Raw genomic sequence first — 57671 nt, 5'->3', positions numbered from 1 at the left:
GCGGCGGGGGCGTCCGGCCACGGCGGCGCCTGCTGGGGCTCGGGGCGCGTCCAGTGCCGCAGGGCGCCCGTCTCGATGTCGATCTGCGCGCCGAGCGCGTCCAGGTCGTCCTCGGCGAAACGGTGGGCCCGGTCGCGGGCCGCCCAGCGGAGCGAGTCCGCGGCGCGGGTGATCCGCTCCGTGCGACGGCGCAGCTCGGGAAGGTGCGCGGCGAGCGTCGTCCGGTCCGGCTCGGACTCCAGGCGCTTGAGGTCGGCGTCCAGCTCCTGCCCGTGCGCGCTGAGCCGCTGGAAGAGACCGAGGGACTCCCGGAGCGACTCGTCCTCGGCCACGCCCGCGTGCAGCGCGTCCTGAGTGGCTCGCATCGAGCTGCGCAGCGCGAGCCGCAGCTGGGCGATCTCACCGGCCGGGCCGACCTGGGCGATGGATTTGGCGCGCAGGGTGTGGTCCTCGACCGTGCGGCGGGCCTGCGCGATCGTGCGGTCCACACCGCGCTTGGCGGCGCCGACCGCCTTGACCGTCACGTACGCGCCGAGGCCGATGAAGACCAGGAACAGCAGCGCGAACACGGTGATCACTGTTTCCATGCCGCTCCTCCTCAGCCCGGTGCGGCGTTCGCCGCTGTGCTCTCCACGGTAAACGCAGCGGGCAGGCCCGGGGTTCCGGATAAACCCCGAACCTGCCCGTAGGGGACTACCCCGAGGCGTCCGACACCCCGGCCCCCGCCGCATTCACGCGGCTCCGCGGTCACGCCGGAACGATGTTCACCAGCTTCGGCGCCCGCACGATCACCTTGCGGATGGCCGCGCCGTCCAGCGCGGCGACGACCTTCTCGTCCGCCAGCGCCGCCTTCTCCAGCTCCTCGTCGGAGATGGCGGGCGACACCTCCAGACGGGCCTTCACCTTGCCCTTGACCTGCACGACACAGGTGACGCTCTCGTCCACCACGTACCGCGGGTCGGCGACCGGGAAGTCCCGGTGGACGACCGAGTCGGTGTGGCCCAGCTTGCGCCACAGCTCCTCGGCGACGTGCGGGGCCAGCGGGGCGACCAGCAGCACCAGCGGCTCGGCGACCGAGCGGGACACCTCGCCACCGACCTTGGTCAGGTGGTTGTTCAGCTCCGTCACCTTGGCGATGGCGGTGTTGAAGCGCAGGCCCTCCAGGTCCTGGCGCACACCGTCGATCGCCTTGTGCAGGGCGCGCAGCGTCTCCTCGCCGGGCTCGGCGTCGGTGACGGTGACCTCGCCGGTGTTCTCGTCGACGATGTTGCGCCACAGCCGCTGCAGCAGCCGGAACTGACCGACCACCGCGCGCGTGTCCCACGGCCGCGACACGTCCAGCGGGCCCATCGCCATCTCGTACAGGCGCAGCGTGTCGGCGCCGTACTCGGCGGCGATCTCGTCCGGAGTCACCGCGTTCTTCAGGGACTTGCCCATCTTGCCCAGCAGGCGGGTGACCTTCTCGCCCTGGTAGTAGTACGCGCCGTCCCGCTCCTCGACCTCGGCGGCCGGGACCGCGATGCCGCGGCTGTCGCGGTAGACGTAGGCCTGGATCATGCCCTGGTTGAACAGCTTGTGGAACGGCTCCGCGGAGGAGACGTGCCCCAGGTCGAACAGGACCTTGGACCAGAAGCGCGCGTACAGCAGGTGCAGCACGGCGTGCTCGGCGCCGCCGACGTACAGGTCGACACCGCCGTGCGGCAGGCCCTCGCGCGGGCCCATCCAGTACCGCTCGATCTCCGGGTCGACCAGCTGCCGGTCGTTGTGCGGGTCCAGATAGCGGAACTCGTACCAGCAGGAACCGGCCCAGTTGGGCATGGTGTTGGTCTCGCGGCGGTACTTCTTCGGCCCGTCGCCCAGGTCCAGGGTGACGTTGACCCACTCCTCGTTGCGCGACAGCGGGGTCTCGGGCTGGGTGTCGGCGTCGTCCGGGTCGAAAGTGCGCGGGCTGTAGTCCTCGACCTCGGGCAGCTCCAGCGGCAGCATCGACTCGGGCAGCGCGTGGGCGACGCCGTCCTCGTCGTAGACGATCGGGAAGGGCTCGCCCCAGTAGCGCTGGCGGCTGAACAGCCAGTCGCGCAGGCGGAAGTTGACGGTGCCCTCGCCGATGCCCCGGCGCTCCAGCCACTCGGTGATGCGGGCCTTGGCCTCGGTGACGCCCAGGCCGTCCAGGGAGACCTCGTCGTTGGCGGAGGCGATGATCTTCGCGTCGTGCGATCCGAAGGCGTCCTCCCAGGTGGAGGTGTCCGTGCCGCGGCCGTCGGTCGGCTCGACGACGCAGTGGATCGGCAGCTCGAAAGCGCGCGCGAACTCGAAGTCGCGCTGGTCGCCCGCCGGGACGGCCATGATCGCGCCGGTGCCGTAGCCCATCAGGACGTAGTCGGCGATGAAGACGGGGACCTGTTCGCCGTTGACCGGGTTGGTGGCGTACGCGCCGATGAAGACGCCGGTCTTGTCCTTGGCCTCGGCCTGCCGCTCGACCTCCGACTTGGAGGCGGCCTGCGCGCGGTAGGCGGCGACGGCCTCGGCGGGCGTGGCGTGGCCGCCGGTCCACACCTGGTGCGTGCCCTCGGGCCAGGCCTGCGGGGTGAACTTCTCGACCAGCGGGTGCTCGGGGGCCAGCACCATGTAGGTCGCGCCGAACAGGGTGTCGGGGCGGGTGGTGAAGACCGTGATGCGCTCGCCGTCGATCGGGAAGTCGACGCGGGCGCCCTCGGAGCGGCCGATCCAGTTGCGCTGCTGCAGCTTGATGGCCTCGGGCCAGTCCAGCGCCTCCAGATCGTCCAGCAGCCGGTCGGCGTAGGCGGTGATGCGCATGTTCCACTGGCGCAGCTTTGCCTTGAAGACCGGGTAGTTGCCGCGCTCGGAGCGGCCGTCGGCGGTGACCTCCTCGTTGGCCAGCACGGTGCCCAGGCCGGGGCACCAGTTGACCGGCGCGTCGGAGGCGTAGGCCAGGCGGTACTCGCCCAGGACCTCGGCGCGCTCGACGGCGCTCAGCTCATGCCAGGGGCGCCCACCGGGCACCGCGCGCTCACCGGACTCGAACCGGGCGACCAGCTCGGAGATCGGGCGCGCCGCCCCGGCCTCGTCGTCGTACCAGGAGTTGAAGATCTGCAGGAAGATCCACTGGGTCCACTTGTAGTACTCCGGGTCGATCGTGGCGAACGACCGGCGCCTGTCGTGGCCCAGGCCCAGCCGGCGCAGCTGGGCCTTCATGTTCTCGATGTTCGCCTCGGTGGACACGCGCGGGTGCGTGCCGGTCTGCACGGCGTACTGCTCGGCGGGCAGGCCGAAGGCGTCGAAGCCCAGGGTGTGCAGGACGTTGTGGCCGGTCATCCGCTGGAACCGGGCGTAGACGTCGGTGGCGATGTAGCCCAGAGGGTGACCCACGTGCAGGCCCGCACCCGAGGGGTACGGGAACATGTCCATGATGAACTTCTTGGGCTTGGCGGCCAGCTCGGGGTCACCGGCCAGGTCGCCCTTGGGGTTCGGCGCCGCGTAGGTGCCGTCGACGTCCCAGAAGTCCTGCCAGCGTGCCTCGATCTCGGCTGCCATGGCGGCCGTGTAGCGGTGCGGCGCGGCCACCTCGGCGGCGGCAGCGGGGTTCGTCTCGCTCATGATCCTCAAAGCTCCATCGATCGTCTCTGCCTGCGGCTGCCTGCGGCTGTGACACTCAAGAAACGAAAAATCCCCTCGCACAGGAGGGGACGCCGCGCCGATGCCGACCACACGGTTCGACCGGTGGGTCGGTACTGATCAGCGCGGCCCGCTAAGCAGAAGGCGTACGGCACGCATGGCGCTAGGGTACCGCAGCCCTTGAGCAAGCCGCGACGCGCTTCCGTATGCCTGGTGGACATGACACACAGCCCCGCCACGACTGAACCAAGGTCAGAGATTACTCCGCGTAACAGCCACTAAGGGACACCGTCCCCGACACATTGTCCTTTGATAACAACGCAATAACTCAAAGCTCCTACTGATCGGTATGGCGCCACTTAGAGTTCGGCAGCGGGACCGCTTTCCCGAAACTGCTCGGAGTTGCCCCCATGAACCCTCGTCGTAGTAACAGCTCGCTCCCCAAACCCGGCCGGTCGGCCTATGGGGTGGCATCCGCCGTCGTTCTGCTGCTCATACCCGTGGTCGTGCTGGTCGGAGGCAGCCAGTTCCAGGAGTTCCTGAACTTCGGAGCGGGCGTGCTGTCCCTGGTCTCGCTGAGCTGTTCGGTGATCTGGGGGCTGTTCGCCCAGGACCGGATCTTCCTGAACACGCGCCAGCGGATCGTCGGCCAGGCGGTGCACCGGACGACCGCGGTCGCCTCCATCGCGTTCCTGCTGCTGCACATCACCACCAAGATCGCGCTGGACCACACCAAGCTGATCGCCGCGATCATCCCGTTCTCGCTCGGCGTCACCGGAAGCGGCGGCCTGATCGGCCTGGGCTCGCTGGCGGGTCTGCTGATGATCTTCGTGGGCGTGACCGGCGCCCTGCGCAGCAACTTCGCCACGCCGGCCCCGGTCGCCGCCCGCTGGCGTGCGATGCACATGCTGGCCTATCCGGCCTGGTGCGCGGCGCTGGTGCACGGGCTCTACGCGGGTCGCCAGGCCAAGCCGGTCTTCGTGATCCTCTACAGCCTGTCCCTGCTCGGCGTGATGGGCGCGCTGGCGCTCCGCTCGGCCCCGCGCCCCTTCAAGCGCAAGGTCGCCGACCGGCTCGTGGCCGTCCTGGGCAGCTCGGAGCGGCGGGGGTTCGACGAGCTGGACGCGAGCCGGTCGCGGGTCACCGAGTCCGCGCTGCCGGGCTTCGAGTCCCGGCGCGAGCCGAGGCCGTCGCCCGCCGGCACGCCTGCCGGTCCCGCGTCCGCGCCGCTGTACCAGACCCCCGCCGCCCCGGCCGCCGAGCCCGCGTCCGGTTTCGCGGCCGCCTATCGCGCGGTGTCCACCCCGGGTCGTCCCCAGCAGCCGTTCACGGCCGACCGCACCGCGCGCATGGATCTGCCGCTGGACCTGCAGGCCACGGAGGCGATGCCGCGCGTGGACGGCCCGTCGAGCACTTCGGGCAGCTGGCCGATCCCGTCCCCGCCGCCGGTCGGCGAGGCCCCGCCGTCGGCGTACGACCCGCTCCAGGACACCGGATACAACATCCCGGCCTATGGCAATCCGGGCACCGGCGGATACGGCGGACGTGACGTGTACGACACCGGTGAGACGAACGCCTCCTACGGGACGTACAACTCGGGTGACACGTTCAACGGCGGTCCCGCCACCGAAACAACCCCCGGCGCGTACGACCCGCCGGGTTCGGGCGAACCTTGGAACACGCCTTCCGGAGGCTATAGGTGAACGAGGCCCTGCCCGACGTCCCGGAAGTCCGCGTGGTCGGCCTTCCCCAGCTGACCTCGGGCTTCGACCTTGTGGAGCGGCTCGACCTGCCCATGCACCTGAAGGTGCACGGGCCGCTCGACCCGCTGGGCGGCGAACAGCTCGCCCAGCTCGCCGAGCGCATCGGCCTCAAGGGCCGCGGCGGCGCGGGCTTCCCCTTCCACAAGAAGCTGCGCTCGGTCGCCGAGTCGGCGATCAAGCGCGGGGTGCGGCCGGTCGTCGTCGTCAACGGCAGTGAGGACGAACCGGCCTGCCGCAAGGACACGGTGCTCATCAACCGTGCCCCGCACCTCATCCTGGACGGCGCCCTGCTGTGCGCCGAGGCGCTCGGTGCCCGCACGCTCGTGATCGGGGTCACCCGGGAGTCCACCCAGCGCTCCATGGAGGCCGCGCTGGCCGAACGCGGCCTGAGCAACAGCCGCAGGTCGGCACTGCGCGCTTGGGTGCAGCGCAACCCGGTCCGGATGGTCACCGGCGCCGCCGCGTCGCTGATCCGTTCGGTCGACGGCGGCCCGGCGATCCCGCCCGGCCGCAAGATCAGCGCCTCGCAGAGCGGCGTCGGCGGGGCGCCCACGCTGCTGTCGAACGCGGAGACGTTCGCGCAGCTCGCCATCGCCGCCCGCATCGGGCCCGAGCGCTACGGCAACACCGGCCTGTACGACGAGCCGGGCACCGTCATGCTCACCGTCTCCGGAGCCGTCGCCCGGCCGATGGTGCTCGAGGTTCCCACCGGCGTGCCGCTGCGCTACGTCCTGCAGCTGGCCGGCGCCCCGCCGGTGCCGCAGGGCGTGCTGACCGGCGGCTACCACGGCAAGTGGATCGACGCCGCGACCGTCAACGAGGCGATCGTCTCCCGCAACTCGCTGGACGCGGTGGGCGGTTCGCTGGGCGCGGGCGCGATCCTGCCGATCAGCCAGGAGACCTGCCCGCTGGGCGAGTCGCTGCGAGTGGCCCAGTGGCTGGCCGAGGAGAGCGCCGGCCAGTGCGGCCCCTGCTACCTGGGACTGCCCGCCGCCGCGCGCGGCCTGGAGGACATCCTGAACGGCGGCGGACCGGCCGCCCTTGAGGCGCTGAAGCAGGTCGCGAAGAACGTGAAGCGGCGCGGGGCGTGTTCGCACCCCGACGGCTCCGCGATGTTCCTGGAGTCGACCATCAAGGCGTTCACCGACGACCTGGCCGCGCACGTCCTCGGCAACGGCTGCGGACGGCCCGTGGAGGGCGTGCTGCCGCTCTTCGAGGGGGGCAGGGCCCCGGCGGGCATCCAGGGCGGCGCTGAGCCCGAGGAGACCGGCGGCAGCCGCCAGAAGATCTACGTCGACTGGACGCTGTGCCGGGGCCACGGTCTCTGCGCCGACATCCTCCCCGAGGTCTTCGAACTCGGCGCGGACGGCTTCCCGACGGTGGCGCAGGCTCAGGTGCCGCGCTACGCCGAGGCGAAGGCGCTGCGCGCGGTGCGCCGCTGCCCCGCCCTGGCGCTGCGCATCGAGGAGGAGACCCGCGGCCAGGCGCCGTCACGCAACCTGCCCGTCCTCTCCCAGGGCCGTGGCCGGCGGGCCCTCGGCCGCTGACGACACGACCGCGCGCGACGGGGGTCGTCCGAGCCGGGTGGCCCCCGTCGCGCGTCTGTCGGAACACACGCGCGCGTACGAGCCGTAGAGGATGGCGAACACGTCCGTGACGGGGAACGTGACGGGTAACACGACGAAGGCGGATCATCCGTTCGGATGATCCGCCTTCGATTTCTGTGGAGCTAAGGAGAATTGAACTCCTGACCTCCTGCATGCCATGCAGGCGCTCTACCAACTGAGCTATAGCCCCTCGCTTTGTTCCGCCCGGTCTCCCCGGCGGCGACGCCAACATTACACGGTCCCCGGGGGGCAGTACCAAATCGGTTTCCGTTTGACTCTCATACGGGGGCTAATGTCTGCTTTCGTGACCCTGGCAGCGTTCCCCGGAGCCCGGCGCCGCGTGCCGGTGGCGGCGGGCGCGTGCCTGGTGTCGTTCACGGCGTTCTGGCTGGCCCAGCGGGCCGCGCACGTGTCGATGATCGACCTGATGGTGTACCGGGCCGAGGGCGCCACCGTCCGCGCGGGCGGTGATCTGTACGCGCTGCGGGCGACCGCCGCGCACCTGCCCACCACCTACCCCCCGTTCGCGGCCCTGCTGTTCACGGCGTTGACGCTGCCGGGCACCGTGGTCCTGCGCACGCTGGCCACGGCCGGGAACCTGGTCCTGCTGCTGGTGTTCGTGCGGCTGTCCCTGAGACTCACCGGCCACACACGCGTGGAGACCGTCTGGTGGGTCGCGGCGGTGGCCGTCTGGTGCGAGCCGGTGTGGACGACCCTGCGCTACGGCCAGGTCAACCTGCTGCTGGCCACGGTGGTGCTGTGGGACCTGACCCGCCGCCCCGTCGACGGCCACGGCCGCTGGGCCGGTGCGGGACTCGGGCTCGCCGCCGCGGTGAAGCTGACGCCGGCGCTGTTCGCGGTGTTCCTGCTCACCACGGGGATCGTGGCCCGGCTGCGGGGCGGCGACGGGGAGCCATGGCTGCGTCACGCGCGCGGGGCGGCCGTCGCGTTCGCCGGTGCCACGCTGCTCGCGGCGGCCGCCCTGCCGTACGACTCGTGGCGGTTCTGGACGGACACGGTGTTCCGGTCGGACCGGGTCGGGCACGCGGAGGACACCGCCAACCAGGCCCTGCGCGGCGTTCTGGCGCGCATGCTGCACACTCCCGACCCGGGAGCCGTCTGGACGGCCGGCGTGGCCGTGATGGCCGCCGTGGGGCTCGCGGTGGCGGTGACGGCGGAGCTGCGTGGGATGCGGGCCTGGGCGGTGTGCTGCTGCGCGGTCACCGCGCTGCTGGTCAGCCCGGTGTCGTGGACGCACCACTGGGTGTGGTGCGTGCCCCTGGTGCTGCTGCTGTGGACGCGCGGACACCGGGCGGCGGCCCTGGGCACGGCCCTGGTGTTCTGCTCGTACGCCCCCTGGTGGGTGCCGCACGGCCCGGCGCGGCCCGAACTGCACCAGAGCGGCGCCCAGATGACGCTCTCGGCCCTCTACCCGGCCGCGGCCGCGCTGTTCCTGGCGCTGGCCCGGACCTCGACATCGTTGCCGGAAAGACGGCAGGAGCCGGGGATACGTCAAGCGGTGACGAAGGAGTAGAACCTCTTGAGCGTGCAGTGCTCCTCGAGCAGGCGGCCGTAGATCGGCTCGCCCTCCAGCTCGCGGTAGGTCTCGATCGGGTCGCCTTTTATGATCAGCGCCCGCGCGCATTCCTCGCACCAGTACTGGTAGTCGGGATTGATCGGCTCCATGTCACGGACGATCGGCGTACCACTGCCGCACCAGTCGCACTTTCGCCTGTGTGCACCCATCGATCAGCTCCAGCTGTGGCCGCAGGCCGTGCACACGTAGGAGATTCCGCCATTGTCGCCGAGAACTTGCGCCACATGTCCGGAACCGCAGGAAGGGCAGCTGAGCCGGGTGGTCGTGTCCCGTATCAACGCAGCACCGAGGAGGTGGCCGACCTCCCCAAGGATGCTCGCAGGCATCGCTACTCCTCCCGTCGGGCCGCGCCCCCTTCCGGCCGTTTGATTCTGCCACGGCCGGGCCAATACGGTCAGCGACGCCTCGGTACCGGTCCGGACACGGCGCCCGTCGCGGCTGGGCCGGCCCCTGTCCGCGCGCCCACCGGGAACGCCTCCGTGGAGGTATACGCCCTCGGGACCCCATGTGACTCAAGCCGGTACGGGACCAGTCTGCCCAACACCGCCCCGCCGGGTCAGCCGGACGAGCCGGGAACACGAGGAAAGATCCTCCGGAACAGTCGCCGGAACACAGAGGATCCCGCCCCCCTGAGGGGACGGGATCCTCATCACCGATCTCTGACAACTCGACAGAGTGTCGATCCGTGGAGCTAAGGAGAATTGAACTCCTGACCTCCTGCATGCCATGCAGGCGCTCTACCAACTGAGCTATAGCCCCTTGTCCCACGCGGCGGGCCGCATGGTGTTTCGCCCCGCTCGGCGGGGCGAACAAGAAGAACTTTAGCCTGTGACCTGCCGGAAAGTGAAATCCGGGTCCCCGGGTGGGGAACAGCGGGCCCGGGGGCCGCTCAGTCGTCGTCGCCGAGGACGGGCTCCGGGAGGGTGCCCGCGTTGTGCTCCAGCAGGCGCCAGCCGCGGGCGCCCTCACCGAGCACGGACCAGCAGCAGTTGGACAGGCCGCCGAGGCTCTCCCAGTGCGAGGCCTCGAGGCCGAGGAGCCGGCCGATGGTGGTGCGGATGGTGCCACCGTGGCTGACCACCACGAGGGTGCCGTCCTCGGGCAGCTTCTCGGCGTGCCGCAGCACGACGGGGGCGGCGCGGTCGGCGACCTCGGTCTCCAGCTCGCCGCCGCCGCGGCGGACCGCCTCGCCGCGCTTCCAGGCGGCGTACTCCTCGCCGTGGCGGGTGATGATCTCCTCGTGCGTCAGCCCCTGCCAGACGCCCGCGTAGGTCTCGCGCAGGCCCTCGTCGGGGGTGACGTCGAGCCCGGTGAGGGCGGCCAGCTCGGAGGCCGTGTTCGCGGCCCGTCGCAGGTCGGAGGAGACGATCGCGTCGGGCCCCAGGGAGGCGAGCAGCCGGGCGGCGCGGCGGGCCTGGCCGATGCCGGTCTCGGTCAGTTCGACGTCCGTACTGCCCTGGAAGCGGCGTTCGACGTTCCACGAGGTCTGGCCGTGCCGCCACAGGATGATGCGGCGGCCCCGGCCCCTGCGGTCGGTCACTTCGCCGGTGGCACTCATCGCCAGTCCCCGTCGGGCTCCTCGGCGGCCTCGGCTGCCTGCAGCTTGGCGTGCTCCTGGGCCTTGCCGCGGGTGGCCTTGGCGTCGGCGGGCAGCTCGAGCTCGGGGCAGTCCTTCCACAGCCGCTCCAGGGCGTAGAAGACCCGCTCCTCGCTGTGCTGGACGTGGATGACGATGTCGATGTAGTCGAGCAGGATCCAGCGGGACTCGCGGTCGCCTTCGCGGCGTACGGGCTTGGCGCCGAGTTCCTTCTGCAGGCGCTCCTCGATCTCGTCGACGATCGCCCGGACCTGGCGGTCGTTCGGCGCGGAGGCCAGCAGGAATGCGTCCGTGATCGACAGCACGTCGCTGACGTCGTAGGCGATGACGTCGTGGGCGAGCTTGTCGGCCGCCGCCTGGGCGGCGGTGTTGATGAGATCGAGGGAACGGTCGGTGGCGGTCACTACGCGGCTTTCGGTCGGCGGTCTGTTGACCTCAAGGGTCTCACGGACCGACTGGCGCACCCCACGCGATCACGGCATCGCGTGGGGTGCCCCGGCCGCGGTCAGGAGGAGGCGGGCCGGTAGTCGCCGCCGAGGACGACCGAGACGTCGGCGCCGGAGGACACGGTGCCCTTGGCCACGGAGCCGGCCGGCAGGCCCAGCGTCTTGGCGACCTCGGCGGCGTTCGCCTTGTCGGCGGCGTCGGCGTAGAGCACCTGGGAGGTGGTCCGGGTGCCGGACGCGGTGCCGCCCTCGAGGAAGGTGAAGCCGCCGTTCAGGAGCACCACGCGGGCCTTCTCGGTGTCGTCCTTCACGCCGGTGGCGTTCTGGACGGAGACCCGCACCGCCGATCCCGCGGCGGGGCTCTTGGCGGTGCCGCCCAGGATGTCCTTGACCACGCTGTCGCTGGTCGCGGCGCTCAGGGTGCCGCCGGTCTGCACGGGCAGCAGGGCCGTCCGGTAGTCGCCGCCCTTGGCGAGGTCGGCGAGGCCCGCGAGGAAGGTGCCGAGGTCCTTGTCGGTCAGCGGCGGGTCGAGGATCTGGGCCAGGGTCTGCACGGTGGTGGTGGCGGCCGCCGGCTCGGAGGAGAGCTTGCGGAGCACGCCCTGCATGACCTGCCCGAACCGCTCCAGCTGGGCGTTCTGGGACTCGCCGGACGCGCGGTAGGTGGCGTAGGCGACGGCCATCTTGCCGCTGAGGGTCTGCGCCTTGCCCCGGTGGACCAGCGGCGAGGAACCCTTCTTCTTGCCGTCCGGGTCGGGCACGTCGGTGTTGGTGTCGATGTCGATGTTGCCGACCAGGTCGACGAGGTTCTGCAGGTAGGGGGTGTCCAGGCGCCAGGTGCCCTGGATGCTGGTCCCGAGGACGGTGTCGAGCTGGTCGCGGGTGCCGGAGGCGCCGTCGTCGTCCACGGACTTGGCGAGCGTCGTGGTGGAGCCGTCGTCGCCGCTCAGCGCGAGGGAGTTGGGCAGCAGCACGGTGGTGCCCTGCTTGGTGGTGGTGTTGTCGACCAGCAGTGCCGTGGAGGTGCCGGACCTGCCGGTGTTGTGCAGGTGGACGACGATCACGTCGCGCTTCTGGGCGCCCACCGGCGTGGCCGTGCCCGTCTTGGAGCCGGAGGAGGACAGGCCGGGCAGTTTCCCGGCGTACCAGAGGTAGCCGACGCCGCCCACGGCGACGAGGGCGAGGACGACGAGGAGGGCGATGATCCGGCTGCGGGCGCGGCGGCGGGCCTCCTCGCGGCGCTCCGTGCGGTTCTCCGTGAACGCCAGCCAGTCGATGACGTCCTCGGAGTCGCCGTCCGGCTCCTCGACGAAGGCGAACTGCTCGTCGCCGCGGTCCGGTTCACCGGGGGCGGTGCGGGGCTCGGGGACCTCGGGCTCCCGCGGGGCGGTGGTGCCGCCGGGGCCTGCCTGCTGCGGGATGTAGGCGGTCTGTTCGGCGACCCGGGGGTGCTGCCCGCTTGTCGCCGCCTGCCCGTAGGGGTCGTACGGGGCGGTGGTTCCCTGGGCGCCGGTGCCGTAGGCGTCGTACGGGGCCTGGGAGCCGTAGGGGTCGTAGGAGGGCGTGGCGGGCTGCTGCCGGCCGGTGCCGTACGCGTCGTAGGACTGCGGCTGCTGAGGGCCCGTTGCGTACGGGTCGTAGCCGTAGCCCTGCTGGGCGTACGGATCGTAGGACTGCTGTGGCGCCTGCCGCGCCGGGACCTGCCGGTACACGGGCTGCCCGTACTCGTCGTAGCCGACGAGTTCGTACGGGGCGGCGCCCTGGGCGGCGTCATCCGCGTCGTATCGGTCGTTCACCGGTGCCCCTCTCGGCTCATTCGCCGCGGTACAGCTCGCGCTTGTCGATGTAACGCACGACTCCGTCCGGCACCATGTACCAGATGGGGTCGCCCTTGGCGACTCTCGCGCGGCAGTCCGTCGAGGAGATGGCGAGCGCGGGAACCTCTACGAGCGAGACGCCGCCCTCCGGCAGCCCCTGGTCGGTCAGGTGGTGGCCGGGACGGGTGACGCCGATGAAGTGCGCGAGGGAGAACAGCTCCTCGGAGTCCCGCCAGGTGAGGATCTGGCCCAGGGCGTCGGCACCGGTCATGAAGAACAGGTCGGTGTCGGGGTTGAGGGCCCGCAGGTCGCGCAGGGTGTCCACGGTGTAGGTGGGGCCGCCGCGGTCGATGTCGATGCGGCTGACGGAGAACTGCGGGTTCTCGGCGGTGGCGATGACCGTCATCAGGTAGCGGTCCTCGGCCGGGGAGACCTTCCGGTGGGACTTCTGCCACGGCTGGCCGGTGGGCACGAACACCACCTCGTCCAGCTGGAACTGGGCGGCGACCTCGCTTGCCGCCACGAGGTGCCCGTGGTGGATCGGGTCGAACGTTCCGCCCATGACGCCGAGGCGGCGCCTGCCCGTGTGGGCGGGGCCGTTGCCCGGGCGTGGCACCGGGGTGTGCACCGGGCCGGTGGGCTTGTCCTGCTCTTCCATGCGTGCAGACCCTACCGGCCCGGTCCGAGGGCCCTGGCCGGGGACGGGGTCCCGGTTCAGCGGTCGCGGTTGAAGCGGGTGGTGATCCACAGCAGGAGCAGCAGGATGATCAGCGCGCCGCCGCCGGTGACCGCCGGGTTCAGGCTGTTGTGGTTGCCACCGTGCTCCTCACCCTCGGCGGCGAGGGTGACCAGCTGGGCAGCGGCGAGGTGGAGGCTCATCGGCAGGACCTATCGCGTGTGGGCGGGATGAAGATGTCGGCTCATCGTAAGCGGGCGGCCCGGCGGCGATCACCCCGACTCCGCCGTCGCGGTGGACGCGGGACGTCAACTGCGCCACCGGCGGGGAACTTCCGCGGCCCGTCAGTCGTCCTTCTGCTTGTAGCCGCGCAGCAGGATCCATGCGGTCAGTGCGCAGCCGAGGAACATCACGATCAGAACGATCCGGAGCAGGTTGCCCGATCCGTGCTGCTGGACGGCGGTGCCGGCGGCCTCGGTCAGCCAGGTTGCCGGGGGGCGGTACTCCATGACGTGGTCTCCTTCGCTGTACTGCCCGTCCACGGTATCTCCGCCTAGGCTGGCTCCCGACTCGGGGGCGACAGTGGCACTGACACGCACATGGGGGAAGACATGTCCGACGACGGCCGTGAGCAGACCGGGCACGAGCGCGTGCCGAGCAGGCATCGCAGGCGCTTCCCGGGGATCTCCTCGCGTGCCTACGAGCATCCGGCCGACCGGTCGGCTCTGGTGGCGCTGCGCAAGCTGAGCGGTTTCGACACCGTGTTCAAGGTGCTCAGCGGGCTGCTGCCGGAGCGGAGCCTGAGGCTGCTGTTCCTGTCCGACTCGGTACGTGTCTCGGAGCGGCAGTTCGCGCACCTGCACGACATGCTGCTGGACGCCTGCTACATCCTGGACCTGGAGAAGGTCCCGCCGATGTACGTCACGCAGGACCCGCAGCCGAACGCGATGTGCATCGGTCTGGACGAGCCGGTCATCGTGGTCACCACGGGCCTGGTCGAACTGCTCGACGAGGAGGAGATGCGGGCGGTCGTCGGGCACGAGGTGGGGCACGCCCTGTCCGGTCACGCGGTGTACCGCACGATACTGCTGTTCCTGACCACGCTGGCCCTGAAGGTCGCCTGGGTACCGCTGGGCAACATCGCGATCATGGCGCTCGTGACCGCGCTCAGGGAGTGGTTCCGCAAGTCGGAGCTGTCGGCGGACCGGGCCGGGCTGCTGGTGGGGCAGGATCTGCGGGCCTCCATGCGCGGCCTGATGAAGATGGCGGGCGGCAACCATCTGCACGAGATGAACGTGGACGCGTTCCTGGAGCAGGCCGAGGAGTACGAGGCCGGCGGCGACCTGCGCGACTCGGTGCTGAAGATCCTGAACGTGCTGCCCCGCTCGCACCCCTTCGCCACCATCCGGGCCGCGGAGCTGAAGAAGTGGGCCGGGTCCCGGGACCACCAGCGCCTGATGGACGGCCACTACCCGCGGCGCAGCGAGGACAAGGACGCCTCGGTGAGCGACTCCTTCCGCGAGTCCGCCGCGAGCTACGCCAGCGATGTGAAGACCTCGAAGGACCCGCTGATGAAGCTGGTCACGGACCTCGCGGGCGGCGCCGGCGACTTCGGCGGCCGGGTCCGCCGCGGCTTCGACGGTTTCCGGGGCCCGGCCCCGTCGAAGGACGCGCCGCGAGGCGCCTCCGAGCAGGACGGACCGCAGGACGGACCGCGAGACGCCTCCGAGCAGGACGGGGAGTAGCCGGATCACGGCCCCGGGGCCCGGCCGGGACGTCAGACCTTCGGCGTCAGACCTTCGGCTGGGCCTCGGTGGCCAGCGTGCCGCACAGGGCCGTGGTGCTGTCCGCGGCGTAGGGGTTGGTGCCCGCCGGGCCGCCGCTCCGGGCAGTCTGGCCGGGCAGCAGAGGCCGCAGGTAGGAGGTGGCGTCCTCGGCGCAGGACAGCGGGCCCGCCTGGGTGTAGGAGCCGGCCAGCCGGACCTGGCCCACGCGCAGGTCGTCGCGGGTGAAGCGGAAGGCCAGCTCGCGGCGGACGGTGAAGAGGGACACGGCCGCGTCGGCGGCGGCGCCGGCCGGGCGCAGGGCGTAGACGAAGATCGTGTCGGCGCTGATCTCCAGTGTGGCCGTGTCGGTCTCGGCGGCCCGCAGGGTGCCCTGGGCGCGGATCCGGTCGTCGGCCAGGCGCGCGTGGGAGGGGTCGATGCGGACCAGCCAGCCGGTGGGGGCGTGGCGGCCGTCCGCCGCCGGGTGGTCGAAGCCGCGGTCGAACTGGGCGAGCTGGTCGGAGTCGAGCAGGGCCCGGACCGGGCGGACCTGGCGGCCGGTGAGCACATCGGGGTCGAGGGAGGAGCGGACCAGGTAGTTCCTGGCGATGCTCAGGGCGGCGGTGACCTGGCTGTCCGAGAAGTGGGCGGTGCCGCGGGAGGCGGGCAGCGGGATTCCCGCGGCACCGACCTCGAACTGGGCGGCCGGGCTGTGCGCGTACAGGTACTCGGCGTCGGTGGCGCCCGGCACCTTGCCCCGCGGGGCCAGCGGGATGACGGTCATCCGCAGGGGTTCGACGGTGCGCCGGGCCTGCGGGGAGCCGTAGGGGTGGCGGACACCCATGTAGACCGCGGTGGCGAAGGCGACGGCGATCAGCAGGAGGAGGATCAGGGCCTGCCGGGTCAGCCCACGGCGCAGCGGCGGGCGCCGGCGCACGGCGGGCGAGTGGTCGGTCATGCGCTCCTGTGCGGAGTACTCCTGGAGGCGGGCAGCGCGGACGAACGACTCGTCGAACACGACGGATCGGTACTCGTCCTCGCCACCTGCGGGGCCGCCCTCGGGTGTCCCCTCCGGTGGGTCTCCAGGCCCGCCCATACTTTCAGGGTAGGTTCCGGGGGCCTCCGGTAAACGCACCGCTGTGCGACAACTTCTGACAGGTTCTCACCAGAAACGCGGGGCGGCTTTCAGGGGGATCGCGGGATCGCCGAGACCGCGGGGCGGCCGGTGTCGGCGGAGGCGGAGGGGCGTGCCGCCGCTCCCTGCTCCAGGCCGGTGGATGCGGGTGACGGCATCCGGTCGCGGGTGCCGGAGGAGGCGCCCCGGTAGACGGCGGCGAAGGCCAGCGCGACCATGCCGACGCCCATCACGAGCGCGAGCACCCAGGCGACGGGCCGGTGCCAGCGGACCTGCTTGCCGTAGGGCCAGAAGGCGCCGTGGTGGGCGCCGCGGGCCTGGTCGTCGTCGAATTCGTCGTCGTCCTGATCATGACCGAATCCGGTGCCCTCGACGCCGTAACCGTCGTCGTAGCGGTCGCCTCCGGCGTGGGCGCGGCGGGCTTCCGCCTCGGAGGCCTCGGCTCTGGCCTGGGCCGCTGCCAGGAGGCGTTCGACGGCCGTCGGCTCGTGCACCACGGCCGCCTGCACGAATGCCTCGTCGAATACCACGGAGGCGAACTCTTCGTCCGACACCCCGCGGTCGTGGTCGTCGTCGGGCTCCCAGCCGTCCGAGAACGGCGTGCCCCCCACGTCCTCCGGCACGGATCCAGAGTAGACCTGGGGGGTCAATTTGGGCAGACGGTACGGAAATTCATCCGCCTGCTGAGATGTCTTTCCGTCAGGCCTGCTCGCCGGCGTGCGCGCGGCTCCGTCAGCGGCGTACGTGCCCGTCGCCGGTGACGATGTACTTCGTGCTGGTCAGCTCCGGCAGGCCCATCGGACCGCGGGCGTGCAGCTTCTGGGTGGAGATGCCGATCTCCGCGCCGAAGCCGAACTGGCCGCCGTCGGTGAACCGGGTGGAGGCGTTCACGGCGACGGTGGTGGAGTCGACCAGCTGGGTGAAGCGGCGGGCCGCCTGCTGGGAGGTGGTGACGATCGCCTCGGTGTGCCCGGAGGTCCACAGCCGGATGTGCTCGACGGCCTTGTCGAGGGAGTCCACGACGGCGGCGGCGATGTCGTACGACAGGTACTCGGTCTCCCAGTCCTCCGGGGTCGCCTCGACCACGGTGGCCTTGGCGTCCTTGGCGTGGGCCAGCACGCGCTCGTCGGCGTGCACGGTGACCCCGGCCTCGGCCAGGGCGTCGAGGGCCCGCGGCAGGAACTCGGCGGCGATGTCCTGGTGCACCAGGAGGGTCTCGGCGGCGTTGCAGACGCTGACCCGCTGGGCCTTGGAGTTGATCAGGATCTCGATCGCCATGTCGATGTCGGCCTGCGCGTCGACGTAGACGTGGCAGTTTCCGGTGCCGGTCTCGATGACGGGGACCACGGACTCGCTCACCACGGTCTGGATCAGGGAGGCGCCGCCGCGCGGGATGAGCACGTCGACGAGCCCGCGGGCGCGCATCAGCTCGCGGACGGAGTCACGGCTCTCGCCGGGCACCAGCTGGACCGCGTCCGCGGGCAGCCCGGCGCCGCCGACGGCGTCCCGGATCACCCGGACGAGGGCCGTGTTGGACTCGTAGGCGGAGGCCGAGCCGCGCAGCAGGACGGCGTTGCCGGACTTCAGGCACAGCGCGGCGGCGTCCACGGTGACGTTCGGGCGGGCCTCGTAGATGATGCCGACCACGCCGAGCGGGACGCGGACCTGGCGCAGGTCGATGCCGTTGGGGAGGGTGGAGCCGCGCACCACCTCGCCGACCGGGTCGGGCAGCTTCGCGACGTCGCGGACGTCGGCGGCGATGGCGCGGACACGCTCGGGGGTGAGGGTGAGCCGGTCGACCACGGACTCGCTGGTGCCGTTCTCCCGGGCCTTGGCCACGTCCTTGGCGTTGGCCTCGACGATCTCGCCGGTCCGGACCTCCAGGGCGTCGGCGATGGCGAGCAGCGCGTCGTCCTTCACGGCGCGCGGGAGCGGCGCGAGATCGGCGGCGGCGGCCTTGGCCCGGTAGGCGGCCTGGGTGACCGGGGACATGGAGTCGTACGGCGAGAGCGTGGTCATGGGGGAAGGGTAGTGCGCGGCACCGTGCCGTTCAGCCGTTGTCCCATACCGCGAGACGGGTCAAAAGGGGGTGAAGCCCGCCGTGGAACCTCGCATGGAACCTCGCCGTGACCGGTCCGTTCAGCGGCACCGGCCCGTTCAGAACGGGTGCACCCCTACCGGAGTCGCGGGCGCGGGGCCGTATCCCTCGGCGATGCGCTGGTGGTACGTCTCGCGGTCGATGACCTCGAGACCGACGATCTCCCAGGCCGGCAGTCCGGCGGTCTGCCGGTGCTCGCCCCACAGCCGCAGCGCGACGGCGGCCGCGTCATGGAGGTCGCGGGCCTCCTCCCAGTAGCGGATCTCCGCGTGGTCGCCGGCGTATCTGCTGGTCAGCAGGAAGGGGTGGTCGTGGGCGAGCTGTTCCAGGGCGCGCCGCAGGTCGGGCAGCGGCACCTCCTCCCCGGAGACGCTGAGGGTGACGTGCCACAGGCGGGGCAGGTCCCTGGGCACCTCACGCCGCTCGTAGGCGTCTCCGGCCACGACGCTCGTCAGAGCACCGCGGGACGCCGTCCCGGGGCGCGCTCGTCTCACGACGGCCTCCTTCTCGCATGACCCTTGACGGAACGTGTCCCATCAACATGTCCCCGAGAGAAAGTTGAGCAGGCCGCCGGGCTCCGCGTGGCGGTTTCACGGAACGTCCCCCACCGGGGGCGTTCCGTACGCCCTGTTCTACGAGTGGCTCTACGAGTGCGACGAGTGCAGCAGTACCAGGTCGTCCCTGTGTACGACCTCGCGTTCGTACGCCGGACCCAGCTCGCGCGCCAGTTCCCGGGTCGAACGTCCGATCAGCAGGGGGATCTCCTTGGCGTCGAAGTTGACGAGCCCCCGGGCCACCGCGCGTCCCGTGCCGTCGCGCAGCTCGACCGGGTCGCCGGCGCTGAACTCGCCCTCCACGGCGGCGATACCCGCGGGCAGCAGCGAGGTGCGCCGCTCCACGACCGCCCGGACGGCGCCGTCGTCGAGGGTGAGGGAGCCCTGCGGGGTGGAGGCGTGCTGGAGCCACAGCAGCCGGTCGGCGGAGCGCTTGCCGCTGGGGTGGAAATAGGTACCGGTGTCGCCGCCGCTCAGCGCATCCGCCGCGTGGACGGCGCTGGTCAGCACCACCGGGATGCCCGCGGCGGCGGCGATCCGGGCGGCCTCGACCTTGGTGACCATGCCGCCGGTGCCGACCCCGGCCTTGCCCGCGCTGCCGATCTCGACCTCGGCGAGGTCCCCGGGTCCCCGCACCTCCGCTATCCGCGAGGTGCCCGGCTTGCTCGGGTCGCCGTCGTAGACGCCGTCGACGTCGGAGAGCAGCACCAGCAGGTCGGCGTGGACGAGGTGGGCGACCAGGGCGGCGAGGCGGTCGTTGTCACCGAAGCGGATCTCGTCGGTGGCGACGGTGTCGTTCTCGTTGACGACCGGCAGGGCACCCATCGCCAGCAGCTTGTCCAGCGTGCGGGAGGCGTTGCGGTGGTGGGCGCGGCGGCTCATGTCGTCGCTGGTGAGCAGCACCTGGCCGACTCGGACGCCGTAGCGGGCGAGGGAGGCGGTGTAGCGGGCGACGAGCAGGCCCTGGCCGACACTGGCGGCGGCCTGCTGGCGGGCGAGGTCCCTGGGACGGCGACGCAGCCCCAGGGGGGCGAGTCCGGCCGCGATGGCTCCGGAGGAGACCAGGACGATCTCCCGCTCCCCTCCGCTGCGCACCTTGGCGAGGACGTCGACGAGCGCGTCGACGCGGTCGGCGTCCAGGCCGCCCGCGGCCGTGGTCAGCGACGAGGAGCCCACCTTGACTACGATCCTGCGGGCCGTACCCACGGCTTGCCTTGCCTCGGTCACCTTGCCTGCTGTCCCCTCGCCCCGTACCGGCTGCCTGAGCGGCAATCGCTGTCTGTCCGGCAATCTACGCGAAGGGGGCCGGGCGGTGCGCATCGGTCCAGCCTCCGGACAGGCGCACAGTAACCGTTTGCTCACGTTTCGCGTACGGCAAAAAGGTTGTATCCGTTGCCTATAGAAATTAAACCCTTCACCAATTTAAATTGACCGTTGTGTCACCTACCGTTCGCCACCCGAAGCGCATCCTGCTCAGATCGGGCAAGAGTCCCTATGACGTCTTCTCCGTGGAGGAGGCCCTCCACCAGGACGTCATCGCCACCAACTCCGGCAACCTGATCTTCCAGGACGCCGCGCACAAGATCCTCGAGACGCCGGACACCGAGGTGTTCTCGAACGGCGGACGCACCGAGGTGGCCGCTGCGGCGCGCATCAACGCGGAGTACGACGCGTTCGTCGTACCGCTGGCCAACGCCTTCCGCCCGTCCTTCGAGGTGGCGCTGCAGCGGCTGACCCGCCTCATCTCCAAGCTGCGCATCCCCGTCGTGGTGCTCGGCGTGGGCGCGCAGACCGGTGTGGGCTACGACGCGGCGCGGCTGAAGCGGATCGAGCCGACCGTGCGCGCGTTCTGTTCGGCGGTGCTGGACCGCAGCGCCTCGATCGGCGTGCGCGGCGAGTTCACCGAGACGTACCTGCGGGACATGGGCTTCAAGGACGTCGAGGTCATCGGCTGCCCGTCCCTGTTCATGTACGGCCGCGAACTCGACGTGCGCAAGCAGGTCCCCGGTCTGACGGCCGAGTCACGGATCGCGATCAACGGCTCGCACAGCGCGGTGAGGAAGCAGGGGCTGGGCCGGATCATCAACCGGACCCACGAGCACTACCCCAACCTGCGCTTCATCGGCCAGAACCTCAGTGACGCGCGGCAGCTCCACTGGCGGGACCTGTCGGACCCGAACGCCGCGGTGACCGCGATACCGACGCACCCGGACCACCCGATGTACCGGGAGGACAAGGTGCGGGTGTACGTCGACCCGATCACCTGGATCGACGAGCTGCGCCCGTTCGACTTCTCCTTCGGCTCCCGGATCCACGGCAACATCGCGGCGCTGCTCGCCGGTACTCCCGCGACGGTGCTGTGCGGGGACTCGCGCACGCTGGAGCTGTGCCGGTACTTCGAGATCCCGCACCAGCGCCTGGACAAGGTCGCCAAGGACCCCGAGGCGGCGGACCCGGCGCGGCTGTACGAGCAGGCCGACTTCAGCGGGCTGACCGGCAACCACGCCGAGCGCTTCGAGCGGTTCACCCGCTTCCTGGACAAGAACGGGCTGCAGAACACCTTCACGCACGGCGACGGCGGCGCCGCCTTCGAGAAGCGGATGCGGTCGCTGGCGTTCCCGCCGGGCGTGCGCCCCTGGAACGACGCCGACCTTTCCTCGCTGACCACCCGGTTCGGCTGGCTGCACACCCAGGTCGGCGAGCTGTCCAGGGACAACGACCGGCTGCGGCGGGAGCTGGCCCGGTCGAAGCGGGTCAAGGACGCCGTCCCCGCGCCCGCGGCCTCCGTCTACCGGCGCGCCCGCCGGGTGGTGGGCCGGGCGCTGCACTCGGGCAAGTAGCGCGGCGCGGCACCGGCGGACGTCAGGCCGCCGCCGCGCCGATCCCGCCGCTCGGCAGCAGCCGCCTGATCCTCCGCAGCGCCCGGCGCGGTAGGGAGCGGGCGGCCGGCTCGCGGTAGCCCGGGAAGGCGCGGGCCTCACGGGGTTCGGCGAGATACACGTCGTCGGGGATGCCGGCCGCCTCGGACCGGAAGTGCGGGTAGGCGAGATACAGGCGGGTGCCGCGCTTCTCCAGCAGCGCGGCGGCCTGCTTCCCGGCCCGTACGAACTCCACGACGTCCAGCAGCGGCTCGGCCCGCTGCTCGGCCACCAGGTGCAGCCGCAGCCGCTCGTGGACCTTCAGGCGGCGGGCCACCCCCGGCGTCCAGTAGGCGTCCATCAGCGGCTTCGCCAGCTCGAGCTTGTTCCGGCGGACCGCCTCGCCGTCCTTGAGGAACTTGGGCCCGAACTGCGGCAGCAGGGTGATGAGGAAGGGCCGGACCATCAGGTCGTCGCGCCGGGGGCCGGCCGGGACCATGTCGGCGATCAGCTTCATCAGGGCGCGCGCGGAGTCGAAGCGCAGCGTGTAGCTGCCGGTCTTCGTCACATGCTTGCCGTCCTCGCGGCCCACCAGGTAGTAGCAGGTGTGATCGGCGAGCACCGAGACGCCGTCCGCCCGCAGGTAGGCCTCCAGGGTGAAGAGCGCGTCCTCGCCGGTCCACAGCGATTCGTCGAACCGCATGCCGTGCCGCTCCAGCAGCGCACGGCGGAACAGTTTCTGCGCGCTCAGCGTGAACTTGATGTTGGAGGAGAAGACGTCGGTCCGCTCGAGGGTCCGGCCGAACATCGACTTCGGCGGGGTGCGGTTGACGCCCTCGACCCGGCCGAGGACGACGTCGGTGCCGTTCCGGTCGGCCATGGCGACCATGCGTTCCAGGGCCTCGGCCCCGAGCCGGTCGTCGGCGTCGAGGAAGAAGACGTAGCGTCCGGCCGCCTTGCCGAGGCCGACGTTGCGCGGGCCGCTGGGGGTGCCGGAGTTCTCCTGGCGGACGACGGTGACCGGCATCTCGACGCGGGCCGCGAACTCCTCCAGGTACTCCCCCGTGCCGTCCGTCGAGCCGTCGTCGACCGCGATGACCTCCATGCGGGCCGGGCCGATGGTCTGTGCCTCGACCGACGCCAGGCAGTCGACCAGATACGGCATCGCTTCGTACGCCCCGATGACTACGGTCACATCAGGCTGCGTCACGACGGTCACGGTTCCCCCTTGGTCACAGGATTTTTCCCCCGAATCACATCATTCGCACCCTGTTAGACGGGTACCCGGTGGAGGCGGTTGCCTGACGCCGAGTGATGAGTGAGGCATGCCACACGGAGCGCGGCGACCGCAACCGAAGGTACGCACGGCTGGTAAGAGCTGCTCAGCCGTGCGACAGGGGGCGGTAAGGGAGACGTGAGAAGGGCCGGCCCCCGGAGTTCTCCGGGGGCCGGCCCTTGGGTGGCGGAGTCGTCAGACCGCGTTCACGTCGTCCGTCTCACCGGCGGAGGCGCTCCGCTGACCCGGCAGCGCGTTGGTCAGCTCGGCCGTCTCGGCGGGGTCGACGTTGGCCGCGCCCACCCGCGACTGCTGGCCGACGTTGCGGGTCTCGGCCTTCAGCGCCAGATCGGCGACCGCGGTGTTGAACTGGTCGATGGACTTCGGCTCGTCCGGGCCCAGCAGATACTGCTTGAGCTCCTTGCGGTCCCCGGCCAGCGGGTCGGCGGACGGGGCGCGGACCGCGTCCAGCAGGCCACCCAGCTCGGCCGCGCTGTTGGACAGGATCGTCGCGGCGCGCACGGCCGTGTTCTGCCGCTTGAACTCCTCCACGCCCAGCTCGCCGGAGTCCGTGACCGCGTACGGCTTGCCGCTCGCGATGAAGTCGGAAACCACCGAGGAGATGTCGGAGACCATCGCGTCGGAGACGTTGAAGCAGTCGTACAGGCGCGGCTCGGCACCGGTGATGACCTTGTGCTCGTACGCCGGGAAGGAATTCCAGTAGGCGGCGTTCCACTCGGCGCGCAGCCGGGCGATCTCCTGGTGCCGCTCGACGTCCACGATCCCGTCGCGGGTGGCCTCGGCCTCGTCACCCTTGTCGCCGCCGGCGCCGGCCAGCTCGGCGAGGCGGGCCTCGATCCGGGCCAGCTCGGCCCGGGCCCGCTCCTGCGCGGCGGCGGTGTCGGCGGTGAAGCGGGAGTCGGCGGCGCGCTCGGCGGCGGCCTTCTCGACCAGGGCGGTGACGCGCCGGTGCGCGGCGCCGGCCTGGGCGCTGACGGTGCCGGTGAAGGGATGCGGCTTGTACAGGACACGCACCGGCGGGTCGGCCTCGACCAGCTTCCTCACGATGTTCTCACCGGCGAGCACGATCGAGGTGTTGCCGGGGTTGCCGTCCCAGCCCTCCCAGGTGGGGGCGTACAGCACGGTCGGGATGCGGCCCTCGGGCACGCCCTGCCAGGTGGTGATCGGCGCGAGCTGCGGGCGGCCGACCTCGACGATGTCCTCGTCGCGGACGCCGACGTCGGCGATGGCGTAGCGGTCGCGGCCCGCCCGGCCGGCGGTCCACACCTCGTCGTACACCTTGCTGTACGGGTTGACGCTGGCCAGCTTGTCGCTGTCGCCGTGGCCGATGAAGACGTGCTTCATGGTGGGCACGCGGAGCAGGTGGATGTTCTTGCCCACGTTGGCCGCGTAGAGCGCGACGCGCACCGTCGACAGGTCCAGGTTCATCAGGTGCACCCCTCCGGGCACGCAGATGACGGGGACGGTGGTGGGGGCGATGTTGTTCAGGAGGGCGCGCTCGCGGAGGATGATCAGCGGCCGGGTCTCCAGCTGCTCCATCGTCTCCAGCCACATGTTGACCTGGTACGCGGAGTCCTTGGAGCCGGAGAAGTACAGGACCGTCTCCGGCTTGTAGGCGGCCAGCCAGTCGTCCACGGCGGCGAGCACGGCCTCGGCCCTCGGCGGGGTCCGCCGGCCGCGCACGTACGGCAGCAGCACCGCGACGTACAGGCAGCCGAGGGCCACGGTGAGCCCGGCGCCGATGAAGCCGACGAAGGCGTCGTCCAGCGCTGCGGAGACCAGGAGGCCGGCGACCGCCAACAGGTCGAGGTGCAGCATCTTCTCCGCGGAGCGGTGCAGCAGGCGGCGCGGCGGCGCGTCCGGGATGCGGATGCGGGACTTCAGGTCGATGTTGCGGGTGGCGACCGGCATCCGGCGGCGGTTGCGGATCAGCGTCACGAGCGCGCCATGGGGGGCCTGCAGGCCGTAGAAGGCGATGAAGCAGGCGACCGCGGCGTAGAAGACCAGGTTGTCCGCCAGGGACATCCGGGCCAGCAGCAGGATGAGCAGCAGCTGCCTGATCAGGAACCGGATCGACAGACCGGCCCGGACCTTGCTCAGGCGGTTGATCAGATAGCTGCCCTTGCGGTGCAGAAAGTGGTCCGCCAGGTACGTCACGGCGGCCGCGACCACGAAGGCGTACACGCTGGGGAGGAGCGCGGCCAGCATGAGGCAGGGGAAGCCCAGCATCATGAGGGCCGCCGCGGCCAGCTCGGCCGCGCTGCCCACCCTGGCGACGCGAATAGCGGTGGATATCACGGAGAAACCTGCTCTGGGAGGGGAGAGTGCCGGTTTTGTTCGGTATTGCCGGAATCGAGCGGCGAGCGTGGGCCGTACCGATTTTTAAGAGGTGTACGGACTCAGGCCTCTGCGAACGCCCAATGAATGAGCGAGCGCAGAGGCCTGAATTCCCAAAAGCTATTTACCGCGATTATTACACGCCGTCCTGACGGTCCAGCACCGAGGCCAGAGCCTGCTCGAACCCGGAGGCCGTGGCGGCGCCCGCGGTCGGGTCCTGCTGGCGGACGTCGATGACGTGACCGGTCAGCTCCGACAGCAGCACGTCCAGGGAGGTGCGGGCCACCGCCTCGGAGGAGAGCAGCGAGCCGGCCGGCTCCTGGCCGAAGGCCTTGGTGCGCATCGGGGTCGCGGTGCGCTCGGGGTTGATGCAGTTGACGCGGATGCCCTCGGACGCCCACTCGTCGGACAGCGCCTGGGTGAGGTTCACCATGGCGGCCTTGGTGGAGGAGTAGAGGCTGTACTCGGCGCGGCCGCGGGTGTAGCTGCTGGAGGTGTAGAGCAGGAGCTGGCCCTTGGTCTCCGACAGGTACTTGTAGGAGGAGCGCGCGATCTGCACCGGGGCCAGGTAGTTGACCTTCAGCGCCTCCTCGATGGTGGCGTTGTCGGTCTCGGCGAGCTTGCCGATGCGCAGCACGCCCGCGGTGTTGACCACGTAGTCGATCCGGCCGGTCTCCGCGTACGCCTTGGACAGCGCGTCGTCGACCTCCTCCGGGTTCTCCACGTGGGTGCCGGTGGTGGAGCGGCCCAGCGCGTACACGGAGGCGCCGTAGGACCCGGCGAGTTCGGCGATGTCCTTGCCGATGCCGTAGGAGCCGCCGAAGATGACGACCGTCTTGCCGGTCAGCAGCTCGCGGTAGTCCTCCTCGCCGTTCTGCTCCGGGGCGGCCGTCGAGGCGAGCTGGAACAGCTTGTCGGCGATGAAGACGTCGACCGGCTGGGTCACCTTCATGTTGTACTCGTCACCCGCGACGACGTGGATCGGCACGTCCGGCAGGTACTTGAGCACGACGGAGCAGTCGTCCGTGGCCTGGAAGTTGGGGTCACCGGAGGCGACGTCGTAGGCGCGGCGGATCGTGGACAGCTTGAAGGCCTGCGGGGTCTGGCCGCGGCGCAGCCGGGAGCGGTCCGGGATCTCGGTGATGAACTCGCCGTCCTCGCCGTGCGTGCGCGTGACGATGATGGTGTCCGCCGACGGGATGGCCACGTCCACGGCCTGGAAGCGCTCCAGCGCGGTCACGCAGTCGTCGATGACGCGCTGCGAGAGCAGGGGGCGCACGGCGTCGTGGAAGAGGACGTTGAGGTCCTCGCCCTCGGCCAGGCCCTCACCGAGGGCGGAAATGGCGCGCTCGGTGGTCTCGTTCCGGGTCGAACCGCCCTCGATGACCTTCTTGACCTTGGTGAAGCCGGCCTTGGCGACGATCTTCTCGATGTCCGGCACATAACCGGGCGCCATCAGCACGATGATGTCGTCGATCGAGTCGGCGTTCTCGAAAGTGGTCAGTGTGTGCTCGATGACTGCCTTGCCGGCGATCTTCAGCAGCTGCTTGGGGATCGAAAGACCCACCCGCTGACCGGTGCCACCGGCCAGGACGACTGCGGTGGTTCGGGGCTTGGCTATGTGCTGTGACACAGGCTGACCTACCTTGGGGCGACAGGGAACGTTCGAAATGGTCCCACTTCGGGTTACCGCTGTGCAAGGTGAGTGACGTCCCATGCATATGTGCGCGCCACCTGTCATTCACCTCGCGTCCCTGGTGATTGGGCGACGGCCGTCGCGAACCTCCGTGGAATTGCTGTGAGTAAGTCCACAGGTCCGTCACAGGCCCCGGCGGGACCGGTGTTCAGCGGCGCTCCAGCCGTTTCGGGCAGCGGTGACCGAGGACCCGGACGAGCCCCTTCGACGGCGTCTGGTGCGCACCGCGCGCGAGGGCGGTGCGCACGCTCGCGGAGGCGGCCGCCGCGAGTGCGCCGTACAGCGTCCGAGCCGCCACTTCCGGGGCCGTCCGGGGCTCCGCCGAGGACGGTACCGGCTGGTCGGGCACCGCGGCCAGCAGGCCCGGATCACCGAGGCCCCGGACGCCGAGCGCGCCGATCCGCTCCGCCGCGCGGGCGCCGATCGCGGCCGCCGCCCCGGCCGCCCAGTGGGGGGTGGCGATCCTCACGTCCTCGGGCGCGGGGCTGCACGTGTTCTTCATATGCGGGACGGCGCCGTTGCGGACCGGGAATACAGCTCGTCGGGCAGACCATTGCCGCGAAATTCGACATCAAGATTCCGCAGCATTTCGGTCTCGGCCAGGGTATGGGATCGATTCGCGGTGTCCGGAACCGGCCGCAGGAGATTCTCCGGCAGTCCGAGCAGTGCCTCGAAGGCGCGCATCGGCCCGCCGCGGTCGCGGTCGTCCACCACGACGACGGTGCCCCGCCCGCTCCCGGCGACCCGGTTCCCGCTCACCCAGGTTTCCGGCGCCCCCGAGTGGGCCGCGTCACACGGCCCGGACGCCGGGCTCGTCCGCGTCCACCCGCAGCCGCGCCAACGTGCTCGCGCCGGACTTCGGCGTCAGGACCGTGTCGACGATCCGCACCTGGGCGTCGAGACCGTCGCGGCTGATGTCGAGGAGGTGGTAGCCGCGGTGGGCGTCGATCACCTTCCAGTGCGGGTTGTCCGCCTTCAGCGGGTCCCACTGGGCGTGGAAGGCGGCCTGGTCCTGGTCGCCGTTGCTGGAGATGGAGGTGCCGACGAACTCGGCGCCGACGACGGCGGACCCGGGGTCGGCGAAGTCCCTCTTGAGGTCGCTGATCATCGTCAGGTGCCGGTCGCCGCTGAGCACGACCGGGTTGCGGACGCCGGCGAACTCCTTCAGCAGGGCGTTGCGTTCGGCCTGGTAGCCGTCCCAGGCGTCGTAGTACCAGAGCTTGCCGTCGCCGGGCAGCAGGTCGGTCTCGGCCATCATGATCTGCGAGGCGACGAGGTTCCAGTGGGCCGGTGAGCCGTGCAGCCCGTCCAGCAGCCACCGCTTCTGCGCGGCGCCGAGCATGGTGAGCGCCGGGTCCTCGGCACCGGCCCGGCTCGTGGCCTGGTCGCCGCGGAACTGCCGGGTGTCCAGCACGTTGAGCCTGGCCAGGCGGCCGAACTCCAGGCGGCGGTACATCCGGATGTGCGGACCGTCCGGGACGGCGGTGGCGCGGACCGGCATGTGCTCGTAGTAGGCCTGGTACGCGGCGGTCAGCCGGGCCGTGAACGCGTCGTGCGACTGCTTGCCGGGGTCCTGCGGGACCTCGCCGGCGTAGTCGTTGTCGACCTCGTGGTCGTCGAAGGTGACCACCCAGGGGGCGTTCGCGTGCATCGTGGCGAGGTCGGGGTCGGTGCGGTACTGGGCGTAGCGGTTGCGGTACTCGACGAGCGTGTACGGCTCCCCGGTGCCCTCGTGCCGCCGTACGGCCGTCGCGGACGGCGTGGACTCGTAGATGTAGTCGCCGACGAAGAGGACGATGTCCGGGTCCTGGGCGAGCATGTCGGCGTACGGCGTGAAGTAGCCGTGCTGCCAGTTCTGGCAGGAGGCGAGGGCGACGCGCAGGGAGCCGCCCCGCTGGTGCGGGTGGGGCGCGGTGCGGGTCCGGCCGGTGGGCGAGAGCTGCCCGCCCACGCGGAAGCGGTACCAGTACCGGCGGTCCGGGCGCAGCCCCCGTACGTCCACGTGCACGCTGTGCCCGTACTCGGGACGGGCCTGGGCGGTGCCCCGGCGGGCGGTCCGGCGGAACCGCTCGTCCTCGGCGAGTTCCCACTCCACCGGGACGATCGTGTCCGGCATCCCGCCGCCGTTGAGCGGGTCGGGGGCGAGCCGGGTCCACAGCACGATGCCGTCGGGCAGCGGGTCGCCGGAGGCGACACCGAGGGTGAACAGGCCGTCGGGGAGCGGGTTGCCGGCGGCGCGGGCGGTGCCCGGCAGCCAGAGCTGGGCGGAGGCCGCGGCGCCGAGGACGGCGGCGCCCGCGGTCAGAAAGCGGCGTCGCTCGGGCTGCGGTGCTGCTCCGGTCATTCGGCTGACTCCCCTGCCACACGGGCCTCTTGGGCTTCACTCGCGGACCCTCGGAAGCTCCCACGGGCGGACGGCCCGGCCGCCGAACGACAGCATTCGCGCGCATGACAAGTAGGCGGACAACAGAAGACCCGTCGCGGCACCGGGTCCACGTGGAGAACGTGGCGGTGCCGCGACGGGTCACGGAGTGTCAGAAAATGTGCTGGGTCGAGGAGTTCGGCAGGGCGGACCCCGAGGTGCTCAGGTCGTGCGCGGTGCCGTACAGCACCGCCGGACAGGAAGCGACCCGGAAGGGGATCGGAATCCCTTTCCGGGTCACACGGTTCGACTCACCCGGCGTTCACCGCTGCGCGCCCGCCCGGTTCTACTCGAACGGGTCGAACTCGTCGTACTCGCGCAGCGACTCGTCCCGCTCGGCCTGCTTGTCGCGCCGCCGCTGGGCGGCCGGCCGGGCCGCGTCGAAGCGGTGGTCCTCACCGCGCCGGCCCAGCATCTCGGCGCCCGCCATGGCGGTCGGCTCCCAGTCGAAGACGACCGCGTTCTCCTCGGGCCCGATGGCCACGCCGTCGCCGACGCGGGCGCCCGCCTTCATCAACTGCTCCTCGACACCGAGGCGGTTCAGGCGGTCGGCGAGGTAGCCGACGGCCTCGTCGTTGTTGAAGTCGGTCTGCCGTACCCAGCGCTCCGGCTTCTCGCCGCGCACCCGGAACAGCGGCTCGCCGCCGACATCCTCGCGGGTGACCGTGAAGCCCGCGTCGTCCACGGCCTTCGGCCGGATGACGATCCGCGTCGCCTCCTCCTTCGGCCGGGCGGCGCGCGCCTTCCCGACCAGCTCGCCGAGCGCGAAGGACAGCTCCCGCAGCCCGATGTGGGCCACCGCCGACACCTCGAAGACGAGGTAGCCGCGCTCCTCCAGGTCGGGGCGGACCAGCTCGGCGAGGTCCTTGCCGTCCGGCACGTCGACCTTGTTCAGGACGACGATCCGGGGCCGGTTGTCCAGGCCGCCGTACTGCCGCAGCTCCTCCTCGATGATGTCGAGGTCGGAGACCGGGTCGCGGTCGGACTCGAGGGTCGCGGTGTCCAGCACGTGCACCAGCACGCTGCACCGCTCCACGTGGCGAAGGAACTCCAGGCCCAGACCCTTGCCCTGGCTGGCGCCCGGGATCAGGCCCGGCACGTCGGCGATGGTGTAGACGGTCGAACCGGCCGTGACGACACCCAGGTTGGGCACCAGGGTGGTGAACGGGTAGTCGGCGATCTTCGGCTTGGCCGCGCTGAGCACCGAGATCAGCGAGGACTTGCCCGCGCTCGGGTAACCCACCAGGGCCACGTCCGCGACCGTCTTCAGCTCCAGGACGATGTCCTGCAGGTCCCCCGGCTCGCCGAGCAGCGCGAAGCCGGGCGCCTTGCGGCGGGCGGAGGCCAGCGCCGCGTTGCCGAGGCCGCCCCGGCCGCCCTGCGCGGCGATGTACGAGGTGCCGTGGCCGACCAGGTCGGCGACCACGTTGCCGGCCTTGTCCAGGACGACGGTGCCGTCCGGCACGGGCAGGACCAGGTCCTGGCCCTCCTTGCCGGAGCGGTTGCCGCCCTCGCCGGGCTTGCCGTTGGTCGCCTTGCGGTGCGGGGAGTGGTGGTAGTCGAGCAGCGTGGTGACCGACTGGTCGACAGTCAGGATCACGTCGCCGCCACGGCCGCCGTTGCCGCCGTCCGGGCCGCCGAGCGGCTTGAACTTCTCACGGTGAACGGAGGCACAGCCGTGGCCTCCGTTACCCGCGGCGACATGCAGCTCGACGCGGTCCACGAAGGTGGTCATGGTTCATGCCTCCAGAACTACGGTGATGTCTCTTGCGTAACACGCGAAAGGCGGACCCGCCTTCCCGATCGGGAAGTGAGGTCCGCCTCGCGAAAGGTTCGAACGGAACGCTCGGGTCAGGCGACCGGAACGACGTTCACGACCTTGCGGCCACGGTGGCTACCGAACTCCACCGCACCGGCCTGCAGCGCGAACAGCGTGTCGTCGCCGCCACGGCCCACGCCGGCGCCCGGGTGGAAGTGGGTGCCACGCTGGCGGACCAGGATCTCACCCGCGTTGACGACCTGACCGCCGAAGCGCTTCACGCCGAGCCGCTGGGCATTGGAGTCGCGACCGTTCCGGGTGGACGATGCGCCCTTCTTGTGTGCCATGTCTCCTCAGTCCCTTACTTCGCAGCCGCGGGGATCTCAGTGACCTTGATCGCCGTGTACTGCTGGCGGTGGCCCTGACGACGGCGGTAGCCGGTCTTGTTCTTGTAGCGAAGGATGTCGATCTTCACACCCTTGTGGTGGTCCACGACCTCGGCCTGGACCTTGATGCCGGCCAGCACCCACGGGTCGCTGGTCACAGCGTCGCCGTCGACAACGAGCAGGGTCGAGAGCTCGACCGTGTCGCCAACATTGGCGGTGGAAATCTTGTCAACCTCAACGATGTCGCCGACAGCAACCTTGTGCTGGCGACCACCGCTGCGCACGATGGCGTACACGCGGATCTCACTCTCTCGCTCGGGAACGGCACCCCCGCAGTCCAGCCGCCCGGGCATGAACACGGACAGCCTCTCCCGGCCACCGAGGCACCCGGGAGGAAGAGGTTTACGGGAATGTGGCGTGTCACTCGACACGCCGACGGTCCAGGTTACGGGGCCACAGTCGAACGGGTCAAACCGGGCCCGGCGGGTGTGGGGCCGGTCACGTGGACCGGCCCCACACCCCAAGGCGTCAGCCCTCGTCGCCGGCGGGGACCGTGGTGGTCTTCTTCGCCGTCGTCTTGGCGGCGGCCGTCTTGGCCGCCTTCTTGGCCGTCGTCTTCTTGGCGGCCGTCTTCTTGGCCGCGGTCTTCTTGGTGGCCGCCTTCTTCGCCGTGGCCTTCTTGGCGGTCTTGCGGACCGCCTTCTTGGCCGGAGCCGTCTCCTCGACGGTCTCCTCGGTCACCGCAGCCTCGGTCGCCGTCTCGGCGGCGGCCGGGGTCTCCTCCGCCGCGGCCGACGGAACGACCGTCACGGCCGTCTCCTCGGACGCGGTCGGCGCGGTGGCCTTGCGCACGGCACGGCGGCGCGGGCGGGCGGGGGCGGCACTCTCCGCCTCCGCGGCCGGAGCCGGGGCCTCGGCCGCGGGCTGCTCCACCGGGGCGGCGGGCGAGGCCCCGGCTCCGGCCGGGGCCTCGGCCGCGGGCTGCTCCACCGGGGCGGCGGGCGCGGTCTCGGACACCGTCACCACGGCCGCCTCGGCTCCCGCGGGGGAACCGGCGGGCGCCGACACCTTCCGGGTCGCCCTGCGGCGCGTACGGCCCTTGGGCGCGGCCTCCTCGGCGGCGGGCTCGGCCTGCGGCTCCGGGACCATCTGGTCCTCGGCGGCCGCGGGCTCGGCCAGCGCCTCGGTGGCAGGCTCGGGCCGCACCGGGCGCGCCGCCGCCTCCTCGGCGGTGACGTCCTGGGCGGTCGGCGCGGCGGCGGCCACGGCCGCCTCCGTCCTCGGCGCCTTCTCCGCCTTCGGCGCACCCGCCGGGGCCGAGGCCCGGCGGCTCGCGCGGCGGCGGGAACGGCCACGGCCGGCCGCCGCCTCCGCCTCGGCGACGCTGCTGTACAGCTCCTCGTCCGGCGCGAAGTCCGGCCCGGGCAGCGCGATGGCCTCGGCGAGCCCGGCGGCCACCTCGACGGCGGTCTCCACCTCGGGCTCGACGGCCTCGCCGGTCTCCACCGCCACGGCGGCGGTCTCGTGCACGTGCTCCTGCGCTTCACCGCCCCGGCCGCGCTTCTTGCGCTTGCCGCCACCGCCGCCACCGGCCGCGGCCGGCTGCTCCATGTGGACGATGACACCGCGGCCGTTGCAGTGGACACAGGTCTCGGAGAACGACTCCAGCAGGCCCTGACCGACCCGCTTGCGGGTCATCTGCACCAGGCCCAGCGAGGTCACCTCGGCCACCTGGTGCTTGGTCCGGTCCCGGCCCAGGCACTCCAGCAGGCGCCGCAGCACCAGGTCCCGGTTGGACTCGAGCACCATGTCGATGAAGTCGATCACGATGATGCCGCCGAGGTCGCGCAGCCGAAGCTGGCGCACGATCTCCTCGGCCGCCTCCAGGTTGTTCCTGGTGACCGTCTCCTCGAGGTTGCCGCCCTGACCGGTGAACTTGCCGGTGTTGACGTCGACGACGACCATCGCCTCGGTCCGGTCGATCACCAGCGAACCGCCGCTCGGCAGCCAGACCTTGCGGTCCAGCGCCTTGGCGAGCTGCTCGTCGATCCGGTAGGTGGCGAAGACGTCGACCTCGCTGGTCCACTTCGACAGCCGCTCGGCGAGGTCGGGCGCCACGTGCGAGACGTAGCCGTGGATGGTCTGCCACGCCTCGTCGCCGCTGACGACGACCTTGGAGAAGTCCTCGTTGAAGATGTCGCGGACGACCCGGACGGTCATGTCCGGCTCGCCGTAGAGCAGCGTCGGGGCGTTGCCGCTCTTGGCCTTCTTCTGGATCTCCTCCCACTGCGCCTGCAGCCGCTCGACGTCACGGCGCAGCTCGTCCTCGCTCGCGCCCTCGGCGGCGGTGCGCACGATGACGCCCGCGTCCTCGGGGACGATCTTCTTGAGGATGGTCTTCAGCCGGGCCCGCTCGGTGTCGGGCAGCTTGCGGCTGATGCCGGTCATCGAGCCCTCGGGCACGTACACGAGGTAGCGGCCCGGGAGGGAGACCTGGCTGGTCAGGCGGGCGCCCTTGTGACCGATGGGGTCCTTCGTCACCTGGACGAGCACCGACTGGCCGGACTTGAGGGCGGCTTCGATACGGCGCGGCCCGTTGGCCATGCCGAGCGCCCCGAAGTTGACCTCACCGGCGTACAGGACGGCGTTGCGGCCCTTGCCGATGTCGATGAAGGCGGCCTCCATCGACGGCAGCACGTTCTGGACCTTGCCCAGGTAGACGTTGCCGACGTACGAGGTCGACTGCTCCTTGTTGACGTAGTGCTCGACCAGCACGTCGTCCTCGAGCACGCCGATCTGGGTGCGTTCGCCGTGCTGGCGCACGACCATCACGCGCTCGACGGCCTCGCGGCGGGCCAGGAACTCGGCCTCGGTGATGATCGGGACGCGGCGGCGGCCCTGCTCGCGGCCTTCGCGGCGGCGCTGCTTCTTGGCCTCCAGACGGGTCGAGCCCTTGATGGACTGCACCTCGTCGGACGGCTCGGCGGCCTTGCGGGGTTCGCGGACCTTGACGACCGTGCGCTCCGGGTCGTCGGTGGACGACTCGGGCTCGCCGCCGCTCTCACCGGCACGGCGACGGCGACGGCGACGACGGCGGCTGGAGCTGGAGCCCCCGGACTCCTCGTCCCCGGCCTCCTCGGCGTCCTCGTCCTCCTGCTCGGCGGTGTCCTCGGCGTCCTGTGCGGCCTGCTCGGCGGCCAGTTCGTCGGACTCGGCGTCCGTGCCCTCACCGGCCTCGCCCTCGGCGGCGTCACCACGGCGACGGCGACGGCCGCCCCGGCGACGACGGCGGCGCGAACCGGACTCCTCGGAGCCCTCGGCCTCCTCGCCCTCGTCACCCTCGGCGAGGTCCTCGGCGGCCTCCTCGGCCTCCTCCGGCTCCTCGGCCTCGGCGGGCCGCGTCTCCTCGGCGGCGGCACCCCGGCGACGACGTCGGCGGCGCGCGCCGGCCTCGGCGCGCTCCTCCGGGTACGCCTCGGTCTCCTCCTCGGGCTCCTCCGCCCCGGCGGCCTCGGCCGCGGCCTGGGCAGCGGCCCGCTGCGGGGTCTGGAACTGCGGCTCGGCGAACACCGGCGCCTGGAACACGGCCACGGCGGGGCGGGCCGGGCGTCGCGGTGCCCCGGCCTCGTCGGTCTCGGTCTGCGCGGGCGCGGCGAATCCGGTCGCGGCCTGCCGGACGACCCGGCGACGGCGACGCGGGGCGCCCTCCTCGGCGGGGACCTCGGCGGCGGCGGGTGCCTGCGGCGCCTCGGCGGCCTTGGGCTCCTCGGCGGGCCGGTCGGCGGCCGCGGAAGCCTCCTCGGCCGCGGGAGCACCGGCGGGCGCGGCGGTACCACGGGTGGCGCGGCGGCGGGTACGGCGCGGAGCGGCCTCTTCGGCGGCCGGGGCGGCCGTGGGCTCCTCCGTCGCGGCCTCCGCCTCGGGGGCGGGCGCGGCGGCGGCCGGTACGACGGCTTCGGCGGCGGCCGGTACGACGGCTTCGGCGGCGGCCGGGGTTCCGGCGGGCGCGGACGCACGGCGGGACGTCCGACGGCGGGTACGGCCGGCGGGCGCGGCCTCCTCCGTCCCGGCGGGGGCCTCGACGGCGGACGGGGCCTCCGCGGCGGAGGCGGCCTCGGCGGCGGCCGGAGCGGCCTCGGAAACCTCGGCGGCCTTCGGCTCACCGGCGGGCGCGGAGGCGCGCCGGGTGGCACGGCGACGCGGGCGAGCCGGGGCGGCGGCCTCGGTCACAGACTCGGACTCGGGCTCCACGGTTGCCTCCGCCTTCGCGTCGGTCTCGGCCCCGCTACCGGCGGCGGACACCACGGGCTCCGCCTCGGCCGGGGTTTCGGCGGGTGCGGACACACGGCGGGTCGCCCGCCGGCGAGTACGGGGGGGTGCGGGTTCCTCAGCGGTGCCAGGGGTCTCGGCAGCCTCGACCGGCTCGGCGGACCCGGCGGCCTCAGCGGCCGGTACGACCGTCTCGGCGGTCTCGGCGGCGGCCGGCGACCCGGCCGGCGCGGCGGCGCGGCGGGTGGCCCGGCGGCGGGCCCGGGCGGGGGGCGCGGGCTCCTCGGCGGTGGCGGGTGCCTCGACGGCCCCCGTCCCGGCCTGGGCCTCTTCCTCCGCCTCGGCGATCTCATCCGCTTCCGCGGCCGGTATGGCCGGCACGGTGACCTCGGCGGGGGCCTCGGCCGCGCCCGGCGGGCCCGCCGGGCGGGAAGCGGCACGGCGACGCCTGCGCGGCGGCAGGGTGTCGCTCGGCGTGTTCAGTTCGGAACCCTCGTTGGGTTCGGTCGGTTCGAGCATGCGGGCGTTTCTCCCGTCAGGCTCCCGGGCGCCGCGCCTGGTCCGGCGCCGGTCTCGAGGGACCGTTCACCGTTGACGTCCGCGGTCCGCGCGATGCGCGGTGACCGCCGTCCGGGGCGCGGGCGCCGCACGGGAGCACTCTGTGTCCTGTCTCGCCGGTTCCGTACGCCTTGTCGGTACGGCCTGGCGAAAGTCTTCTGGTCGGTGCGCTGCCCGACCCAGGTGGCTCCCGAGTACGAGGGCTGCGCTACGACGTCCGTCCCTACGCGGAACCTTCCGGCGTCGGCGCCGTCGCGGCGGCGGCCGGTACGGCCGTCAGGGCCTCGGCTGCCTCGCGGTCGGGCGCGAGCGGGTCGGTCACCGTGCCGGTCTCTTCATCGAGCAGCCCCTGCGCCAGCCTGGTCACCGCTGCGGGGACCGGCGGCGCCAGGTCGGCCACGGCGCGGAGACCGGACAGGACGTCGTCGGGTCGTACGGCAGGCGTCACGTGCCGAACAACCAGCCGCAGTATCGCACAGGCCTGGTCGGTCGGCCCATCAGCCCGCGAACTGTGCGTTTCCAGGTTCGCGACCGCCGGGCGGGCGTCGAAGGTGCGGACGCCGTTCTTGGTCATGCGCTGCACCTCGACGGTGTCGGCCTTGATGAAGGCCTCCACCGCGCGCAGGGCGTCGAGCGGGTCGACGCCGTCCAGCCGCAGCTCCCATACGGAGGCCGTGAGCCGGTCGGCGAGTCCCGGGGTCCGTGCCTCGACCGCGTCGACGATGTCCAGCCCGGTGGGCAGCGACTCGTCGAGGAGGACGCGCAGGGTCTCGGGGTCCCGCGCCGCGGTCAGCGCGATCTCCAGGTACTCCGCCTCACTGCCCGTGCCGGTGGGTGCGGCATTGGCGTACGACACCTTCGGATGCGGTGTGAACCCCGCCGAGTACGCCATGGGCACCTCGGCGCGGCGCAGCGCACGCTCGAAGGCGCGCTGGAAGTCACGGTGGCTGGTGAACCGGAGGCGGCCGCGCTTGGTGTAGCGCAGTCGGATGCGCTGCACCGCGGGTGCGGGCGGCGGGCCTTCGGGCTGTCGCTTGCCCAGTGTCCTAGTCCTTCGTGAGTGCGGTGGTACTCCTACCAAGAGTACGTGTCCCGCGGCCCACGGGTTCCCGCCGGTCCGCCGCGGCCGGCGGCCGGGGCTCGCCGAGCAGCATCCGCCTGAGGTCCGCCCGGGCCTGCCGCACGGTGTCGCGGGCGGCGGCCAGCGCCTGCCGTACGCTCCGCCCCACCACGCGCGCCGCCTCGGCCGCGGGCCGCAGCACATGGTCCCGGACGACGTGCCCGACGGGCGTGAGAACCGTCCGGTACACCCAGCGCACCGGCTCCACGAAGATCCACCGCAAGAGGGTCCCCAGCACCCGCCCTACGGCCCGCGAGATCCGCCCGGCGATCCGCCAGGCGTGCCCGAGGGCCTCCCCGGTCTCCCGCGCGACGACGGCCAGGACCCGGCCCACGGGCACGAGCACCCGGCGCCACAGGACGAGGGCGGGCAGGACGAGCAGCACGCGGGCCGTCCAGTACAGAACGGCCCCGATCCCCGTGACGACGGCGCCCACGAGCCACGCCAGCGCCCGCCCCACGGGCGCGAGCACCCACGCGTACAGCCACCGCGCCGGGACGACCAGCAGGTACCGCGCCAGCCAGGACACGACGGCGAACACCCCCGCCCCGGCCGCCGCGAGCAGCAGGCCGGCGCCCTCCAGCAGCCAGGCGATCCCCCGTCCGACCGGAGCCAGCACGCGCGCGTGCAGCCAATCGAGCGCGGCCCCGATCGCCCGCGCGACCCGGGCGAGGCCATGCCCGACGGGGGTCAGCAGGTACCGGTACAGCCATAGCGCCGGTACGACGACGAGCACGTTCCCGAGCCACCCCAGCGCCTTCCCGGCGGGCACCACGACCCATCGCCACAGCGCGACGAACGGCCGGACGAACAGGGCCCGGCCGAGCCACCGCAGCCCGCGCCCGAGCGGACGCAGCACCGTGCGGGACAGGAACCGCCCGGCGACGGTCAGCGCGTCCCACACCAGCCGCACGGGCACCACCAGCACGAGCACGACGATCCGCACCGGAACGCGGATCGCCACGGCCAGGCATCCTTCCGGGTATCGCGGCTGGGCGGGCGGCTTGTCGAGGTCCATACCCGGGTAGACGCAGCGAACCCCCCTGCGGATGCGCTAGGTCGTGCGTGCGTTGTACGACTCCGGGTAGCGCTCGGTGAACTTGACGACCCCGACCAGCAGGACGATCGGGACGACCCAGTTGAACCAGTCGTCCATGGACGGGTTCCGGATGGCCAGCCAGGTGGAGAGCGCCATGAGGGCGAAGACCACACCCCAGGCCGCGGTCAGCACCCGGTTGATGTGCGCGAAGACGGGCGAGTCCCAGTATTCGCGGGGTGTCTGCTGCCGGGCGTACTGCGCCGTGAAGGGATCGGCGAACAGCGACCCCAGCGCGACGACGGCCACGACGCCGTTGGAGATGACCTGGGCGTAGGTCTCCAGCCAGATGAGCTGCGAGCGGTCCAGGGCGAGCGCCAGGACCGTGATGACCGCGAAGAACACGATGCCGACCATGTCCAGGACGTAGAACCTGCCCTGGAGCGTGTCCTTCCCCGACAGCACGATCGCGGCGATCAGCGCGGCGAGTGCCGCGTACTCCCAGGTGCTGGGGCCGGCGACCACTCCGAAGATGATCCAGGGGGCGAACGACAAGAACACGCTGCCCGTACCGGCGGGCTTCCGGGTCGGTGCCTTCGTCGCCGTCTGCTGCGCCATGGGAGTCCTCCCGTCGGAGCCCCCTCCCCCATCGTCCCGTGGCCGGTGGCATGCCGCCCGTCGTGCCCCGGCCCGAAACACCTGGTGCGCTTCACCGAGCAGGAGGGTGCGCACCTGCACTGCGAGCCGCTGGGCCGGACCCTGTTCGAACAGCGCGTCTTCGACTGGCTGGACGCCCGCGTCGCCGCAGCCGGGACCCCCCCTGTCACCGAACGACCACAGCCGGGTAACACATTGACCCGCCCACGCCAAAGATATGGTTTCCGGTCACCGTGACTGGTTCGATGGGAGGCCAACAAGCTTGATTTCCTGGGGGGACAACCATGCACTGGTACATCGACGTCCTGAAGAAGTACGCCGTGTTCAGCGGCCGCGCGCGGCGGCAGGAATACTGGATGTTCTTCCTGTTCAACATCATCATCAGCATCGTGCTGGCGATCGTCGACGCCGCCATCGGCTCGAGCGTCCCCGCCATCATCTACTCGCTCGCCACCCTGCTGCCCGGCCTCGGCGTCGCCGTCCGCCGGCTGCACGACACGGGCCGCTCGGGCTGGTGGCTCCTGATCGCCCTCGTCCCGCTGGTCGGCACGATCATCCTGATCGTCTTCCTCGCCTCCGAGGGCAAGCCGGAGACCAACCAGTACGGCCCGAACCCGAAGTACGCCCAGGCCGCCTGAGCGGACATCGCCCTGCGCAAGGCCCGCCGGATCTCCCCGGCGGGCCTTGCGCATGTCTTCGCCCTGCTTGTGTCCGCCGAGTGGCGTGACCGGGATTGCCCCATCGGAACGCAGGCGTTAGTCCAATCTATGGATAAAAGGCCACATTGCGACGTGACGCACCGGCGCGACCGGCCCCTCGCAGTGCTCGGACATCGACGCCGTCCAGTTCAACAACAACTACGAGCTGAGGGGTGCCTTGACCGGCGGCAGGACGTACGCCGGCATCAGGGACATCAGCGGGGCCGTTCCGGGCTTCCTGTGGACCGACCTCAGCGGCCTCGCCGGCTACCCCGCTGACCCGTGCGCCGTTGCCATCACCGAGCACAGCAACGCTGCGAACAGCGTCAAAATCGATGTCCTGACGGAGAGCGGCCTTGTCTACGAGACAACCTGCTCCGAGCAGAACTCTGCGCCGCCGCCTCCGATCCACCCCATCCTCGTGTGCACCAACGCCTGGGCGCTCCAGCACAGCCCGTCCCCAGGCGCCGACAACAGCTAGGCGGCGCACCGCAGAAGGGGTGTCCGACGGATGCGGACCGTCGGACACCCCTTGCGGCATCCGGAACCAGCGGCTGGACGTCCTCCCGGCTCCCAGTTCCAGCAGACTGACCGTCATACCCGTCACCGGTCGACTCAGAGTCAGCGTGTACCGGCTCTGCAGGGCGTTCGCCTGCAGCGGGTCGATGGCGGCGAAGGGGAAGTCGCTCCCCTGGGTCACCAGCCAGATGCGCCGCTCGTGCGCGAGGCACCGGGTGGGAACCGAACACTGGACGGGGTAGAGGTCGTTGATCGCGGCGGGCGTCCTCGCGAGGAAGACGTCACGCAACCTCAGTCCGCGGGGCAGATAGTACTGGACCCCGCTGTCGAGCTTCCAGCTGTCCATACGGTCGTAGACGACGGCGTCTCCCGGCTGATGGAGCTTCCTGATCACGTCGGCCGCCGCCGCGTAGTCGACCGGCACCGGGGCGTTGTGCTCGAACGGCCCCCGCATCTGCCTCTGGTCGGGCAGCGTCAGGACGGCCAGCGCCGCCACGAGAGCCAGGGCCGGCTTCCACGTGCGGCAGGTCGCGGCGAGGCCGGCGCCGGCGAGGAGTGCCCAGGCCGGCAGGGTGAAGAGCAGATAGACGGACCGGAAGTAGGAGACGGCTCCGTGCGAGGCGCCCCAGACCAGGACGGGGGGCAGCAGGGCCCAGGCGCCGCACAGCAGCAGCGGGACCCGGCGCGGCGAGCGGGCCAGCAGGGCCAAGGTGACCATCGCTCCGGCACCCAGGGCGGAGGCGAAGACGTCGCGCGGCAGGGAGAGCGACGCCCATCCGTCGGGCTCGGGAACCCAGTACAGCTGGCGATGGGCCTGGGACCGGCCGAGCAGCGCGAGCGGGGTGACACAGCCGGCGAGCACCACCACAGCGAGGACGGACTTCCACCACAGCGAGCGGTCCTGCCGGGCACGGGCCGCGAGCGCACAGACGTGGGCGAGCACGACGGACAGCGCGATCAGGTGCAGGAGTCCCACTACGGCCAGCGTGAGTACGTAGGCGGTCCACCTCCAGGGACTGCCCGGCTTCTCCAGCAACCGGAGCAGGAGAAGGGTGGCCACGGCGACGGCGAGAACCACGAAAGCGTAGCTGCGCGCCTCCTGGCCGTAACGACTCACTGCCGGAACGATACCGAAGAGAATTCCCGCGAGAATTCCGGCACGGTAGCCGAAGAGCCGGTTTCCGATGAGCCCCACGACGGCAGCCGCGCCGGCCATGGCCAACACCGTGGGGATTCGCAGGGAAACCACCGAGGTACCGAAAAGCCCGACCCACAGATGCATCAGCAGGTAATACGTGCCGTGCACGGCGTCGACCTTGTGAAGGGTGGCGAGAATCCGATCGCTGCTCCGGTTCACCATGTCCCAGGTGACCAACTCGTCGCGGCCCAGCAGAGAGCCGGTCAGCCCATAGCCGCCCAGGGCGAGAGCCCTGGCGGCGCTGCTTGTACAGACCTCGACGACTCGGTAAATTCACCGCCGATCCTTTTCATCACAGAAAAGAAAAAGTCATGAAAACGGTCTGCCTCAACATGATCGTCAAGGACGAGGCTCATGTGATCCGACGCTGCCTCGAATCCGTGCGCCCGCTGATCGACACCTGGGTCATCCTGGACACGGGCTCGACCGACGGCACGCAGGACGTCGTCCGCGAAACCCTCGCCGGCCTGCCCGGGGCACTGTACGAAAGCCCCTGGCGGGGCTTCGACCTGAGCCGCACCGAGGCCATCGAGCTGGCGCGGGACCGTGCGGACTACCTGCTGTTCATCGACGCCGATGACGTGATGGAGACCGGCGGCCGCTTCACGATGCCAAAGCTCGAGTACGACTGCTACGACTTCGAGGTGCGGCACGGCCCCCTGGTCCACTGGCGCCCGACGCTGGTGTCGACCAGGCTTCCCTGGCGGTATGTCGGAGTGCTGCACGAATACCTGGACTGCGGGACACGCTTCAGCCGGGAGACCTTCGACGGCGCACGCATGGTCATCATGGGCGGCGGCGGACGCCTCAAGGGCGGCGAGCGCGAGAAGTACCTCCGTGATGCCGCGATCCTGAAGGACGGGCTCGCCAAGGAGCCGGACAACGCCCGGTACGCCTTCTATCTGGCCCAGAGCTGGCGTGACGCCGGCGAACCCGCCAAGGCACTCGCCGCCTACGACCGGCGCGCGGACATGGACGGCTTCGCCGAGGAGGCGTTCTGCGCGCGGCTCTACGCGGCCCGGCTCGCGATGACGCTCAAGCGCCGGGCACCCGAGGTCATGGCCCGTTTCCTGGACGCACACGAGTACCGGCCCACCCGGGCCGAACCGCTCGGTGAGCTCGCGAACCTGTGCCGTGTCAATGGACAGCGCTGGCCGCTCGCGTACCTCTTCGCGCGGCGGGCGGCCGAGCTTTCACGCCCACAGGACATCCTCTTCGTGGAGCGGGCGTGGTACGACTGGCGTGCTCTGGACGAGCTGGCGGTGTCGGCGTACTGGATGGGCGAGTACCGCGAGTCGCTGGAGTGCTGCGAGAAGCTGCTGGACGGCGGAAAGGTGCCCGAGGAGCATCGCGAACGGATCGTCCAGAACCGCGACTTCGCACGGGCCGAGCTGGCCATCGGCGCCGGCGCGAGGCCCCTCGTCGGCACCTGAGCCCCACTCCGCGGGAAGCGCGAGCCGGGTACCGCCATCAGGTGCACGGCACAGGACCATCGGATGGAGACCGGCAGGTAACCGGCGAACCCCGGCGACCCTGCGGGGAGTGCTGTTCCGACCCCCTGCCCGAGACGGTCCAGGGCCCTTTGGTACGGCCGGACGCTCGCGGCGGGCACGCCTCGGAAAGGACCCCCATGCTCACTCGGAAGTCACTCGCCCGGACCGCCCAGGTGCTGTGCATAGGCGCCGCCGCCACCCTCGCCCAGACCGCGCTGGCCCCCGCCGCGTCGGCCGCCACCCTGCCGGTGGCGTGCAGCCAGACCGCCCTCGTCAACGCGATCAACACGGCCAACGGCACCCCGGGGAGCGACACGCTCAACCTGGCGCCGGGCTGCAGGTATTCGCTGACCAACGCGCTGCCCGCCATCACCTCGACGGTCGTCGTCAACGGCAACGGCGCCACCATCGCCCGTGCTGCCTCGGCCTCCGCCTTCCGCATCATCACCGTCAACGGCGGCAACCTGACCCTGCGGGCGCTCACCCTCACCAACGGCGACGCCACGGGCAGCACAATCGCGAACGGTGCCGGCGGCGGCATCGTCGTCACCGGCAACGGCACCCTGAACGCCAGTGCCGTCGTGATCCTGGACAATCGCGCCAACTTCGGTGGCGGCGTCAGCAACTTCAGCGGCTCCACCACGACGATCAACGCCAGCGTGGTGTCGGGCAACCATGCCAACAACAACGGCGGCGGCCTCGTCAGCGACGGCAACCTGACCGTCACCGCCTCGAACATCTCGAGGAACACGGCCGACATCGCGGGCGGCGGCATCGCCAACATCGGACAGCTGACGGTGCGCGCCAGCAACATCAGGAACAACGAGGCGAACACCGGCGGCGGCATCGCCAACGGCGTGCCCAGCGTCTCCGGCGGCACCTCCACGATCAGCATCAGCAACATCAGCAACAACACCGCCCACGGCACCAACCCCGGTGGCATCTACAACAACGGCGGCACCGTAAACCTGACCCTCAGCACGGTCATCAACAACACCCCCAACAACTGCGCGACCAGCCCGACCCCGGTCCCCGGCTGCTTCAACTGACCGGCGCGGACCGACACGAGGCGCCCCCTCCGGTCGAGAAGACGGCTGGTGGGGGCGCCCGCGTCTGCTCAGTCCCCCGGGGCCCCGTGGGACTGGCCGTCCGGCGACGGCAGGTCCTGCTCGGTCCAGAGGGTCTTGCCGGTGGGGGTGTAGCGGGTGCCCCAGTGGTGCGTCATCTGGGCGATGATGAACAGGCCCCGGCCCCCCTCGTCGTCGCTCGCGGCGTGGCGCAGATTGGGCGTGGTGTGGCCGGTGTCCGAGACCTCGCAGATCAACGTCCGGTCGCGGATGAGGCGTACCTGGATCGGGCCGCCGGCATAGCGGATGGCGTTGGTGACCAGTTCGCTGACGATGAGCTCGCTGGTGAACGCCAGGTCCTCCAGCCCCCAGTCGCGCAGCTGCTTGCTGACGGCGGTGCGGATGCCGGCCACCCCCGCCGGGTCCGGCGGCAGCTCCCACTGGGTGAACTGACTCCGGTCGAGCAGCCGCGTGCGGGCCACCAGCAGCGTGGCGTCCACGTCCACCGGGCCGGGCAGCAGGGCGGTCACCGCGCGGTCGCAGAGCTGGTCCAGGGACGTCCGGTCACCGGCGAGGATCCCGGACAGCTGCGCGAGTCCGGCGGCGCGGCCGGCGGTGGCCTGCAGCAGGCCGTCCGTGCACAGGGCGACGAGACTGCCCGGTGGCAGCCGCAGCTCCGCGCTCTGGTAGGGCGCACCGCCGACGCCCAGCGGTGGTCCGGGGGGCAGCTCCGGATAGCCGACGACGCCCGTGTGCGGTTCGACGACCGCCAGCACCGGATCCCCGGCCCGCGCCAGGCTGCACTGCCCGGAGACCGGGTTGTACACCGCGTACAGGCAGGTCACGCCCCTGGCCTCGTCGGCCTGCGACCTCGGGGGGTCCGGGCCGCCCTGGTCGTCGCCTCGCTCGTGCGCGGTCTGCTCGACCAGGTCGTCCAGGCGGGACAGCAGCTCGTCCGGGGTCAGGTCGAGACGGGCCAGGACGCGCACCCCGGTACGCAGGCGGCCCATCGTGGCAGCGGCGCGCAGGCCGTGCCCGAGCACGTCCCCGACGACCAGGCCGACCCTGGCTCCCGACAGGGGAATCACGTCGTACCAGTCGCCGCCCACCCCGGACCCGTTGTCGGCGGGCAGGTAGCGGCTCGCCGAGTCGAGGGCGGTGTGCGGTGGCAGGCGGCGCGGCAGCAGGCTCCGCTGGAGCTTGAGGGCGACCCCGTGTCCGCGGGTGACCACCGGCATCAGCAGGAGACCGAGCAGCAGGGCGCCGAGACCGATGACGGTGACCCCGCCGGTCGGCCCGAAGAGCGGCAGGTCGACGCTGGTCGCGCCGTACCCCGGGGCCGCGTAGACATAGGTGGCGTAGAGGAACAGGGTGAGCATGATCAGCCCGCCCAGGCCCGGCAGCACGCCCTTGAAGACGAGGTCCTTGGTGCTCCGGTCGAGCATCTTGCGGTAGTACCAGAGGCAGGCGAAGCCGGTCAGACCGTAGTGGAACGTGATCGCGAGGCCGACCGAGTCGACCGAGTCGGCCAGCACGTTCCCGCTGAAGGAGGTCAGCAGCACGAGGAAGGCGATCGAGACCACGCCCATCCCGACGGTCGACCAGGTCGGGGTGAGGAACCTGCGGTGCACCCGGGCGAACCGGGCGGGGACGGCCTTGTGGACCGCCATGGAGAAGACCGTCCGGGCCAGGGGCAGGATGGTGGTCTGGGTGGACGCCAGCGCCGAGGTCAGCACCATGAGGATCAGCAGCCGGGACAGCACCAGACCCGTGTCGTGGCTTCCGAAGACGGCCTCTCCCAGCCCGGAGAAGACGTCGTCCGAGTTACGGGCGTTCCCGAGCCCGATGCCCGAGGCGCCGGCGCCCGCGAAGGCCTGCGCCGAGGTGGAGACCAGTCCGTACATGATCAGCAGCAGCACCGTGGACATGACCGCCGCGCGGCCGGGGATGCGGGTGCTGTCGACCGTCTCCTCGTTGATCGAGACGGCGGTGTCCCAGCCCCAGTAGATGAAGACCCCGGCCAGCAGGCCCGAGGTGAGGGCCTTCACCGAGGTCACCTCGAAGGGGTTGAACCAGGAGGCGGAGACATGGAGCGCGGTGGACGGGGCGTCGGTGTACGCCCTGACCAGCGCGGCGACGGCGAAGACGAGCAGCATCCCCACTTCGAGGCAGAGCAGCCAGCGCTGCAGGGCGGCGGAGAACTCGATGCCGACGTAGCAGACCGTGGTCATCACGGCGATCCAGACGATGCCTGCGACGGTGGTCCACAATCGGTCCTCCGCCAGCCCGTCCAGGCCCACCAGCCGGAAGCTGTACGCGCCGGCGATCTCGGCGAGACTCGCCATGACGATGACGTTGGCCACGACGATGCCCCAGCCGCCCATCCAGCCGGTGCGGGGGCCGAAGGCGCGGGTGGCCCAGGTGAAGGTCGTTCCGCAGTCGGCGTTGCTCGCGTTGAGTTCCCGGAAGGCGTACGCGATCAGCAGCATCGGGACGAACGACAGCATGATGACGATCGGGGCCTGCAGGCCCACCGCCGCGACGATCAGGCCCAGTGTGGCGGCGAGACTGTACGCGGGGGCGGTGGAGGCAAGCCCGATGACCACCGAGGAGAACAGGCCCAGCGCGTCGTTCTTGAGCCCTTTGCGACCGGCCCCCGTCCCGGGAGCGGGGCGGTCGGCGGACCCTGCGCCGCCAAAATGCCACACACTCGATTCCACCGCCGGGCCACTGACCCCGCAACAGCGCGGGGCGCTCGCGAATCCCTGATTCGCGAGCGCCCCGCGGCCGGCCCGAGCCGGTCCGCCGCTGACCGGGGTCGGTCAGAACGCCTGGTTGTTGCAGCCCATGTCCGAGCCGAGGTGGCTCTGCTGCGCCCCGGGGTTCCCCTCGCCGTTCAGCAGGTTGCCCGCGGCGCCGGTGAGGGCGCCGACGCTGCCGAGCACCTCGATGTTCATGTCGTGCGAGCGGCACTCGACGCCCTGCGTGACGTCGATGTCGTGACCGGGCTCACCGTGTGCGAAGGCGGTGTTGGCGCCGAACGAGCCGACGGTGCCGAGCATGGCGCCCACGAGGACCGCCTTGTGGAACTTGCGCATGGGTTCTCCGTTGTTCGGGGGGTGGAATCTGCGACGGATACGGATCGGGTGGTGACCGCGGGCGTCCGCGGCGGGGCGGTCAGCCGAGTCGGGGAAGCCCGAGCTGACCGACGGGCGGTGCCGCGATCTGACCGAGGCCGACCGGAGACAGTCCCGGGGCGCTCGGGGGCGCGATGATCGGGTTGACGAGCGGGTTCACCTGCGGGTTGACCTGCGGGTTCACCTGCGGGGCGACATGCGCCGGGGGCTCCTGGCTGACGGCCTGGGGCATGGCCACCTGCGGGGCGACCTGCGGCATGACCTGGGGCATGACCTGCGGAACGACCTGCGCCGGCTGTGCGGGGGCGGCCTGCTGGTACGGCGCCTGCTGCTGGTACGGCTGCTGCTGCTGGTACGGCGCCTGCTGCTGGTACGGCTGCTGCTGCGGGTACGGCGCCTGCTGCTGGTACGGCTGCTGCTGCGGGTACTGCTGCGCGTACGGCGATGTGGTGGCCTGGGCCGAGCCGTGCGACACGGCCGACGCCGAGGCGTAACCGGTCTGCTGGGGCGCCTGCGGAGCCGGGGCCGGCGCATAGACCTGGGGGGCCGGCTGCGGAGCCGGAGCCGGGGCATAGGCCTGCGGAGCCGGCTGCGGAGCCGGAGCCGGGGCATAGGCCTGCGGAGCCGGAGCCGGGGCATAGGCCTGCGGAGCCGGCTGCGGAGCCGGAGCCGGGGCATAGGCCTGCGGAGCCGGCTGTGGAGCGGGGGCCGGGGCATAGGCCTGCGGAGCCGGCTGATCGGGAGCCGGCGCCGGAGCGGCGGTGCCCTGTCCCACTGGAGAATCGGCATGGCTGACGCCTACGCCGATGACGGACAGACCGCCGGCCGCCGCTACAACGAGCGCGGCCTTGTGAAGCTTACGCATGAAACCCTCGGCCCTTCGATACCTGAAAAGGGAAAGCAATTGCGTTCGGTGCCGTCACACGTGCAGCCGGTGCGATATTCACACCGCACCGTCAGCAGCTTTACTCCTGACCGGCACGCGGACGTCGCGTGGAGCGGGCAGCGAAATTCCTCGCCCTCTTTGAGTCCACGTCACTGCCCTCTCCCGGCCAGAACGAGAATTCCCGCGCCGCGGTCACGGCACCCGAAGGCCTGTCACCCATTTGCCACATCCCCGTAAGGGGACTTACGGCATATGCCGGTCCATTACCTTTGCTCGAATGGGTGACCCCGGGCCGGCGGCCGTATCCGCGACCGTTTTCGTCTCGTTCCCCACGGGCCGGACTCGACGGTCCATCGCAGCCGTCGGCCGCGCCGGGCAGCGGGACAGCGAAGGCTGTGCCGCCCCATCAACGTTTCACCATGTTCCGCGCACAGGTCAACGAAGGGCCGAGGATTCCATGCGCAAGCTTCAGCACGTCGCGCTCGTCATCGCAGCTGCGGGCGGTCTGTCCGCCGTCGGCGCCGGCCCGAGCTCCGCCGCCCCCGCCACCTACAACGGGACCGTTCCGCCACCCGTCTCACAGCCGGACGCCCAGGCCGCCTCGGCCACCTCCTCCCAGGCGACCGCGCAGACCTACGGCTCACCGGCCCCGCAGCAGGCGGCCCCGCAGCAGGCGGCCCCGCAGCGAGGCGCCGAGGTCACCCCTCAGGTCAACCCCCAGCTGAACCCGCAGATCAGCCCCCAGATCTCGCCCCAGGCCCAGCAGGCCCAGCAGACCCCGCAGACTGCCCCGCAGACGAACAACCAGGGCGGTGCGGTGAGCCAGAGCAACCTGTTCCGTCCGTACCAGGAGTGCAGCCCGCAGAACCTGCTCGACGCGAACGTGCCGGTCGCCCTGCTGGCCGCCGCCGAGACCCGGGGCGTCGACTGCACCCAGGCCAACAGTCAGTCGAACTCCCTGGCCAGCGCCCAGCGGTACTGACCGCCAGAGGCCGGCGGCCCACCCCGGTCCGCCCGCCTTTCGATCCGGCGGTCCGTCATATCCGCTATGGGGTACGGGGTTTCCGTCGCGTGATCAGAAGATCGGCGCGTCGCCGCCCGTTTTGTGCCATTTCGCACTAATCTCCCGTAACTGTAAAACGTCGATCTGCCACAGATCGCACTCCCCACTCCACCGGAGATGACATGCGCAAGCTTCGCAAGGTTGCCGTCCTGGTCGCCGCTCTCGGCAGCATCGGACTCGTCGGCGGCACGGCCCACGCCGACGGCGGCAAGGGCGGCGACCACGGCGACCACGGTGACAGGTTCAACATCACGCAGAGCACCCACTGCAAGTCGCACGACCTGAACCTCGACCTCCTCGGCAACGTCGGCCTGCTCGACGGCGTGCTGGGCAACGGCCTGAACGGCGAGGGCAACCCGGGCGCCCAGAACACCCACAACGGCTCGACCATGGGCTGCAACAACAGCGCCTTCTGAGCCCCGGTCCGGCGCACCGACGCCGGAGTGTGAACGGTCCCGGCACCGCGGCCCGCGCCCGGTGCCGGGACCGCTGACGTTCCCCTCGAATCTCACCCTCCTCACTCATCGGGAGTTCACATGCGCAAGCTCCGCGCGACCACCCTTCTCATCGCCACCATCGCCAGCGCCGGGTTCTTCGGGGCCGGCGCCGCCCACGCCGGCGAGGGCTGGGGCAAGAGCGGCGACGAGTTCAACATCCAGCAGAGCGCCGACTGCCGCTCGCACGACCTCAACGCCGACATCCTCGGCAACGTCGGCATCGCCGACGGCCTGGGCGGCAACCTGGCGAACGGCGAGGGCAACCCGGGCGCGCAGCAGACGTCCAACGGCTCGACCATGGGCTGCAACAACACCGCCTTCTGAGCCCCGGTCCGGCGCACCGACGCCGGAGTGCGAACGGTCCCGGCACCGCGGCCCACGCCCGGTGCCGGGACCGCTGACGTTCCCCCCGGAGGCCGCCGCAGGCAGGCCGAACGGCAAGTCCCGGTGCCCCGACCCGCGGTCGTGACACCGGGACTTGCCGTTCCCCCGGTGGACTGTCCGTGCCGACGGCGTTCAGAAGTCGACGTGCGGCTTCTTGAAGCCCTTGGGCAGCTTCGCCGTGTTGGAGCAGTCCACGACCTGCCCGGTGCTCGCGGACTCCTCGCCCGTGACCGCGCCCTCCGAGAACATCACGTGCGGACGGTCGGCCGGCGAGCAGTCCTGCTTCTGCTGGATGATGTGCGTGCCGTCCTTGTCGACACGGGAACTGTTCTTCTGGACGCACACGGGGCCGCCCTGCGCGGTGCTCTGGCAGCCGCCGGGGAGTCCGGCGGCGTGCGCCTGGCCGGCGCCGAGGCAGAGCGCGGCGAGACTTCCCACGAGCCCCGAGACGGTGGCGATCTTCTGTGCGGTGAACATGCGTTGCGTTCCCTCTCTCAAAACGACAGGCCCGGACGCCTGCGCCTGTGACCGGCGTGCGCCCGGGCCGATATTCCTGAACAGTGCCTTCGAAGGACGGACTTGTCGTCCGGCGCACCCGACGGCGGGATGCCCGCAGCCCGGGCGCGTGCCGTTACGGCCGGCGCGCGCCCGGGCTGACTTCGCGGTGTCACCGGGACACCGCTGGACGGAGTACGTGGTTAGTGGTCCTCGCCGTGCTCGCCGTAACCCTGCTCGGGCTCGGAGTTCTTCTGCTCCTCCTGCGGCTGACCCTGCGGCTGCTCCTCCTGCGGCTGGGCCTGCTCCTCCGGCTGGCCCTGCGGCTGGACGTAGTAGCCACCACCGACGGCGACGGCGTTGGCCGAGGAGTTGGCCACAGCGCTGATCGTCGGAGGCGCGTCGTTCTCGCCGGCGAAGCTGGCCCCGGCCCCGAGGACGGACAGTCCGGCCACCGCCGCCATCACGATTGCAGCGCGCTGAAACTTACGCATGTATTGACCCTTTCTTACCCGGACGGAACGCCCGGATCGACTACGTATCGTGAGGATATACACACTCTACGTAGTTGACGAGGATCTACACTCCCCATGTCGCGTCCGCAACTTCGGCGACGGCGGCCTACCGGCCCTCAGGGCGTCAGACCGAACAACCCCTTCTCACCGTCGGCCTCGTCGGGCACCCCCATCGTCGTGGGGGCACAGGTGACCTCAGGCCCGATCCGGGTGACCCCGGCGCCGACGGCGGGCAGCCTCACGGGCTGCACCGGCGAGCAGGTCTCCTGATGGGGGATGACGCCCCCCTCGGGCACCTCGCCCGTGATCCGCTGCGAACAGCTGATGTTGCCCTGGAGGTCGGGCGTACAGGGCGCCGGACCCCCTGCGGCGAACGCCGGAGTGACACCGGCGCAGGCCACGGTGAGGCCGCCGACGAGCCCCGAGACGGCCGCGATCTTCATCCTGCTGAACATGTTGATGCGTCTTTCTTTGCAGGGGCTCCCGGGAACCGGCCGCACCGGGCTTTCGTCTTCGACGCTCTGCCAACCGACCGGAGAAACGGGGCCCTTCGGAGTTGCCCCCCGAGGGCCCCGCGCCGAGCGTCGCGCACGATGACGCCGCCGGACTCAGCCGTTGAATGCGGAGTTGTACTGGCCGCAGGTGGTGTCCAGGGTGCCGGCGATCCCGAGCACACCGACCGGGATGCTGTTCTCGGCCACCGTCTGCGGGCTGCACTCCTGGTAGGGGCGGTAGGAGTCGGACACCTTCGGCCCGTTGTCGTAGGTGTCGGCGACCGCCGTGCCGACGCCGATGGCGGACAGGCCACCGGCCGCCACTGCTGCGATCACGACCTGCTGAAACTTGCGCATGGAACCCTCGGTCCTTTGCCTGAACAACGAAATTGATTGCCTAGCGTGACTGGCCAGACACTAGCAGTAGCGGGATGCGACATTCCACATCGCTGGTCCGGCCGGGGGCCGGACAACCCCACAGAGGTCACCGTGGGGACGCCAATTGACCGCACACAGCGCCGGGTTGCCGAACTCGGGTGCGGTCGGCGGAAGTTCGTCAGAGAAAGGCCGGCTCCGCGGCCCGCAGGCGACCGTGCGCGGGCACGGAGAGGACCACGTCCCGCAGCGCCTCGACGTACAGCCGTACGTTCTTGTACGCGACCTCGGTGTCCGGGTAGCGGCAGGCGAACCACAGGCCCTCGTGAAGGCGATTGACCCAGGCGCACACCTGGTCGCCGTACGACACCCGGATCAGCCCGTACGCGTTCTGCTCGGCCCAGCGGGCCGAACCGGGAGTGAGGCGGGCGTCCACGTACGAGATGATGGAGTACATGTCGGGCGAGGTCGGGCGGAAGTCCGCGCCGAGCAGGCGCAGTACGCGGGCCAGCGGGATGCGTGCCAGCGACCGGTTGGCCCTCAGTTCGGCGCGGACCGTGGCGAGCGCGCCGTCGAAGTCCCGCGCCGCGGGCACCTCGATCGGGGCGCCGCCGACGTACCAGCCGACGGAGTCCGACCACGCGGACTTCAGCCGGGTATGGAACGGCACGACCGTGCGGTAGACCGGCTGCCCGCCCAGCTCGTGGACGATCAGGCTCGTCGCGGCCAGGACGCCCACCAGGCTGCCGCCGTAGGGCCTGCAGTACGCCTCGAACGCGGCGGCGGCGTCCGCGTCGACGAGCGGCTCGCACAGCAGCTTCTGGGTGGGCAGCGCGTCACCGGGCCGCAGGCCGAGGTCGACGGGGAACTCCGGGAGCCTCCCGTCGCAGCGGCCGATGAACTCCCGCCAGCGGTCGACGATCGCGTGGGTGTCGTCGATCCCGTCCGCGCTCGTCCGCTCCTGCTCGCAGAAGTCGACGTAACTGCCGGGGGGCGTGCCGGCCGCGGGCCGCCCCGTGACGTCCGCGGTGTACAACTCGCGGATCTCGTCGGGGATGCGCTGGAGCGAGTAGGCGTCGACGTTGGTGTGGTCGAAGGCCATGTACACGCTGGTGGAGTCCTCGTGGACCACCGCCGCGTAGATGAGGTTCGGCCAGCCGAGCGCGTCCGCCGCCACGTCGAATCGGCCCTGCAGGTACCGGATCAGGGCATTGGTGTCGGCGAAGTCGCCGATCACCTCGCGGTGCAGGGACACGTCGTGCTCGTCGAGGGTGAACCGGTGCATGTCCTCATCCGCCCACCGGAAACCGCTGCGCAGTGTCTCGTGACGCAACGTCCAGCCGCGCAACGCCTGTTCCAGCGCGTCGAGGTCGGCCGGCCCCGGCAGGTCGAACGCGGTGCCCAGCCAGGTCGGTACGAACAGTCCGTCCTCCCGCACCGAACGGGCCGTCCGGATGTGCGACTCCTGGATGTACGCCGGCGGCCGCGGGTCCGGCGGCAGCACTGCCGCGGCCTCGACGGTCGCAGGGCTGAACGTCCACTCGACGAGTCGTCCGGGCCGGATCTCGCAGCGCTGGATGTCAGAAATTCGCACGGTGGCGTCTCCTTCGCAGAAGACACCAGCTTGGTGAAGGGGGCGCCGAGCGCGAGCGGCGGCCGCCGTGTCGCCGCCTTTTCAGCGGGACGTGTGACGCGTCGAACGACGAAGCGATCATGCGGAGTTCACGTTTCGCCGCGCGTGAGCGGTCCTGGCTCCGTGACTCGGGCGGTCTGCCGCCTCAGGGACGGAGGCCGTGGTCGAACATGCGGTGCCGCATTCCGCCGGCTGTCCAAGGGCCTTCCGAGCACCCGCGCCATGGACGCTCTTCGGGAACCTCGGGAACGAGGCCGGACAGCAGGTGCGGGTTCACAGGCTCAGCGTGATCACGGCGCCGAGGCCGCCCAGGCCGAGGGCGAAGGCCGCCTCCTTCCAGCCGCCTCCTCCCCAGCGGAAGAGGCGGTCGGCAGCAAGCCGGCCAGGGCCGATGGCGGCCACGGCCAGGGCGACGACCGCGATGCACACGCTGTATTCCACACCGCCGTCCGCCTCCCACAGGCCATGGGCGCCGGTGACCGTGGCCATCGCGTTGATCATGACGCCGATCAGCGCGGCAGCGGCCAGCGGCGTCAGCAGCCCGAGCGCCAGACCGAGGCCGCCGAGGAACTCGGACAGACCTCCGATCACGGCGTAGAGCCTTCCCGGGCGATAGCCCAGGCCCGCGAAGCCCTTGCCGGTCGCGGTCAGGCCCGGGCCCCCGAAGAGCCCGAAGAGTTTCTGGGCCCCATGAGCGGCCATCAGCAGGCCGAAGGTCAGCCTGATGAGCAGCAGGCCGACATCGGCGGCGGTGACGGGACGCGCCACCGTTTCCGCGGAACGAGAAGGGCGGTTCAGTATGCGCTTGGTCAACATGGCAATGCTCCGGTAGTAACGCCGGAACGGGCGGAACTTCCCCAGCTCGGACGGATACCGAGCAACCGGTGACGGGTGGGCTCAGCTCCGCGGGGCGGCGGAGCACGCTCCCCCACACGATCCTTGCGCCGGGAGCGGCATCGGGCATCCGGGGCGGCGGCTCAGGGGCGGGCGGACTCCCCTGCCTCCCGTCAGTGGTCCTGGACCGGTCGGCCGTCACCTTCCTGGTCGCCGGGGCCGAGTCGCACGCAGCACTCCCCGGGCTCGGGGGCGAGGACAGCGTGGACTCCATTGACCTGAAGTCCGTCGAGGTAGCCGCTGAGGAAGGCGTGGTTCATGCCGCACACCAGATCCGGGGCCTTCGCGGCCAGCGGGTGGAACGGGCAGTTGCGCAACCGCAGCCGAGTGGGGGTGTCCCGGACGGGTTCGTAGCCGTACTGGTCCAAAAGGCGCTCGCACGCGGTCATCCCGCGCTCGGGGCCCAGCCTGCCCGGTCGGGTCTCCTCCCGCGCGGCCTCGCCCAGCTGCCGGCCGCGCCGCTCGGCGGTCCGAACCGCCGCCTGCGCGGCGCTCTCGTCCGCGCCCTCGGTCAGGACGGCGTCCAGCAGCAGATCCGCCAGGAGTTCATGCCGGCGGTCGGGGATGCTCACGGTGATCTGGGCGCCGGTGGGCTCGTACACCTTCGGCTGCCTGCCGACCTTGCGGATCGCGCCGGGCGTGCCGTACCGGGCCCGCAGCAGGCCGGCGTCGACGAGCTTGTCGAGGTGGAAGGCCGCGAGCTTGCGGGAGATACCGACACTGGCGGCGGCCTCGTCGCGGGTGACGGCGCGGCGGGCACGCCGGATGAAGCTGAACATGCGCCTTCGCGAATCCTCGCTCAGGACGCTGACGGAGTCGATGGCGCTGTCGGCCGTGTCGGCCCGCGCGCTCGGATCGGAAGCCACCCGACCACAATAACTCCCACCCGCATGGGCACAAGCGTTCTTCACTCGTCATGGGCTGTACGTCTTGACGCCCTGCCACAATAAGACCAAGCTTTGTTGGTGCAATGGAGGAGGTTGCAATGACCCCTGAGCCACAGCTTCAGGCGAAGCGCCCGGTCAGCGCCTCGCTCGCCGGCCCGTACGGCCACCCGTTCCACCCCATGCTGGTGACCGTGCCGATCGGAGCCTGGGTGACCAGCCTGGTGTTCGACATCGCGTCCCACGTCGTGCACCGTCCGGCCTTCCTGACCCAGTCCTCGCAGTGGCTGATCGCGGTCGGAGTGATCGGTGCCCTGCTGGCGGCCATGGTCGGATTCCTCGACTTGTTCGCGATCCCCGCCGGCACCCCGGCCTTCCGCACCGCCCTGGTACACATGACGCTCAACCTGCTGGTGACCGCCGCCTACGCCGTCAACTTCCTGTGGCGCCACGGGGTCCACACCGGCGGCGGAAGCGTCGGAACCGGACAGCTCGCTCTGTCCGCGCTCAGCGTCGCGGCCCTGGGTGTGTCCGGATTCCTCGGCGGCAAGCTCGCCTACCGCTACGGCGTGCGCGTCGCCGACGAGACCACCCAGGCCGAGGGATACACACCCCACCGCGGCCCCGGGAGCGCCCACACCCGCACCCCCGTCTGACCCGGCCCCGCCCCTCCCCGCCACGGCGGCCGGCCCGGACCACCGACCGCCTCCGCCACCCATCTCACCCGGGAGTTCCCCATGGACATCGCCGCACTGATCACCTGGGTGGTCACCGCTCTCGGCGGCTTCTACATGCTCGGCACCTGGATCCAGCGCGGCGGCCTCCGCCAGCAGCGGACCGGTACCAGCCGCCTGCCCGCACCGGTCGTCCTCGGGCACTTCGCCCTGGCCGCGATCGGGCTGGTCGTGTGGATCATCTATCTCGTGGCCGACCGGACCGTCCTGGCCTGGACGTCGTTCGGCCTGCTTCTGCCCGTCGCCCTGCTGGGCTTCGTGATGCTGGCCCGCTGGCTCCCCGTCCACCGCGCCGCTGCCGGGGCTCCGCCGGCCGCGACGGGTCCAGCGGCCGAGGCGACCGTCCCCGCCGAACGGCACTTCCCGGTACCGGTCGTACTGGCCCACGGCCTGTTCGCCGTGGCCACCCTCGTCCTGGTGCTGCTGACCGCGCTGGGCGTGGGGGGCAGCTGACACGGTCGGGGACCGGGACAGAGGCGGTCAGGAAGTCAGCACGTCGATGCCGTCGCCCGACAACTTCAGCCCGAACACGAAGAACAGGACCGCCATGACGGCGATGTTGTGCCGCGCGGCCCAGTCCTTCCAGTTGCCCAGCGTGCTGTTCGCCCGCTCCCCCATGACCAGGAAGACCCCCAGCGGGATCAGCAGACCGAGGGAAGCGACGACCACGAAGAGCGCCAACGCACCGATCTGCTGTCCGGCCGGCAGTCCCGACGAACTGATGGACGCCGCCGCGGCAATGGTCAGCGGGGCGTTCTTCAGGTTTCCGGCCGACAGCAACAGGGCGAGAAGGAAGACCTTCAGCGGCGCGAAGCGGTCGAGCGCGGCCAGCCACCGAGGCAACTGTGCCTGCGTGACGTCGGCAGGGCGATGACGCCACAGCCGCACCGCGAAGAGCACCAGCGCCACCCCCAGCGCGAGCTTCAGAGCGCCCACCCAGTCGGCCGGCTGCCCGTGGCTGTCGGCATCTCCCTGGCCGCCGATCACCAGCATCACCCCGCCCAGGGCGGACAGGCCCATCACCCAGCCGGCCGTGAACACCAGCCCGTTCACGCGTCCACGGGGCGTCGCGAGCACGATGATGAGCGCGATGATCGGAAGAGGGCTGACGGCGACACCCGCCGCCAGGCCCAGCACATCACCCAGCACTTTTCCCATGCGTGACTCCGGCACATCGAAGAACCGCACTGATCGGCGCGCGGATTCACCCGCCATCCGTAAAGGATCAACGACACTACGTCGCCCTGGCGGTATGGGCACGCGGCGCGCGAGTGAATGCTTCGCCCGGTGTGCGGGTGATATGTGCTGGGGCTAGGCTTTTCTCACGACAGGGTCAGGTTCTCCGGGCGGTTTCACAGGCGCCGTCCCCCCTGTTCGCGACGATCAGTTCCTTCTGCGGAGACCCGACGAGCGCGGGGCGTCCCCTCGCGGTTCGCAGGGGTGGCCGGCGGCCCGCACCTTCTCATCGAGGCTTGTCCCGCGCTGTGCGTGCCGAGGTGACGCCGGCTTCCAGGGTCCGCGGTTCGCAGTCCCTGTGGAGGTCGGGATGAGAATTGTCGTGGACCTTTCCCGATGTGAAGGCTATGCGCAGTGCGCGTTCCTCGCTCCGGACGCGTTC

At 71.1% G+C, this 57671-nt stretch carries 52 protein-coding genes and 2 tRNA genes (1 of these 54 running past the window's edge); 13 read left to right on the top strand and 41 right to left on the bottom strand.

The genetic code is table 11. The features are described from left to right. Together ACFVVO_RS27780 and leuS are read right to left on the bottom strand one after the other, a co-directional pair. Positions 1-587, bottom strand: the 5' portion of a protein-coding gene (locus ACFVVO_RS27780) for a hypothetical protein (RefSeq protein WP_390058387.1). 148 nt of this gene lie to the left of the window's left edge; the window shows 587 of its 735 coding nt (coding positions 1-587); it begins with the start codon at positions 585-587; the stop codon falls past the left edge of the window. A gap of 160 nt (positions 588-747) precedes the next feature. Beyond that, positions 748-3618, bottom strand: a complete 2871-nt coding sequence (gene leuS, locus ACFVVO_RS27775; RefSeq protein WP_390058385.1) for a leucine--tRNA ligase — start codon at positions 3616-3618, stop codon at positions 748-750. 428 nt (positions 3619-4046) lie between these two features. Between leuS and ACFVVO_RS27770 the strand changes: the two genes are divergently transcribed. Both ACFVVO_RS27770 and ACFVVO_RS27765 read left to right on the top strand, forming a co-directional pair. Beyond that, entirely contained in the window at positions 4047-5339 is a 1293-nt protein-coding gene (locus ACFVVO_RS27770; RefSeq protein WP_390058383.1) for a cytochrome b/b6 domain-containing protein, read from the top strand. Beyond that, positions 5336-6946 carry an NADH-ubiquinone oxidoreductase-F iron-sulfur binding region domain-containing protein gene (locus tag ACFVVO_RS27765; protein ID WP_390058381.1) on the top strand — a complete coding sequence of 537 codons (1611 nt, stop codon included), beginning with the start codon at positions 5336-5338 and terminating at the stop codon, positions 6944-6946. Before ACFVVO_RS27770 ends, ACFVVO_RS27765 begins: the two co-directional genes overlap by 4 nt. Positions 6947-7123: 177 nt before the next feature. On the opposite strand, the gene ACFVVO_RS27760 is transcribed toward ACFVVO_RS27765, so the two are convergent. Then, positions 7124-7196 (bottom strand) — tRNA-Ala (locus ACFVVO_RS27760). 114 nt (positions 7197-7310) lie between these two features. Here ACFVVO_RS27760 and ACFVVO_RS27755 point away from each other — a divergent pair. Next, positions 7311-8540: a glycosyltransferase 87 family protein gene (locus ACFVVO_RS27755; RefSeq protein ID WP_390058379.1), complete on the top strand. Its 1230-nt coding sequence runs from the start codon at positions 7311-7313 to the stop codon at positions 8538-8540. Here the strand turns inward: ACFVVO_RS27755 and ACFVVO_RS27750 are convergent. The 8 genes from ACFVVO_RS27750 to ACFVVO_RS27715 form a co-directional block, all read right to left on the bottom strand. After that, the gene (locus tag ACFVVO_RS27750; protein WP_006136074.1) at positions 8519-8752 is read right to left on the bottom strand and encodes a hypothetical protein; all 234 of its coding nucleotides are present in this window, start codon (positions 8750-8752) and stop codon (positions 8519-8521) included. The genes ACFVVO_RS27755 and ACFVVO_RS27750 overlap by 22 nt on opposite strands. A gap of 537 nt (positions 8753-9289) precedes the next feature. After that, positions 9290-9362 (bottom strand) — tRNA-Ala (locus ACFVVO_RS27745). A gap of 130 nt (positions 9363-9492) precedes the next feature. After that, a complete protein-coding gene (locus tag ACFVVO_RS27740) occupies positions 9493-10161 on the bottom strand; it encodes a histidine phosphatase family protein (protein WP_390058377.1) in 669 nt (222 codons plus the stop codon). After that, positions 10158-10604 (bottom strand): ribosome silencing factor, encoded by a 447-nt coding sequence (gene rsfS / locus ACFVVO_RS27735; RefSeq protein ID WP_390058376.1) that lies wholly within the window; start codon positions 10602-10604, stop codon positions 10158-10160. The genes ACFVVO_RS27740 and rsfS overlap by 4 nt, the downstream gene beginning before the upstream one ends. Before the next feature lie 101 nt (positions 10605-10705). Beyond that, a complete protein-coding gene (locus ACFVVO_RS27730) occupies positions 10706-12442 on the bottom strand; it encodes a LytR C-terminal domain-containing protein (protein WP_390058374.1) in 1737 nt (578 codons plus the stop codon). 16 nt (positions 12443-12458) lie between these two features. Next, positions 12459-13121 carry a nicotinate-nucleotide adenylyltransferase gene (gene nadD, locus ACFVVO_RS27725; protein ID WP_390058373.1) on the bottom strand — a complete coding sequence of 221 codons (663 nt, stop codon included), beginning with the start codon at positions 13119-13121 and terminating at the stop codon, positions 12459-12461. A 56-nt stretch (positions 13122-13177) separates the two neighbouring features. Beyond that, positions 13178-13342, bottom strand: coding sequence for a hypothetical protein (locus tag ACFVVO_RS27720; RefSeq protein ID WP_351659421.1), 165 nt, complete (start codon positions 13340-13342; stop codon positions 13178-13180). A 141-nt stretch (positions 13343-13483) separates the two neighbouring features. Next, on the bottom strand, positions 13484-13648 hold the full coding sequence (locus ACFVVO_RS27715) for a hypothetical protein (RefSeq protein WP_390058371.1): 165 nt from the start codon (positions 13646-13648) through the stop codon (positions 13484-13486). Positions 13649-13750: 102 nt separating this feature from the next. Here ACFVVO_RS27715 and ACFVVO_RS27710 point away from each other — a divergent pair, with 102 nt between their 5' ends. Next, positions 13751-14884 carry a M48 family metallopeptidase gene (locus tag ACFVVO_RS27710; protein ID WP_390058369.1) on the top strand — a complete coding sequence of 378 codons (1134 nt, stop codon included), beginning with the start codon at positions 13751-13753 and terminating at the stop codon, positions 14882-14884. 46 nt (positions 14885-14930) lie between these two features. On the opposite strand, the gene ACFVVO_RS27705 is transcribed toward ACFVVO_RS27710, so the two are convergent. The 5 genes from ACFVVO_RS27705 to proB all read right to left on the bottom strand — a co-directional run bounded on the left by ACFVVO_RS27705 (position 14931) and on the right by proB (position 19898). Next, on the bottom strand, positions 14931-16001 hold the full coding sequence (locus tag ACFVVO_RS27705) for a hypothetical protein (protein WP_390058367.1): 1071 nt from the start codon (positions 15999-16001) through the stop codon (positions 14931-14933). 89 nt (positions 16002-16090) lie between these two features. Beyond that, the gene (locus ACFVVO_RS27700; protein ID WP_390058365.1) at positions 16091-16663 is read right to left on the bottom strand and encodes a hypothetical protein; all 573 of its coding nucleotides are present in this window, start codon (positions 16661-16663) and stop codon (positions 16091-16093) included. A 109-nt stretch (positions 16664-16772) separates the two neighbouring features. Continuing rightward, a complete protein-coding gene (locus ACFVVO_RS27695; RefSeq protein WP_390058363.1) occupies positions 16773-18059 on the bottom strand; it encodes a glutamate-5-semialdehyde dehydrogenase in 1287 nt (428 codons plus the stop codon). 138 nt (positions 18060-18197) lie between these two features. Next, complete coding sequence (locus ACFVVO_RS27690) at positions 18198-18632, bottom strand: hypothetical protein (protein WP_390058361.1); 435 nt, start codon at positions 18630-18632, stop codon at positions 18198-18200. A 150-nt stretch (positions 18633-18782) separates the two neighbouring features. Then, positions 18783-19898: a glutamate 5-kinase gene (proB, locus tag ACFVVO_RS27685; protein WP_390058725.1), complete on the bottom strand. Its 1116-nt coding sequence runs from the start codon at positions 19896-19898 to the stop codon at positions 18783-18785. A 230-nt stretch (positions 19899-20128) separates the two neighbouring features. Here proB and ACFVVO_RS27680 point away from each other — a divergent pair, with 230 nt between their 5' ends. Beyond that, positions 20129-21532, top strand: a complete 1404-nt coding sequence (locus ACFVVO_RS27680) for a polysaccharide pyruvyl transferase family protein (RefSeq protein WP_390058359.1) — start codon at positions 20129-20131, stop codon at positions 21530-21532. A 22-nt stretch (positions 21533-21554) separates the two neighbouring features. On the opposite strand, the gene ACFVVO_RS27675 is transcribed toward ACFVVO_RS27680, so the two are convergent. The 13 genes from ACFVVO_RS27675 to ACFVVO_RS27615 form a co-directional block, all read right to left on the bottom strand. After that, entirely contained in the window at positions 21555-22760 is a 1206-nt protein-coding gene (locus ACFVVO_RS27675) for a glycosyltransferase family 2 protein (RefSeq protein WP_390058357.1), read from the bottom strand. A 261-nt stretch (positions 22761-23021) separates the two neighbouring features. Continuing rightward, positions 23022-25145 carry a hypothetical protein gene (locus ACFVVO_RS27670; protein WP_390058355.1) on the bottom strand — a complete coding sequence of 708 codons (2124 nt, stop codon included), beginning with the start codon at positions 25143-25145 and terminating at the stop codon, positions 23022-23024. A 175-nt stretch (positions 25146-25320) separates the two neighbouring features. Further along, entirely contained in the window at positions 25321-26817 is a 1497-nt protein-coding gene (locus tag ACFVVO_RS27665) for a D-ribitol-5-phosphate cytidylyltransferase (protein ID WP_390058353.1), read from the bottom strand. Positions 26818-27028: 211 nt separating this feature from the next. After that, positions 27029-27382 (bottom strand): hypothetical protein, encoded by a 354-nt coding sequence (locus ACFVVO_RS27660; RefSeq protein WP_390058351.1) that lies wholly within the window; start codon positions 27380-27382, stop codon positions 27029-27031. After that, a complete protein-coding gene (locus tag ACFVVO_RS27655; RefSeq protein WP_390058349.1) occupies positions 27379-27591 on the bottom strand; it encodes a hypothetical protein in 213 nt (70 codons plus the stop codon). The genes ACFVVO_RS27660 and ACFVVO_RS27655 overlap by 4 nt, the downstream gene beginning before the upstream one ends. A 79-nt stretch (positions 27592-27670) precedes the next feature. Continuing rightward, positions 27671-29224: an alkaline phosphatase D family protein gene (locus tag ACFVVO_RS27650; protein ID WP_390058347.1), complete on the bottom strand. Its 1554-nt coding sequence runs from the start codon at positions 29222-29224 to the stop codon at positions 27671-27673. 364 nt (positions 29225-29588) lie between these two features. Further along, complete coding sequence (gene obgE / locus ACFVVO_RS27645) at positions 29589-31037, bottom strand: GTPase ObgE (protein WP_390058345.1); 1449 nt, start codon at positions 31035-31037, stop codon at positions 29589-29591. 116 nt (positions 31038-31153) lie between these two features. Then, entirely contained in the window at positions 31154-31408 is a 255-nt protein-coding gene (gene rpmA, locus ACFVVO_RS27640) for a 50S ribosomal protein L27 (RefSeq protein WP_390058343.1), read from the bottom strand. Positions 31409-31422: 14 nt separating this feature from the next. Further along, entirely contained in the window at positions 31423-31743 is a 321-nt protein-coding gene (rplU, locus tag ACFVVO_RS27635; protein ID WP_200303235.1) for a 50S ribosomal protein L21, read from the bottom strand. A gap of 232 nt (positions 31744-31975) precedes the next feature. Continuing rightward, complete coding sequence (locus ACFVVO_RS27630; RefSeq protein ID WP_390058340.1) at positions 31976-36235, bottom strand: Rne/Rng family ribonuclease; 4260 nt, start codon at positions 36233-36235, stop codon at positions 31976-31978. Positions 36236-36497: 262 nt separating this feature from the next. After that, positions 36498-37274, bottom strand: coding sequence for a TIGR03936 family radical SAM-associated protein (locus ACFVVO_RS27625; RefSeq protein WP_390058338.1), 777 nt, complete (start codon positions 37272-37274; stop codon positions 36498-36500). A gap of 46 nt (positions 37275-37320) precedes the next feature. Further along, on the bottom strand, positions 37321-38412 hold the full coding sequence (locus ACFVVO_RS27620; protein ID WP_390058336.1) for a hypothetical protein: 1092 nt from the start codon (positions 38410-38412) through the stop codon (positions 37321-37323). 36 nt (positions 38413-38448) lie between these two features. After that, on the bottom strand, positions 38449-39048 hold the full coding sequence (locus ACFVVO_RS27615; protein ID WP_390058334.1) for a hypothetical protein: 600 nt from the start codon (positions 39046-39048) through the stop codon (positions 38449-38451). A gap of 323 nt (positions 39049-39371) precedes the next feature. On the opposite strand from ACFVVO_RS27615, the gene ACFVVO_RS27610 reads away from it, so the two are divergent. Then, a complete protein-coding gene (locus tag ACFVVO_RS27610; RefSeq protein ID WP_390058332.1) occupies positions 39372-39725 on the top strand; it encodes a DUF805 domain-containing protein in 354 nt (117 codons plus the stop codon). Between the two features lie 127 nt (positions 39726-39852). On the opposite strand, the gene ACFVVO_RS27605 is transcribed toward ACFVVO_RS27610, so the two are convergent. After that, entirely contained in the window at positions 39853-41679 is a 1827-nt protein-coding gene (locus ACFVVO_RS27605) for a glycosyltransferase family 39 protein (RefSeq protein WP_390058330.1), read from the bottom strand. 134 nt (positions 41680-41813) lie between these two features. On the opposite strand from ACFVVO_RS27605, the gene ACFVVO_RS27600 reads away from it, so the two are divergent. Further along, positions 41814-42935: a glycosyltransferase gene (locus tag ACFVVO_RS27600; protein ID WP_390058328.1), complete on the top strand. Its 1122-nt coding sequence runs from the start codon at positions 41814-41816 to the stop codon at positions 42933-42935. Between the two features lie 197 nt (positions 42936-43132). Further along, positions 43133-44044 carry a hypothetical protein gene (locus ACFVVO_RS27595; protein WP_390058326.1) on the top strand — a complete coding sequence of 304 codons (912 nt, stop codon included), beginning with the start codon at positions 43133-43135 and terminating at the stop codon, positions 44042-44044. Positions 44045-44112: 68 nt separating this feature from the next. Here the strand turns inward: ACFVVO_RS27595 and ACFVVO_RS27590 are convergent, their stop codons facing one another. The 3 genes from ACFVVO_RS27590 to ACFVVO_RS27580 form a co-directional block, all read right to left on the bottom strand. Then, a complete protein-coding gene (locus tag ACFVVO_RS27590) occupies positions 44113-46770 on the bottom strand; it encodes an amino acid permease (protein ID WP_390058324.1) in 2658 nt (885 codons plus the stop codon). Between the two features lie 114 nt (positions 46771-46884). Then, complete coding sequence (locus tag ACFVVO_RS27585; protein ID WP_390058322.1) at positions 46885-47160, bottom strand: hypothetical protein; 276 nt, start codon at positions 47158-47160, stop codon at positions 46885-46887. Between the two features lie 79 nt (positions 47161-47239). After that, the gene (locus ACFVVO_RS27580) at positions 47240-47674 is read right to left on the bottom strand and encodes a hypothetical protein (protein WP_390058320.1); all 435 of its coding nucleotides are present in this window, start codon (positions 47672-47674) and stop codon (positions 47240-47242) included. An 868-nt stretch (positions 47675-48542) separates the two neighbouring features. On the opposite strand from ACFVVO_RS27580, the gene ACFVVO_RS27575 reads away from it, so the two are divergent. The 3 genes from ACFVVO_RS27575 (at position 48543) to ACFVVO_RS27565 (ending at position 49969) form a co-directional block, all read left to right on the top strand. Then, a complete protein-coding gene (locus ACFVVO_RS27575; RefSeq protein WP_390058318.1) occupies positions 48543-49067 on the top strand; it encodes a hypothetical protein in 525 nt (174 codons plus the stop codon). Positions 49068-49270: 203 nt separating this feature from the next. Further along, entirely contained in the window at positions 49271-49564 is a 294-nt protein-coding gene (locus tag ACFVVO_RS27570; RefSeq protein WP_390058316.1) for a hypothetical protein, read from the top strand. Positions 49565-49684: 120 nt separating this feature from the next. Continuing rightward, complete coding sequence (locus tag ACFVVO_RS27565) at positions 49685-49969, top strand: hypothetical protein (protein WP_390058315.1); 285 nt, start codon at positions 49685-49687, stop codon at positions 49967-49969. Positions 49970-50161: 192 nt separating this feature from the next. On the opposite strand, the gene ACFVVO_RS27560 is transcribed toward ACFVVO_RS27565, so the two are convergent. The 7 genes from ACFVVO_RS27560 to ACFVVO_RS27530 form a co-directional block, all read right to left on the bottom strand. Continuing rightward, positions 50162-50506: a hypothetical protein gene (locus ACFVVO_RS27560; protein WP_390058313.1), complete on the bottom strand. Its 345-nt coding sequence runs from the start codon at positions 50504-50506 to the stop codon at positions 50162-50164. A gap of 221 nt (positions 50507-50727) precedes the next feature. After that, on the bottom strand, positions 50728-51018 hold the full coding sequence (locus tag ACFVVO_RS27555; protein WP_390058312.1) for a hypothetical protein: 291 nt from the start codon (positions 51016-51018) through the stop codon (positions 50728-50730). Between the two features lie 137 nt (positions 51019-51155). Further along, complete coding sequence (locus ACFVVO_RS27550; protein WP_390058310.1) at positions 51156-51494, bottom strand: hypothetical protein; 339 nt, start codon at positions 51492-51494, stop codon at positions 51156-51158. Positions 51495-51647: 153 nt separating this feature from the next. Then, a complete protein-coding gene (locus tag ACFVVO_RS27545; protein WP_390058308.1) occupies positions 51648-51890 on the bottom strand; it encodes a hypothetical protein in 243 nt (80 codons plus the stop codon). Between the two features lie 199 nt (positions 51891-52089). Continuing rightward, positions 52090-53502: a condensation domain-containing protein gene (locus ACFVVO_RS27540; protein ID WP_390058306.1), complete on the bottom strand. Its 1413-nt coding sequence runs from the start codon at positions 53500-53502 to the stop codon at positions 52090-52092. A 312-nt stretch (positions 53503-53814) separates the two neighbouring features. Beyond that, entirely contained in the window at positions 53815-54357 is a 543-nt protein-coding gene (locus ACFVVO_RS27535; protein ID WP_390058304.1) for a DoxX family protein, read from the bottom strand. A 191-nt stretch (positions 54358-54548) separates the two neighbouring features. Further along, positions 54549-55301 (bottom strand): helix-turn-helix transcriptional regulator, encoded by a 753-nt coding sequence (locus ACFVVO_RS27530; RefSeq protein WP_390058302.1) that lies wholly within the window; start codon positions 55299-55301, stop codon positions 54549-54551. Between the two features lie 119 nt (positions 55302-55420). Here ACFVVO_RS27530 and ACFVVO_RS27525 point away from each other — a divergent pair, with 119 nt between their 5' ends. Both ACFVVO_RS27525 and ACFVVO_RS27520 read left to right on the top strand, forming a co-directional pair. Continuing rightward, entirely contained in the window at positions 55421-55975 is a 555-nt protein-coding gene (locus ACFVVO_RS27525) for a DUF2231 domain-containing protein (RefSeq protein WP_390058300.1), read from the top strand. Between the two features lie 81 nt (positions 55976-56056). Beyond that, a complete protein-coding gene (locus tag ACFVVO_RS27520; protein ID WP_390058298.1) occupies positions 56057-56506 on the top strand; it encodes a hypothetical protein in 450 nt (149 codons plus the stop codon). A 27-nt stretch (positions 56507-56533) separates the two neighbouring features. Here ACFVVO_RS27520 and ACFVVO_RS27515 read toward each other — a convergent pair whose 3' ends face one another. Then, entirely contained in the window at positions 56534-57268 is a 735-nt protein-coding gene (locus ACFVVO_RS27515; RefSeq protein WP_390058296.1) for a GAP family protein, read from the bottom strand. Positions 57269-57671: the final 403 nt, after the last annotated feature.

The organism is Streptomyces sp. NPDC058145 (assembly GCF_042884245.1).
GTDB lineage: Bacteria > Actinomycetota > Actinomycetes > Streptomycetales > Streptomycetaceae > Streptomyces.
This window is presented reverse-complemented; position numbering and strand designations above follow the sequence as displayed.

Coding starts and splice junctions, on each gene's coding strand:
- leuS (WP_390058385.1), bottom strand. CDS start 3,618: ATGAGCGAGACGAACCCCGCTGCCGCCGCCGAGGTGGCCGCGCCGCAC.
- ACFVVO_RS27770 (WP_390058383.1), top strand. CDS start 4,047: ATGAACCCTCGTCGTAGTAACAGCTCGCTCCCCAAACCCGGCCGGTCG.
- ACFVVO_RS27750 (WP_006136074.1), bottom strand. CDS start 8,752: ATGGGTGCACACAGGCGAAAGTGCGACTGGTGCGGCAGTGGTACGCCG.
- ACFVVO_RS27740 (WP_390058377.1), bottom strand. CDS start 10,161: ATGAGTGCCACCGGCGAAGTGACCGACCGCAGGGGCCGGGGCCGCCGC.
- nadD (WP_390058373.1), bottom strand. CDS start 13,121: ATGGAAGAGCAGGACAAGCCCACCGGCCCGGTGCACACCCCGGTGCCA.
- ACFVVO_RS27720 (WP_351659421.1), bottom strand. CDS start 13,342: ATGAGCCTCCACCTCGCCGCTGCCCAGCTGGTCACCCTCGCCGCCGAG.
- ACFVVO_RS27715 (WP_390058371.1), bottom strand. CDS start 13,648: ATGGAGTACCGCCCCCCGGCAACCTGGCTGACCGAGGCCGCCGGCACC.
- ACFVVO_RS27710 (WP_390058369.1), top strand. CDS start 13,751: ATGTCCGACGACGGCCGTGAGCAGACCGGGCACGAGCGCGTGCCGAGC.
- ACFVVO_RS27705 (WP_390058367.1), bottom strand. CDS start 16,001: ATGGGCGGGCCTGGAGACCCACCGGAGGGGACACCCGAGGGCGGCCCC.
- ACFVVO_RS27695 (WP_390058363.1), bottom strand. CDS start 18,059: ATGACCACGCTCTCGCCGTACGACTCCATGTCCCCGGTCACCCAGGCC.
- ACFVVO_RS27660 (WP_390058351.1), bottom strand. CDS start 27,382: ATGAAGAACACGTGCAGCCCCGCGCCCGAGGACGTGAGGATCGCCACC.
- ACFVVO_RS27650 (WP_390058347.1), bottom strand. CDS start 29,224: ATGACCGGAGCAGCACCGCAGCCCGAGCGACGCCGCTTTCTGACCGCG.
- obgE (WP_390058345.1), bottom strand. CDS start 31,037: ATGACCACCTTCGTGGACCGCGTCGAGCTGCATGTCGCCGCGGGTAAC.
- rpmA (WP_390058343.1), bottom strand. CDS start 31,408: ATGGCACACAAGAAGGGCGCATCGTCCACCCGGAACGGTCGCGACTCC.
- ACFVVO_RS27630 (WP_390058340.1), bottom strand. CDS start 36,235: ATGCTCGAACCGACCGAACCCAACGAGGGTTCCGAACTGAACACGCCG.
- ACFVVO_RS27620 (WP_390058336.1), bottom strand. CDS start 38,412: ATGGACCTCGACAAGCCGCCCGCCCAGCCGCGATACCCGGAAGGATGC.
- ACFVVO_RS27615 (WP_390058334.1), bottom strand. CDS start 39,048: ATGGCGCAGCAGACGGCGACGAAGGCACCGACCCGGAAGCCCGCCGGT.
- ACFVVO_RS27610 (WP_390058332.1), top strand. CDS start 39,372: ATGCACTGGTACATCGACGTCCTGAAGAAGTACGCCGTGTTCAGCGGC.
- ACFVVO_RS27600 (WP_390058328.1), top strand. CDS start 41,814: ATGAAAACGGTCTGCCTCAACATGATCGTCAAGGACGAGGCTCATGTG.
- ACFVVO_RS27595 (WP_390058326.1), top strand. CDS start 43,133: ATGCTCACTCGGAAGTCACTCGCCCGGACCGCCCAGGTGCTGTGCATA.
- ACFVVO_RS27585 (WP_390058322.1), bottom strand. CDS start 47,160: ATGCGCAAGTTCCACAAGGCGGTCCTCGTGGGCGCCATGCTCGGCACC.
- ACFVVO_RS27575 (WP_390058318.1), top strand. CDS start 48,543: ATGCGCAAGCTTCAGCACGTCGCGCTCGTCATCGCAGCTGCGGGCGGT.
- ACFVVO_RS27570 (WP_390058316.1), top strand. CDS start 49,271: ATGCGCAAGCTTCGCAAGGTTGCCGTCCTGGTCGCCGCTCTCGGCAGC.
- ACFVVO_RS27565 (WP_390058315.1), top strand. CDS start 49,685: ATGCGCAAGCTCCGCGCGACCACCCTTCTCATCGCCACCATCGCCAGC.
- ACFVVO_RS27560 (WP_390058313.1), bottom strand. CDS start 50,506: ATGTTCACCGCACAGAAGATCGCCACCGTCTCGGGGCTCGTGGGAAGT.
- ACFVVO_RS27555 (WP_390058312.1), bottom strand. CDS start 51,018: ATGCGTAAGTTTCAGCGCGCTGCAATCGTGATGGCGGCGGTGGCCGGA.
- ACFVVO_RS27550 (WP_390058310.1), bottom strand. CDS start 51,494: ATGTTCAGCAGGATGAAGATCGCGGCCGTCTCGGGGCTCGTCGGCGGC.
- ACFVVO_RS27545 (WP_390058308.1), bottom strand. CDS start 51,890: ATGCGCAAGTTTCAGCAGGTCGTGATCGCAGCAGTGGCGGCCGGTGGC.
- ACFVVO_RS27535 (WP_390058304.1), bottom strand. CDS start 54,357: ATGTTGACCAAGCGCATACTGAACCGCCCTTCTCGTTCCGCGGAAACG.
- ACFVVO_RS27525 (WP_390058300.1), top strand. CDS start 55,421: ATGACCCCTGAGCCACAGCTTCAGGCGAAGCGCCCGGTCAGCGCCTCG.
- ACFVVO_RS27520 (WP_390058298.1), top strand. CDS start 56,057: ATGGACATCGCCGCACTGATCACCTGGGTGGTCACCGCTCTCGGCGGC.
- ACFVVO_RS27515 (WP_390058296.1), bottom strand. CDS start 57,268: ATGGCGGGTGAATCCGCGCGCCGATCAGTGCGGTTCTTCGATGTGCCG.